This window comes from Microbacterium sp. T2.11-28 (assembly GCF_950097975.1).
In the GTDB taxonomy this organism is placed as follows: Bacteria; Actinomycetota; Actinomycetes; order Actinomycetales; family Microbacteriaceae; genus Microbacterium.
The window spans coordinates 1-55,468 of record NZ_CATNHF010000004.1 but is presented as its reverse complement, the minus strand read 5'-3'; the positions used below and the strand labels follow the sequence as shown (position 1 = coordinate 55,468).

The 55,468-nt window shown below is 70.7% G+C and carries 55 protein-coding genes and 1 pseudogene (1 of these 56 cut by a window edge); 25 read left to right on the top strand and 31 right to left on the bottom strand.

Features of this window, described 5'->3' with window-relative positions:
* The 3 genes from QQZ13_RS05950 to QQZ13_RS05940 form a co-directional block, all read right to left on the bottom strand.
* Positions 1-130: the 5' portion of a hypothetical protein gene (locus QQZ13_RS05950; protein ID WP_284528173.1), read on the bottom strand. The gene continues 146 nt to the left of window position 1, outside the view; 130 of the gene's 276 nt are visible here — the first part of the coding sequence; the start codon lies at positions 128-130; its stop codon lies beyond the left edge, outside the window.
* A 143-nt stretch (positions 131-273) separates the two neighbouring features.
* Positions 274-567, bottom strand: a complete 294-nt coding sequence (locus tag QQZ13_RS05945) for a GNAT family N-acetyltransferase (protein WP_284528172.1) — start codon at positions 565-567, stop codon at positions 274-276.
* Positions 564-1,142, bottom strand: a complete 579-nt coding sequence (locus QQZ13_RS05940) for a toxin (RefSeq protein WP_284528171.1) — start codon at positions 1,140-1,142, stop codon at positions 564-566. Before QQZ13_RS05940 ends, QQZ13_RS05945 begins: the two co-directional genes overlap by 4 nt.
* A gap of 426 nt (positions 1,143-1,568) precedes the next feature.
* On the opposite strand from QQZ13_RS05940, the gene QQZ13_RS05935 reads away from it, so the two are divergent.
* From QQZ13_RS05935 to QQZ13_RS05925, 3 genes are read left to right on the top strand one after another with little or no spacing between them, the layout of a single operon-like run.
* Complete coding sequence (locus QQZ13_RS05935) at positions 1,569-2,273, top strand: winged helix-turn-helix domain-containing protein (protein WP_284528170.1); 705 nt, start codon at positions 1,569-1,571, stop codon at positions 2,271-2,273.
* Positions 2,274-2,319: 46 nt separating this feature from the next.
* Positions 2,320-3,309, top strand: a complete 990-nt coding sequence (locus tag QQZ13_RS05930) for a DNA-3-methyladenine glycosylase (protein ID WP_284528169.1) — start codon at positions 2,320-2,322, stop codon at positions 3,307-3,309.
* A 46-nt stretch (positions 3,310-3,355) separates the two neighbouring features.
* Complete coding sequence (locus tag QQZ13_RS05925; RefSeq protein ID WP_284528168.1) at positions 3,356-3,574, top strand: hypothetical protein; 219 nt, start codon at positions 3,356-3,358, stop codon at positions 3,572-3,574.
* Positions 3,575-3,677: 103 nt separating this feature from the next.
* Here QQZ13_RS05925 and QQZ13_RS05920 read toward each other — a convergent pair whose 3' ends face one another.
* Positions 3,678-3,875 (bottom strand): hypothetical protein, encoded by a 198-nt coding sequence (locus tag QQZ13_RS05920; RefSeq protein WP_284528167.1) that lies wholly within the window; start codon positions 3,873-3,875, stop codon positions 3,678-3,680.
* A 117-nt stretch (positions 3,876-3,992) separates the two neighbouring features.
* Positions 3,993-4,823 (bottom strand): aldo/keto reductase, encoded by an 831-nt coding sequence (locus tag QQZ13_RS05915; RefSeq protein ID WP_284528166.1) that lies wholly within the window; start codon positions 4,821-4,823, stop codon positions 3,993-3,995.
* Positions 4,824-5,128: 305 nt separating this feature from the next.
* Between QQZ13_RS05915 and QQZ13_RS05910 the strand changes: the two genes are divergently transcribed.
* Complete coding sequence (locus QQZ13_RS05910) at positions 5,129-6,298, top strand: RtcB family protein (RefSeq protein WP_284528165.1); 1,170 nt, start codon at positions 5,129-5,131, stop codon at positions 6,296-6,298.
* A gap of 12 nt (positions 6,299-6,310) precedes the next feature.
* Here the strand turns inward: QQZ13_RS05910 and QQZ13_RS05905 are convergent, their stop codons facing one another.
* The 3 genes from QQZ13_RS05905 to QQZ13_RS05895 form a co-directional block, all read right to left on the bottom strand.
* Positions 6,311-7,117, bottom strand: coding sequence for a Cof-type HAD-IIB family hydrolase (locus QQZ13_RS05905; protein ID WP_284528164.1), 807 nt, complete (start codon positions 7,115-7,117; stop codon positions 6,311-6,313).
* 114 nt (positions 7,118-7,231) lie between these two features.
* Positions 7,232-8,413, bottom strand: coding sequence for a zinc metallochaperone AztD (gene aztD, locus QQZ13_RS05900; protein ID WP_284528163.1), 1,182 nt, complete (start codon positions 8,411-8,413; stop codon positions 7,232-7,234).
* A gap of 57 nt (positions 8,414-8,470) precedes the next feature.
* A complete protein-coding gene (locus QQZ13_RS05895; protein ID WP_284528162.1) occupies positions 8,471-9,652 on the bottom strand; it encodes a hypothetical protein in 1,182 nt (393 codons plus the stop codon).
* A gap of 116 nt (positions 9,653-9,768) precedes the next feature.
* On the opposite strand from QQZ13_RS05895, the gene QQZ13_RS05890 reads away from it, so the two are divergent.
* From QQZ13_RS05890 to pgi, 4 genes are all read left to right on the top strand, one after another.
* A complete protein-coding gene (locus tag QQZ13_RS05890) occupies positions 9,769-11,034 on the top strand; it encodes a sensor histidine kinase (RefSeq protein WP_284528161.1) in 1,266 nt (421 codons plus the stop codon).
* Entirely contained in the window at positions 11,022-11,702 is a 681-nt protein-coding gene (locus QQZ13_RS05885; RefSeq protein ID WP_284528160.1) for a response regulator transcription factor, read from the top strand. Before QQZ13_RS05890 ends, QQZ13_RS05885 begins: the two co-directional genes overlap by 13 nt.
* Positions 11,699-12,613 (top strand): hypothetical protein, encoded by a 915-nt coding sequence (locus QQZ13_RS05880; protein WP_284528159.1) that lies wholly within the window; start codon positions 11,699-11,701, stop codon positions 12,611-12,613. The genes QQZ13_RS05885 and QQZ13_RS05880 overlap by 4 nt, the downstream gene beginning before the upstream one ends.
* A 176-nt stretch (positions 12,614-12,789) precedes the next feature.
* Entirely contained in the window at positions 12,790-14,472 is a 1,683-nt protein-coding gene (gene pgi, locus QQZ13_RS05875; protein ID WP_284528158.1) for a glucose-6-phosphate isomerase, read from the top strand.
* Between the two features lie 180 nt (positions 14,473-14,652).
* Here pgi and QQZ13_RS05870 read toward each other — a convergent pair whose 3' ends face one another.
* The gene (locus QQZ13_RS05870; RefSeq protein WP_284528157.1) at positions 14,653-15,210 is read right to left on the bottom strand and encodes a helix-turn-helix domain-containing protein; all 558 of its coding nucleotides are present in this window, start codon (positions 15,208-15,210) and stop codon (positions 14,653-14,655) included.
* Between the two features lie 66 nt (positions 15,211-15,276).
* On the opposite strand from QQZ13_RS05870, the gene QQZ13_RS05865 reads away from it, so the two are divergent.
* The gene (locus QQZ13_RS05865) at positions 15,277-16,845 is read left to right on the top strand and encodes a bifunctional NAD(P)/FAD-dependent oxidoreductase/class I SAM-dependent methyltransferase (protein WP_284528156.1); all 1,569 of its coding nucleotides are present in this window, start codon (positions 15,277-15,279) and stop codon (positions 16,843-16,845) included.
* Positions 16,846-16,924: 79 nt separating this feature from the next.
* On the opposite strand, the gene QQZ13_RS05860 is transcribed toward QQZ13_RS05865, so the two are convergent.
* Positions 16,925-17,575, bottom strand: a complete 651-nt coding sequence (locus QQZ13_RS05860) for a YdeI family protein (RefSeq protein WP_284528155.1) — start codon at positions 17,573-17,575, stop codon at positions 16,925-16,927.
* Positions 17,576-17,621: 46 nt separating this feature from the next.
* The gene (locus QQZ13_RS05855; protein WP_284528154.1) at positions 17,622-18,332 is read right to left on the bottom strand and encodes an NRDE family protein; all 711 of its coding nucleotides are present in this window, start codon (positions 18,330-18,332) and stop codon (positions 17,622-17,624) included.
* Positions 18,333-18,383: 51 nt separating this feature from the next.
* On the opposite strand from QQZ13_RS05855, the gene coaBC reads away from it, so the two are divergent.
* Complete coding sequence (coaBC, locus tag QQZ13_RS05850) at positions 18,384-19,595, top strand: bifunctional phosphopantothenoylcysteine decarboxylase/phosphopantothenate--cysteine ligase CoaBC (RefSeq protein ID WP_284528153.1); 1,212 nt, start codon at positions 18,384-18,386, stop codon at positions 19,593-19,595.
* Position 19,596: 1 nt separating this feature from the next.
* On the opposite strand, the gene QQZ13_RS05845 is transcribed toward coaBC, so the two are convergent.
* A complete protein-coding gene (locus QQZ13_RS05845) occupies positions 19,597-21,696 on the bottom strand; it encodes a glucose PTS transporter subunit IIA (protein ID WP_284528152.1) in 2,100 nt (699 codons plus the stop codon).
* 267 nt (positions 21,697-21,963) lie between these two features.
* On the opposite strand from QQZ13_RS05845, the gene QQZ13_RS05840 reads away from it, so the two are divergent.
* On the top strand, positions 21,964-22,965 hold the full coding sequence (locus QQZ13_RS05840; protein ID WP_284528151.1) for a lytic transglycosylase domain-containing protein: 1,002 nt from the start codon (positions 21,964-21,966) through the stop codon (positions 22,963-22,965).
* Between the two features lie 54 nt (positions 22,966-23,019).
* Here QQZ13_RS05840 and QQZ13_RS05835 read toward each other — a convergent pair whose 3' ends face one another.
* The 3 genes from QQZ13_RS05835 to QQZ13_RS05825 all read right to left on the bottom strand — a co-directional run bounded on the left by QQZ13_RS05835 (position 23,020) and on the right by QQZ13_RS05825 (position 27,733).
* On the bottom strand, positions 23,020-24,813 hold the full coding sequence (locus QQZ13_RS05835; RefSeq protein WP_284528150.1) for a long-chain-fatty-acid--CoA ligase: 1,794 nt from the start codon (positions 24,811-24,813) through the stop codon (positions 23,020-23,022).
* Positions 24,814-24,907: 94 nt separating this feature from the next.
* Complete coding sequence (locus QQZ13_RS05830; RefSeq protein WP_284528149.1) at positions 24,908-25,564, bottom strand: NADPH-dependent F420 reductase; 657 nt, start codon at positions 25,562-25,564, stop codon at positions 24,908-24,910.
* 387 nt (positions 25,565-25,951) lie between these two features.
* Positions 25,952-27,733 (bottom strand): DUF2207 domain-containing protein, encoded by a 1,782-nt coding sequence (locus QQZ13_RS05825; RefSeq protein ID WP_284528148.1) that lies wholly within the window; start codon positions 27,731-27,733, stop codon positions 25,952-25,954.
* A gap of 35 nt (positions 27,734-27,768) precedes the next feature.
* On the opposite strand from QQZ13_RS05825, the gene QQZ13_RS05820 reads away from it, so the two are divergent.
* Positions 27,769-28,200 (top strand): MarR family winged helix-turn-helix transcriptional regulator, encoded by a 432-nt coding sequence (locus QQZ13_RS05820; RefSeq protein WP_284528147.1) that lies wholly within the window; start codon positions 27,769-27,771, stop codon positions 28,198-28,200.
* A 36-nt stretch (positions 28,201-28,236) separates the two neighbouring features.
* On the opposite strand, the gene QQZ13_RS05815 is transcribed toward QQZ13_RS05820, so the two are convergent.
* The 6 genes from QQZ13_RS05815 to QQZ13_RS05790 all read right to left on the bottom strand — a co-directional run bounded on the left by QQZ13_RS05815 (position 28,237) and on the right by QQZ13_RS05790 (position 32,285).
* On the bottom strand, positions 28,237-28,971 hold the full coding sequence (locus tag QQZ13_RS05815) for an ABC transporter permease (protein ID WP_284528146.1): 735 nt from the start codon (positions 28,969-28,971) through the stop codon (positions 28,237-28,239).
* Entirely contained in the window at positions 28,968-29,693 is a 726-nt protein-coding gene (locus QQZ13_RS05810) for an ABC transporter ATP-binding protein (protein WP_284528145.1), read from the bottom strand. Before QQZ13_RS05810 ends, QQZ13_RS05815 begins: the two co-directional genes overlap by 4 nt.
* 57 nt (positions 29,694-29,750) lie before the next feature.
* Positions 29,751-30,038: a DUF4287 domain-containing protein gene (locus tag QQZ13_RS05805; protein WP_284528144.1), complete on the bottom strand. Its 288-nt coding sequence runs from the start codon at positions 30,036-30,038 to the stop codon at positions 29,751-29,753.
* Positions 30,039-30,048: 10 nt separating this feature from the next.
* On the bottom strand, positions 30,049-30,651 hold the full coding sequence (locus QQZ13_RS05800) for a TetR family transcriptional regulator (protein WP_284528143.1): 603 nt from the start codon (positions 30,649-30,651) through the stop codon (positions 30,049-30,051).
* 36 nt (positions 30,652-30,687) lie between these two features.
* Positions 30,688-31,668 carry a DUF2804 domain-containing protein gene (locus QQZ13_RS05795; protein WP_284528142.1) on the bottom strand — a complete coding sequence of 327 codons (981 nt, stop codon included), beginning with the start codon at positions 31,666-31,668 and terminating at the stop codon, positions 30,688-30,690.
* Positions 31,669-31,829: 161 nt separating this feature from the next.
* Positions 31,830-32,285, bottom strand: a complete 456-nt coding sequence (locus QQZ13_RS05790) for an Hsp20/alpha crystallin family protein (RefSeq protein ID WP_284528141.1) — start codon at positions 32,283-32,285, stop codon at positions 31,830-31,832.
* A gap of 318 nt (positions 32,286-32,603) precedes the next feature.
* On the opposite strand from QQZ13_RS05790, the gene QQZ13_RS05785 reads away from it, so the two are divergent.
* A complete protein-coding gene (locus tag QQZ13_RS05785; RefSeq protein ID WP_284528140.1) occupies positions 32,604-33,566 on the top strand; it encodes a DUF559 domain-containing protein in 963 nt (320 codons plus the stop codon).
* Positions 33,567-33,653: 87 nt separating this feature from the next.
* Here QQZ13_RS05785 and QQZ13_RS05780 read toward each other — a convergent pair whose 3' ends face one another.
* Entirely contained in the window at positions 33,654-35,144 is a 1,491-nt protein-coding gene (locus QQZ13_RS05780; protein ID WP_284528139.1) for an L-serine ammonia-lyase, iron-sulfur-dependent, subunit alpha, read from the bottom strand.
* 43 nt (positions 35,145-35,187) lie between these two features.
* Complete coding sequence (locus tag QQZ13_RS05775; protein WP_284528138.1) at positions 35,188-35,553, bottom strand: VOC family protein; 366 nt, start codon at positions 35,551-35,553, stop codon at positions 35,188-35,190.
* Positions 35,554-35,666: 113 nt separating this feature from the next.
* Between QQZ13_RS05775 and QQZ13_RS05770 the strand changes: the two genes are divergently transcribed.
* The 11 genes and pseudogenes from QQZ13_RS05770 (at position 35,667) to QQZ13_RS05720 (ending at position 44,604) form a co-directional block, all read left to right on the top strand.
* Positions 35,667-37,595, top strand: a complete 1,929-nt coding sequence (locus tag QQZ13_RS05770; RefSeq protein WP_284528137.1) for an alpha-amylase family protein — start codon at positions 35,667-35,669, stop codon at positions 37,593-37,595.
* 11 nt (positions 37,596-37,606) lie between these two features.
* A complete protein-coding gene (locus QQZ13_RS05765) occupies positions 37,607-38,032 on the top strand; it encodes a hypothetical protein (protein ID WP_284528135.1) in 426 nt (141 codons plus the stop codon).
* A gap of 123 nt (positions 38,033-38,155) precedes the next feature.
* The gene (locus QQZ13_RS05760; RefSeq protein WP_284528133.1) at positions 38,156-38,539 is read left to right on the top strand and encodes a YciI family protein; all 384 of its coding nucleotides are present in this window, start codon (positions 38,156-38,158) and stop codon (positions 38,537-38,539) included.
* Positions 38,539-39,573, top strand: a complete 1,035-nt coding sequence (locus QQZ13_RS05755) for an RNA polymerase sigma factor (protein ID WP_284528132.1) — start codon at positions 38,539-38,541, stop codon at positions 39,571-39,573. Before QQZ13_RS05760 ends, QQZ13_RS05755 begins: the two co-directional genes overlap by 1 nt.
* Positions 39,574-39,939: 366 nt before the next feature.
* Positions 39,940-40,776 carry a hypothetical protein gene (locus QQZ13_RS05750; protein ID WP_284528131.1) on the top strand — a complete coding sequence of 279 codons (837 nt, stop codon included), beginning with the start codon at positions 39,940-39,942 and terminating at the stop codon, positions 40,774-40,776.
* Between the two features lie 16 nt (positions 40,777-40,792).
* A complete protein-coding gene (locus QQZ13_RS05745) occupies positions 40,793-41,302 on the top strand; it encodes an alpha/beta fold hydrolase (RefSeq protein WP_284528130.1) in 510 nt (169 codons plus the stop codon).
* Between the two features lie 84 nt (positions 41,303-41,386).
* On the top strand, positions 41,387-41,983 hold the full coding sequence (locus QQZ13_RS05740; RefSeq protein WP_284528129.1) for a hypothetical protein: 597 nt from the start codon (positions 41,387-41,389) through the stop codon (positions 41,981-41,983).
* 5 nt (positions 41,984-41,988) lie between these two features.
* Positions 41,989-42,522 (top strand): hypothetical protein, encoded by a 534-nt coding sequence (locus QQZ13_RS05735; protein ID WP_284528128.1) that lies wholly within the window; start codon positions 41,989-41,991, stop codon positions 42,520-42,522.
* Positions 42,523-42,671: 149 nt separating this feature from the next.
* Positions 42,672-42,890 (top strand): annotated as a pseudogene (locus QQZ13_RS05730) (PIG-L deacetylase family protein); the annotation flags it as partial.
* Between the two features lie 107 nt (positions 42,891-42,997).
* Positions 42,998-43,873 carry a class I SAM-dependent methyltransferase gene (locus QQZ13_RS05725; RefSeq protein ID WP_284528127.1) on the top strand — a complete coding sequence of 292 codons (876 nt, stop codon included), beginning with the start codon at positions 42,998-43,000 and terminating at the stop codon, positions 43,871-43,873.
* Complete coding sequence (locus QQZ13_RS05720; protein ID WP_284528126.1) at positions 43,870-44,604, top strand: glycosyltransferase family 2 protein; 735 nt, start codon at positions 43,870-43,872, stop codon at positions 44,602-44,604. Before QQZ13_RS05725 ends, QQZ13_RS05720 begins: the two co-directional genes overlap by 4 nt.
* 29 nt (positions 44,605-44,633) lie before the next feature.
* Here QQZ13_RS05720 and QQZ13_RS05715 read toward each other — a convergent pair whose 3' ends face one another.
* Positions 44,634-44,825 carry a hypothetical protein gene (locus tag QQZ13_RS05715; protein ID WP_284528125.1) on the bottom strand — a complete coding sequence of 64 codons (192 nt, stop codon included), beginning with the start codon at positions 44,823-44,825 and terminating at the stop codon, positions 44,634-44,636.
* A 288-nt stretch (positions 44,826-45,113) separates the two neighbouring features.
* On the opposite strand from QQZ13_RS05715, the gene QQZ13_RS05710 reads away from it, so the two are divergent.
* Positions 45,114-45,647 carry an ankyrin repeat domain-containing protein gene (locus tag QQZ13_RS05710; protein WP_284528123.1) on the top strand — a complete coding sequence of 178 codons (534 nt, stop codon included), beginning with the start codon at positions 45,114-45,116 and terminating at the stop codon, positions 45,645-45,647.
* Between the two features lie 171 nt (positions 45,648-45,818).
* Here the strand turns inward: QQZ13_RS05710 and QQZ13_RS05705 are convergent, their stop codons facing one another.
* The 7 genes from QQZ13_RS05705 to QQZ13_RS05675 all read right to left on the bottom strand — a co-directional run.
* Positions 45,819-48,518, bottom strand: coding sequence for a hypothetical protein (locus QQZ13_RS05705; protein ID WP_284528122.1), 2,700 nt, complete (start codon positions 48,516-48,518; stop codon positions 45,819-45,821).
* 144 nt (positions 48,519-48,662) lie between these two features.
* Positions 48,663-48,902, bottom strand: coding sequence for a toxin (locus QQZ13_RS05700; RefSeq protein WP_284528120.1), 240 nt, complete (start codon positions 48,900-48,902; stop codon positions 48,663-48,665).
* The gene (locus QQZ13_RS05695) at positions 48,899-49,162 is read right to left on the bottom strand and encodes a ribbon-helix-helix protein, CopG family (RefSeq protein ID WP_284528119.1); all 264 of its coding nucleotides are present in this window, start codon (positions 49,160-49,162) and stop codon (positions 48,899-48,901) included. The genes QQZ13_RS05700 and QQZ13_RS05695 overlap by 4 nt, the downstream gene beginning before the upstream one ends.
* Before the next feature lie 622 nt (positions 49,163-49,784).
* Positions 49,785-51,557 carry an SAVED domain-containing protein gene (locus QQZ13_RS05690; RefSeq protein ID WP_284528118.1) on the bottom strand — a complete coding sequence of 591 codons (1,773 nt, stop codon included), beginning with the start codon at positions 51,555-51,557 and terminating at the stop codon, positions 49,785-49,787.
* Positions 51,554-53,017 carry a ThiF family adenylyltransferase gene (locus QQZ13_RS05685; RefSeq protein ID WP_284528117.1) on the bottom strand — a complete coding sequence of 488 codons (1,464 nt, stop codon included), beginning with the start codon at positions 53,015-53,017 and terminating at the stop codon, positions 51,554-51,556. The genes QQZ13_RS05690 and QQZ13_RS05685 overlap by 4 nt, the downstream gene beginning before the upstream one ends.
* Positions 53,014-54,021 (bottom strand): nucleotidyltransferase, encoded by a 1,008-nt coding sequence (locus QQZ13_RS05680; RefSeq protein ID WP_284528116.1) that lies wholly within the window; start codon positions 54,019-54,021, stop codon positions 53,014-53,016. Before QQZ13_RS05680 ends, QQZ13_RS05685 begins: the two co-directional genes overlap by 4 nt.
* A gap of 1,247 nt (positions 54,022-55,268) precedes the next feature.
* A partial coding sequence (locus QQZ13_RS05675; protein ID WP_284528115.1) for a transposase occupies positions 55,269-55,468 on the bottom strand: 200 nt, incomplete at its 5' end.

Below are 55,468 nucleotides of genomic sequence, written 5' to 3'. Positions count from 1 at the left end.
CCTCGTCGGGAGCCTCCTCCTGCACGGCCGCCAGGGCGTCGGCGCCGGACTCGGCGTCGACGGGTCCGGTGCTGCTCCAGCCGCCGGCCGGCTCGGCGTCGACGATGTCGTCGGGTACGTCTCGGGTCATGACTCCTCCTGGTGTCTGCCGCGTGGGCTTCCCGAGCGAGGATCCGCTCCGGGTCATCCCATGCTGCGACGCGCGGCGGACCACCGGCGAGGGGATTGACGGCTCCCCGGGTCGGCGGTAGGCGCGGTAGCGGCGGAGGGCGGTCAGCCTCGTCGGGCCAGCACGGCGGCGCGGTCGGGGTGCGCCGCGAACCAGTCGGCCGCGTACCAGCACACCGGCTGGACGACGCGGTCGCCCCTGGTCTCGAGCTCGGCGACGGCCCGGTCGACGACCTCGGCGGCGAAGCCCTTCCCTCGATAGGTCGGCACCGTGTAGACCCGCGTCATGGCGAGGGTCGTGCCGTCGTCCCGGTAATCGATGACGCTCACGAGGTCGTCGCCGCGGTGCAGGGTGTAGCGCGACGCATCCGTCTCGTTCGCGAAGCGGAGTTCGGTCATGACTCCACGCTACGCCCGTCCGCCGACAGGGCGGCGAGCCACGCGTCGACCTCCCGCTGCCCGCGCAGGCGCACGATCGGCATGCCCGCCGCGAGCCGCTCCTCCATGCGCTCACGCATCACCGGATGGTTGGTCCACGCCCAGCGCACGATGTTCTCCTCGGGCGCCCACCGCAGCCACGACGAGACCCGTTCGCGATTGCCGTGCCAGAGCTCCTCTCGCCGCAGGCCCCGGCGCAGCGTGCGGCCGACGACCCGGCGCATGACGAGCCCACGCGGATGGTCCAGCCACACGACGGCGTCGGCGCCGCCCGGGGTCCCCGGGTCGAGCAGGCCGTCCAGGCGGGAGGTCCAGTTGCCCTCGACGACCCAGCCCTCCGGGTGGGCGGCGACGAACGCCCGCACGATCGCGCGGGCCTCCTCGAGGTCGCGGTAGGTCCACCCCTCGGCCCAGAACACGGCGTCGAGCTCCAGCAGCGGAAGAGCCCTCGCGCGGGCCACGGCCCGTGCCAGCCGGGACTTGCCCGACCCCGAGGTGCCCACGATGCGCAGCCGGGTCGGGGTGTCGTCGGTCATCACTGAGCAATCTGTCACATTGCGTCATCTTGCGGCGACGACATCCGGGCGGTTTGACACATCCGGACACGCTTCGTCATAATCAAGCCCATGACTGACAACGCACGCATTCTGTCCGCCCGGGAGGCGAACGGATCTGCCGGCATCATGATGCCGCGCGTTGCCATGTGTTGCCGAATGTGTTGATCACCGCGACGTCGTCACCGACACGGTGACTCCCGCCGGGTGCTTCCGCCTCCGCCCTGTTCTCCGGTCTGATCCAGGCCATCGCAGGTCTCATCCAGGACGCGGCTCCACCCCACGAGCGTCGGCCCACCGCCCACGATGCGGTGCCGATCCGCTCGCACACCGGCCGCCGAGGCCGATCGCAGCACGCCGAACCCGTTCCAGGCACATCGCCCGGGTTCCTCTCGAAGGACATCTCCCATGTCGAACACCGCTCTTCTGACCCAGCCCGCCGCCCGTCACCTCCGCGCCGTCGAGGACATCGCGCCCGCCGCCCCGCCGGCCGCCCGCCCCGTTCCGGCCGGCACCGCACCGCGCGGCTTCGCGCTCTACGTCGGCATCGACGAGGTCAAGGCCGCCGCCGACGGCGTCTCGCTCTCGACGCTGGTCGAGGCGCTGCGGCGCACGCTGTCCGAGCTCGCTCCCCACGCCGAGACCTACGCCACGGTGGCCCTTGCGCCGGCCGGAGCCGGCGGCCGCGACGTCGACGTCGTGCGCCTCGCGCTCCACGAGCCGAGCGCGATCGCCCGCACCAAGCAGGACCAGCCCGAGGACGACCACGTCCCGGGCGGCGTGACGATCGACATCTCGCGCCGTCGCGTCCACATCGACGGCGAGGCCGCCGCGCTCACCTTCAAGGAGTTCGAGCTGCTGCAGTACCTCGTGCTGCGCGAGGGCCGCACGATCGAGCGCACCGAGCTCGTGGCGTCGCTGTGGAACCACGCCGACGGCGAGGAGGCTCCCGGCGAGCGCACGATCGACGTGCACGTGCGACGGCTCCGCTCCAAGCTCGGCCGCTACGAGGACATCGTGCGCACGGTGCGGGGCATCGGCTACCGCTTCGACCGCCACGCCGACGTCGTGATCCGGTACGGCCACGGCACCCCGTCGCCCGACCGCTTCTGAGTCCGTCCCCGCCGCGATGTCGGTGGCCGTCACGTACAGTGACGGCATGACGACGGTCGCGCACGGGCCCAGCGCGCAGGGTTCCAGGGCGCACGGGCCCAGCGCGGACCAGGCGCGCGCTTCGCACGAGCGCCCGCTCGAGACCGAGTTCCGGCCGGCGACGCCGATCGACGCCGGTCGCGCGGTCGCCTTCCAGCAGCGCGGCGCCCACGACCCGTCCCAGACCACCGCCGGCGGCGTCATCTGGCGCGCCAGCCGCACGCCCGAGGGCGTCGCGACGCTCGCGATCCGCGCCACCCGGCACGGCGTGCGCGCCGCCGCGTGGGGCCCCGGCCGTGCGTGGGCGCTCGATCAGCTGCCCCGGCTCTGCGGCGCCGACGACGACCCCGCCGGCTTCGACGGCTCCCCCCACCCGCTCATCGCCGAGACGCATCGCCGGCATCCGACGCTCCGCCTGGGCCGCACCGACCTCGTCTTCGACGCCCTCGCCAGCGCGATCTTCGAGCAGAAGGTCACCGGCCTCCAGGCCTTCGGCGCCTGGCGGGCCATCCTCACCCGTCACGGCGAGCGCGCACCCGGGCCGACGCCGAAGCCGATGTTCGCGCCGCCGGCGGACTGGCAGCGCATCCCGAGCTGGTCCTGGCACCGCGCCGGTCTCGAGCCTCCGCAGGCGCGGACGGTCACCGCGGTCGCCGCGCGACGGGCCTCCATCGAGCGCGCGGCCGATGCCGCCCTCGACGGCGACACCCGCGACCGCGTCTTCACGAGCCTGCGCGGCGTGGGGCTGTGGACGAGTGCCGAGACGCGCATCCGTGCATACGGCGATCCGGATGCCGTGAGCGTCGGCGACTATCACGTCGCCCACGAGGTCGGCTACGCGCTCACCGGCCACCGCGTCGACGACGACGGCATGCTCGAACTCCTCGAGCCGTGGCGCGGGCAGCGCCAGCGCGTGATCCGTCTCATCGGGCTGAGCGGGGTCCACGAGCCGCGTCGCGGGCCGCGGCTGAGCCCCGAGGACCACCGGGGCCGCTGACGGCCATCCGGTGCCGACCCGTCCGGCCTGCGCCTAGGCTGGCGGCATGAGTGCGCGCGGATGGCCGAAGGGCCGGCTCGGCTGGATCGCCGGCACGGTGGCGCTGCTCGTGCTCGGCGTGGTCGTCGGTCTCGTCCTGGGCAGCGTCTGGCTCGGTCTTGCCCTCGCCGCGATCATCTCGATCGGGTGGCTGATGGCCTACGAGTCCTGGCGCGGCCGCACTCCCGACCTCGACGACCCGTGGGACGACGGCGCGAAGCTCTGACCGCCGCTCGCACGACGAGCAGGTGGCACTCGTTGTCGCCACGTCCGTTCCGAAGTGGCAGCTTGCGTCACCTTCTCGTCGTGTGGAGCGGGTCGCCGGCGGGTCAGGCCGGGGCGCCCTCGTCCTCTTCGGGCTCGAACGTCGAGACCTCGCCGGTGTGGCCGGCGGCGACGCCGTCGGGGTCGGGCGGGATCGTGCCGTCCTCGCCCAGCCCGCCGGGCTTCTCGGTCACCTCGGTGTCGTCGCTGTCGGTGGCATCGGCGGCATCAGCGGCATCGTGCGCGTGCGCGTCACTGGTCATGATCGCTCCTCTCCGCAGCCGACGTGGCCGCGTGTGGTCACGCTAACCCGACGCACCTCGGGCGCCATGCCCCTTGACCGCCGGAGGGCCAGCGGGTACCGCGCGGAGGGGCGGCGCTCACATCTCCTCGTGGGTGTCGGGGTCGCCGTCCCACAGCCGCCCGCGCTCGAGCCCGCTGATCGCGGAGACCTCGGCGTCGGTCAGCGTGAAGCCGAACACGTCCGCGTTCTCGATCTGGCGCGCCGGGTCGGCCGACTTGGGGATGGGCGTCGCGCCCAGCTGGGTGTGCCACCGGAGCACCGCCTGGGTGGGCGTGACCCCGTGGGCGGCGGCGACCTCGGCGACGACCTGCTCCGAGAGGAGCTCGCTGCGGCGGGCGAGCGGGCTCCAGCTCTCGGTGCGGATGCCGTGCTCGGCATGGAACGCGCGCAGGGCCTCCTGCGGGAAGTACGGGTGGAGCTCGACCTGGTTGACGGCCGGCACGACACCGGTCTCGTCGATGAGCCGCGTCAGCATCTCCTCGGTGAAGTTCGAGACGCCCACCGATCCCACGCGACCCTCGTCGCGCAGCGCGATCATCGCGCGGAACGTGTCGACCCACTTGCCGACGCTCGGGTTCGGCCAGTGGATGAGATACAGGTCGATGCGGTCGAGGCCCAGCCGCTCCAGGGAGCCCTGCGCACTGCGCACCGTCTCGTCGAAGCCGTGGTCGCGCCCGGGCACCTTCGTGGTGACCAGGAGCTCGTCGCGGATGCCGGAGCGGCGCACGGCCTCCCCCACCTCCGACTCGTTCTCGTAGTTGACCGCGGAGTCGAGGAGGCGGTAGCCGCTCTCGATGGCCGCCACCATCGCCTCGACCCCCTCCGTGCCGCGCAGGTTGTACGTGCCGAGGCCGAGCTCGGGGAAGGCGGTGCCGTCGTTCAGGGTGACCGTGGGAATCGTGACCATGCCCCCACGCTACGCCCGGCGCGGGACGCAGGCCCGCGCTTGACCCCGGCCGGCGCCTCCGCTAGCGTGGCGAGGCTGTGCCGACCGGCACGGCATCCCATCGGAGGACGACGTGAACGCTCATCTGCGTGAACTCCCGCAGCGGAACCTGGCCCAGCCCAGCTTCCGCTACGAGTCGTACCCTCCGGCGCGCGCCGTCTGACACCGTTACCGTCACACGCCCCGCACCGCACAGGTCCGGGGCGTTTTCCGTGTGTCCTCTCCGCACGGGGCATCCCCGGACCTCTCCACGAAGGAAAGGAACCATGGAGAAGCTCACGAACAGGCTGCTGTCGTGGGCGAGCCTCATCGACGAGAAGACCGTCAAGCAGGCCCGCACCTCGTCGCGCATGCCGTTCATCCATCCGCATCTGGCGCTCATGCCCGACGCGCACCTCGGCAAGGGGGCGACCGTGGGGTCGGTGATCCCGACCCTCGGCGCCATCATGCCGGCGGCCGTCGGCGTGGACATCGGCTGCGGCATGATCGCCGTCCGCACGCAGTTCACGAAGGCGCAGCTGCTCGCTCGCGACCTCACGGCGCTGCGGGAGCAGATCGAGCGCGCCATCCCGCTGTCGGCAGGGCGCGACAATCGCAAGATCGTCGCAACGGCCGAGCCGCGGATCGCCGAGCTGGAGGGGCTCGCCGAGAAGAACGAGTTCGATCCCGCCCGCTACGCCGGGCACTGGCGCAACCAGCTCGGTTCGCTCGGATCGGGCAACCACTTCATCGAGGTGTCCGTCGACGAGACGGACGCCGTGTGGATGTTCCTCCATTCCGGTTCGCGGGGTGTCGGCAACAAGATCGCCACGCACCACATCGCCGTCGCGCAGCGGCTCGCGAAGCAGTGGTGGATCGAGCTGCCCGACCCCGACCTCGCGTACCTCGTCGAGGGCACTGAGGAGTTCCGCCGGTACATCCGGGAGCTGCGGTGGGCCCAGCACTTCGCCCTCCTCAACCGGGAGGAGATGATGGACCGGGTCGCCCGCCAGCTGTCGGAGACGATGGGCGAGGACGTGCAGGAGCTCGAGCGGATCAACTGCCACCACAACTTCACCGAGAGCGAGAAGCACTTCGGCAAGCAGGTGTGGGTGTCCCGGAAGGGTGCGATCCAGGCCGACCTCGGCCGGCCCGGACTCATCCCGGGGTCGATGGGCACGGCGTCGTACGTCGTGTCGGGGCTCGGCAACCCGCTGTCGCTGAACTCGTCGCCGCACGGCGCCGGGCGGGAGTACTCGCGGTCGGCGGCGCGGCGGACGTTCACGCACGACCAGCTGCGGCAGGCGATGGCCGGCATCGAGTTCCGCGACACCGACGCGTTCATCGACGAGATCCCGGCGGCGTACAAGCCGATCGACCGGGTGATGGCCGATGCGGCCGACCTCGTGGAGGTGCGGCACACGCTCCGTCAGCTGGTGAACGTGAAGGGCGACTGAGGCTCCGGCCGGTCAGCCCAGCAGCCGCTCGATGACGGTGAGGACGCCCGCCTCGGCGTGGGACGGGGCCCGGTGACGGGCCACCGCCACCACGTCGGGGTGGGCGCCCTCCATCGCGTACGAGTGCTCGGCGGCCTGCAGCATCTGGACGTCGTTGAGGTAGTCGCCGAACGCCGCCGTCTGCGCCGGGGTCACCCCGAGCGCGGCCTGGAGCGCGCGCAGGGCCACGCCCTTGTCGACGCCCTGGTTCATGACGTCGACCCAGTGCATGCCCGACACGACCACCTGATGGGTGTCCCGGAGGTCTGCCAGGCGCGGGGCGCTGTGGGTCTCCCCGCCGCCGAAGTCGTACACGGCGATCTTGACGATGCGGTCGTCGACGGCGAGGAGGTCGCCGACCACCTCGAGCGCGCGATAGTACTTCGCGGCCTCCGCGACGAAGACGGGGTCGGTGTCCTCGATGTAGGCCGACCGCGTGCCGCAGAGCACGACGCCCAGCCGCATCCCTTCCGCGTCCAGCGCCCGCAGGCGCGCGACGACGGACGCCGTGAACTCCGGGTCGAGCCGGTCGGAGCTCACCTCGCCCTCGCCGCGGACGACGTGCGCGCCGTTCTCGGCGATGTAGTCGAGCTCCACCTCGGCGTCGGCGAACATCTCCCGCAGCGTCGCGTACTGCCGTCCGCTCGCAGGCGCGAACACGATGCCGCGGGCGTGCAGGCGGCGCAGGAGCGGCCACAGCCCCGCGGGGATCGTCCCGTCGGGGAGCAGGAGCGTCCCGTCCATGTCGACGGCGATGAGACGGATGTCCGGTGAGGTCACACCCCATCCTCCCCCCACCCGCGCCCACCCCGCCGCGCGAAGGTGGCGCATCCGGTCGGAATGCGCGCCGCAGACCGACCGGATGCGCCACATTCGTGCGCGCGCCGGGGGGGGTTAGTCCACGGCGACGATCTCGTTCGGGGTGACGGGGAGGTCGGCGGCGGCGGTCACGGCGCCCGTGGCGGCGTCGAGGGCGACGATCCGCCGCTGCGCCGCGTCGGTGACGTACACCGTGCCGCCCGCGACGGCGATCGCGGGGTGCGCGTCCTGCCACTCGGCGGGGCTCTCCCACGCCTCGATCGCCTCGTGCGAGGCGGTGACCTCGCCGGAGGCGGGATCGACGACGTGCACCCGGCCGTCCGATCCGAGCAGCAGCGCGTCGCCGTCCTCGCCGCGCACGACGCCCCGCCACGTGTACGAGACGCCGGCGGGGAGGTCGACGACGTCGAGGGTCAGCGCCTCGGTGTCCACCAGCGCGAGCCGGTGCAGCAGGTACCCCTCGGCGTCCGGGTCGTCCTTGTAGTCCATCACCACGAGCGGGCTGTCCTCGGAGACGTAGGCGTTGCCGATGCGGCCGAACGCGTCGGGCGACGTCAGCTTGGTGATGGTGCCGTCGCGGTAGACGAGGGCGCCGTCCTCGCAGCCGACGACGACGGCCTCTCCGGCCGCGGTGCCCTCGCCGTGGACGCCGGGGCAGTCCGCGCTGGCGGCGATCTCCGCGCCGTCGGCGCCGGTGACGCGGATGCCGCTGCGGGAGTCCGCATCGCCCACCGTGGTCAGCAGCGCGCCGTCCGACAGCACGACCGACACGCCGTGGTGCGCCTCGACGCCCTCGATGACCTCGGCCTCGGGGAGCTCGTCGCCGGCATCGGCGAGGGCAGCGGTCTCGAAGACGGTGGTGTCGCTCGTCGCGTCGTCGTACAGCACCGTCTTGCCGGCGTGACGGACGACGTGGCCGGCAGCGCCCGCCGGGACCACGAGGTCGGTGAGCTTCGCCTCCCGCAGGTCGAGGAGCTCGAAGCCGCGCGACGTCGTCACGAACGCGTGACGGTCGTCGCCCGCCAGGTTGAGGCGGACGAAGTCCTCGGACGGCTCATCGGCGATCACGCCGAGGGTCTCGCCGTCGAGCACGAGCACACCGCCCTCGTACGCGACGGCGACGCGGGGGCCGTCGACGGCGGCGGCGGGATCGGGCGCCGGGTCGGACGGGGGTCCCGATGGGGAGGGAGTGGCGCAGCCCGCGAGGGCGAGCGCGGCGATCGCGGCTCCTGCGGTCAGCAGCAGGGGTCGTTTCATGGTTTTCCTTTCTGGATGGCGGCCCGGGAGGGACGCCGGTGGTCGGTCGGCGGCCGGTCAGCGGCCGGTCAGCACGGTGAGGCCGTCGGGAAGCGCGAAGCGGGCGAGGACTGCGCCGCTGCCGTGATCGACGACGAGGGCTGCGCCCGCGGGGTCGACGACGTAGGTCTGCCGCTGCTCCGGGAACAGCGCCGGGACGTGCGCCGGCGCACCGGAGGCGGCGACGGTGGAGAGCAGACGCCCCGTCGTGCCGTGGTGGACGCGCACCTCGCCGCTGCGGGAGACCGCGACCACATGGTCCGCGTCGTCGCCGACTGCGGCCACGGCCGTCACCGCTGACGCGGCGCGCCACGCGTGCCACGCGCGCGCCCGGGTGTCGAGCACCCACACCGCTCCCCCGTCCGTGAGGGCGGCGACCGACGGTCTCCCCTCGCGGCCCGAGAACGCCCGGACGCGATCGTCCGCCGCCGGGTAGTCCAGGCGCTCGGTCTGCGCCGGGCGCCCGTCGGCGGCGAGGACCACCCCGTCGGCGCAGGCGACCACGACCCCGACCGCCGTGGCGATCGATCCGGCGGCGTCGGCGCACCGGACCGCCTCACCGGCGACGCCGTCCTCGTCGACGTGGCGCAGCCGGGCGACGCGCCCGTCGGCGACCTCGGTCACCCACGCGCCGTAGGCGAGCGGGACGACCATGCCCGCGGCGGCCGCTGCGGCGTCGCGCCGGAAGAGCTCCTCGATCTCGCCGTCGGCGAGCGGGGCGACCTTGACGAGGACCGCCTCCCCGGGCCCGCCGCCGCCGTCGAAGCTGATGCCGACGCTGCGCTCGCCCGCGACGACCGTCGGGGTCCCCGGTCCCTCGACGTCGCCGACGACACGCGCCGGTCCGGAGTAGTAGTGGACGTGGTCGCCGTGGTTCCACGTCCACGCCCCGCTGTCGACGATCGTGACCGAGCCCTCGCGCAGGGCGAACAGATAGCGGCCGTCGCCCGCGACGGCGTCGGCGGGCGCGATGCGCGCGATCGTGGACGACCGGCCCGAGGCGAGGTCGAGGTGGCTGACCGCGCCGTCGGGGGCGAGCGTCGTCAGATGCAGCGCCGGCGCGGCCAGCTCGGTCACTCCGTCCGCCGGCACGGCATCCGATCCCGGGGCGGGCGCCGGCTCGGCTCCGCTCGGTGCGGGGGCGCATCCGGACAGGATCAGCACGGCGGCGAGGGCGACGGGGGTCAGACGGCGGGGCACGGGAGACGACGCTATCAGAACTGAGAATCATTCTCATTAACACGTAGGGATAACCCGAGGTGATTCGTCCGGACACCACTGCGGCGCGCCCGCGACGCCGGTCCTACCGTGGAGACATGACCACCGCAGCACTCCCGCACCGGCGGCCGGGCGCCCTCACCCATCTGGGGGCGATCGCGCAGCTCGCGGCCCTCGGCATCGCCGGCGCCGTCGCATTCACGATCCTCCTGACATTCCTGAGCGTGGGCGTCGGGCTCCTCCCCGTGCTCGGCATCGGGCTCCTCTTCCTCGTCGCCTTCGTCTACGTGCTGTGGGCCACCGCATGGGTCGAGTACGAGCGCGTCGACGGCCTGTACGGCTACGGCCTGCCCGCCCTGCGCCTCCGCCCGAGCGCCGGCCCGGGCTTCGGCGGCTGGCTGCGCACCCTGTGGCGCCAGTTCACCGACGGAGCGATGTGGCGCGGAACCTCCAGCGCCGCCATCGGGACGGTCCTCGGCCTGTTCGTGCTGCCCCTCGTGGCCTGGCTCGTCTCCGGGGTCGGGCTGCTGTTCGCCCCGCTGGGCGCCCGCGCGCGACTGCCCTGGACCGACCTGTCCGTCCACCCCGGCTGGGCCGTGCTCATCGGCGTGCTCAGCATCCTCGCAAGCCTCGCGCTGCTGTTCGGCATCGCCGTGCTGCATGCCACCCTCACCCGCGCCATCCTCGTCCCCTCCCGCGAGGCGGCGCTCGCCGAGCAGGCCCGCACGGCGGGGGCGCAGCGGGCGGGGGCGGTGCGCGCCAGCGAGGTCGAGCGCACCCGGCTGGAGCGCGATCTGCACGACGGCGTCCAGCCGCGGCTGGTCTCGGTCGGGATGACGCTCGGACTCGCGCAGCAGAAGATCGACACCGATCCGGCCGCCGCCAAGGCCCTGATCGACGAGGCGCACACCTCGACGAAGGCCGCGATCACCGAGCTGCGCCAGCTCGCGCGCGGCATCCACGCCTCGGTCCTCGACGACCGCGGCCTCGACGCCGCCCTCTCCGCCCTCGCCGGCCGCTCGCCCGTGCCAGTCGTGCTCGACGTGCGCCTGGACGGCCGCTGCAGCCGCACGGCCGAGGCGGCGCTCTACTTCTCGATCGCCGAGTCGATCACCAACGCCGCCAAGCACTCCCGCGCGAGCGAATGCCGCGTGATCGTGCGCCGTCGCACCGACGAGGCCACGGGCGCCGTGACCCTCTGGGCGCGCGTGGAGGACAACGGCGTCGGAGGCGCCCGCGTCATCCCCGGCGGGGGCCTCGACGGCATCGTCAACCGCATCGTCGCCGCCGGAGGCACATCGCGCCTCGACAGCCCGCAGGGCGGCCCGACCAGCCTGGAGGTGAGCGTCCCGTGCGCATCCTGATCTGCGAGGACTCGGCGCTGCTGCGCGAGGGTCTGGTCCGCGTCCTCGAGGACGCCGGTCACGAGATCGTGGCCGCGCTGCCCGACGCCGGCGACCTCGCCGCCGTGGTCGCCGACACCGCGCCCGAGCTCTGCATCCTCGACGTCCGGCTTCCGCCGACCTTCACCGACGAGGGCATCCGCGCCGCGCTCGCCCTGCGCGCGGCGAACCCCGACCTCCCCGTGCTCGTGCTCAGCCAGTACGTCGAGGAGCGCTACGCGAGCGACCTCATTACCTCGCACGGGGCGGCGCTCGGCTACCTCTTGAAGGACCGCGTCGCCGACGTCCGCGACTTCCTCGAGTCGATCGAGCGGATCGGCGCCGGTGCGACGGTGCTCGACCCCGAGGTCGTCGCGCAGCTGCTGACCCGGCGCGCCCGCGATGACCGGATGGCGCGGCTGACCGATCGCGAGCGGACCGTGCTCGCCCTGATCGCCGAGGGCAAGAGCAACCAGGCGATCGCGCAGACCCTCTTCGTCAGCGAGGCGAGTGTCGAGAAGCACATCACCTCGCTCTTCCAGAAGCTCGACCTCGAACCCGACGAGCACGGCAACCGCCGCGTCCTCGCCGCCCTCGTCCACCTCGGTCACGGCGGCGACACCCCTCCCCGGAACGGAGCAGTCCGATGACCCTCGTCCCCGATGCCCCCCTGGCATCCGATGCCCCTGCCGCGTCCGGCAGCGCCGCGCCGGGCACCCCGCTGACCCCGCCGCCGACCTCGGGCGCCGCCGATCAGGGCGCTCCCCGCCCGCCCCGGCGCACCTCGTCGAAGGTCGTCGCGACCATCGCGATCTGCGCCGGCGCGGTGCTCATCGCGGGCACCGTGTTCACGGGAGTCCTCTCGGCGATGCGCTCCGCGACGATCCGCGACGGCGAGGCGACGGTGTCGGCGTCCGGGCTGCGCAGCCTCGACCTCGACACCAGCGCCGCCGACGTGACCGTCTCGTACGGCGCGGTCTCGGAGGCCACACTTCGCGTCACCGGCGCGTCGGGCATCGACGACTGGACCTTCGAGCGCGAGGGCGACCGCCTCGTCGTCTCGTCCGATCGGAACGTCTGGGGACGCTGGGGGTGGTTCCGCGAGCCCGACACCGTCGAGCTGACCCTGCCGGCCTCCGCCGCGGGCGTCGACGCCGACATCGACGTCGACAGCGGATCGCTGCGCGCCGACGGCGACTTCGGCGCGCTCGACCTGCACCTCGACGCCGGGTCGCTCCGCGTCTCGGGAACGGCGGACGCGCTCACCTCCGAGGTGAGCGCAGGATCGGCCCGCTACGACCTGTCCGGCGTCTCGGACGCCCGGCTCTCGGTGAGCGCCGGATCCGTGGAGGGCGAGCTCGACGGCCGTGCCCCCGCCGCGCTCACGCTCGACGTCAGCGCCGGACGCCTGGACCTCACCGTCCCGGACGGCGAGTACGCCCTGACCAGCGACGTGTCGGCGGGGAGGTTCACCCACGACCTCCGCACCGATCCCGCGTCGCCGAACCGCGTCGACGTCACCGTCTCGGCCGGCGCCGTCACCCTCCGCACGGCCGACTGACGGCCCGGCCGCACGAACCGGTGGCACTCGTTGCCGCTTCCCGCCCCGGGAGGCGGCAACGACTGTCACCACCGGGCGCGGAGACCGCGGTCCGGGCTGACGAGGCGGGTCGGCGCGGCCGTTTTGTCCGCCGTACGGCCCTGTGGCGGAGCGGGTTCAGCGCTAGCGTTGTCCCCGTGACCACTCCGATCGACGCCACCGCCACTGCCGCCTGGGGAGAGCTCTCCGCAGCCCGCGACTCGTTCACCCCGGATCTGCGCGGTGCGTTCACCGCCGACCCCGGCCGCGTCGAGCGGCTGACCTTCGACCTCGCCGACCTGCGCGTCGACCTGTCGAAGAACCTCGTCGACGACGACATCCTCGCCGCGCTGGTGCGTCTGGCCGAGCAGACCGGCGTCGCCGAGCGGTTCGCGGCGATGCTCGCCGGCGAGCACATCAACACGACCGAGGACCGCGCTGTGCTCCACACGGCACTGCGCCGGCCGGCCGGGACGACGCCCGCGCTCATCGTCGACGGTCAGGACATCGACCACGACGTGCAGGAGGTCCTGGCCGCGATGTCGGCATTCGCCGACCGCGTGCGCTCGGGCGAGTGGGTGGGCATGACGGGCAAGACCGTCACGCACGTCGTCAACATCGGCATCGGCGGATCGGACCTGGGTCCGGTGATGATCTCCGAGGCGCTCGAGCCGTATGCCGACGCCGGCATCCAGGCGCGCTTCGTCTCGAACATCGACCCCTTCGACCTGGCGCACAAGACCGCCGACCTCGACCCCGAGACGACGCTGTTCATCGTCGCGTCGAAGACGTTCACGACCCTCGAGACCCTCACCAACGCGCGCCTCGCGCGGGACTGGCTCTGGGCGGGGCTCGAGGCGGCGGGCGCCGTCGACGGCTCGGAGGAGCAGCGGACGGATGCGGTCGCGCATCACTTCGTCGCGGTCTCCACCGCGCTCGACAAGGTGGCCGCCTTCGGGATCGACACCGCGAACGCCTTCGGGTTCTGGGACTGGGTCGGCGGGCGCTACTCCGTGGACTCCGCCATCGGACTGTCGCTCGTGATCACCCTCGGCCCGCCTGCCTTCCGCGAGCTGCTCGCCGGCTTCCACGCCGTCGACGAGCACATGGCGTCCACGCCGCTGGAGCGGAACGTCCCCGTGCTGATGGGGCTGCTGAACGTCTGGTACACGAACTTCCTCGGGGCCCAGTCGCATGCCGTGCTCCCCTACGCCCAGCAGCTCAGCCGCTTCGCCGCGTACCTGCAGCAGCTCACCATGGAGTCCAACGGCAAGTCCGTGCGGTGGGACGGGTCGCCGGTCACCAGCGACACCGGGGAGATCTTCTGGGGCGAGCCGGGGACCAACGGCCAGCACGCGTTCTACCAGCTGATCCACCAGGGCACCCGGCTCATCCCCGCCGACTTCATCGCGTTCGTGAACCCCGCCTATCCGCTCAAGGACGGCGGCCGCGACGTGCACGGCCTCTTCCTCGCGAACTTCCTCGCGCAGACCAAGGCCCTCGCCTTCGGCAAGACCGCGGCCGAGGTCGAGGCCGAGGGCACGACCGGACCGCTCGTGGCGGCCCGCACCTTCGCGGGGAACCGCCCGACGACCTCGATCTTCGCGCCCGCCCTCACCCCGCGCGTGCTCGGCGAGCTCGTCGCCCTGTACGAGCACATCACGTTCACGCAGGGCGTCGTCTGGGGCATCAACTCCTTCGACCAGTGGGGAGTCGAGCTCGGCAAGCAGCTCGCGCTGCAGATCGCACCCGCGATCGAGGGCGACGAGGACGCGCTCGACGCGCAGGACGCGTCGACCCGGGCGCTGCTGGCCTACTACCGGGAGCACCGCACGTCCTGACCCGGCGGCGGTGCCGGGCTTCCCGACGCGGGGTGCCAGCCGCGGCGCGTTCGCAACTCCGGAAATCCGGGCCCGCCGGAGCGAGAACGGGCGTCCGGCCCGGCCGAGCCGCGGCTTCTTCCGGAGTCGTGAACGCGCAGCCGTCCTGACCCGAAGGCGCGGATGGCCCGGGAGGGCGGCCTAGGAGTTGGTGACGCGGGTGTGGATGCGCTCGCCGGCCGCGCTGAAGATGCTGATCACCTCGGCCGGGCCGTCGGCGGAGGCGCGGATGCTGTGCGGCAGCCGCGTGTCGAACTCGGCCGCCTCGCCGCGGGCGATCTCGTGCTCGGTGCCGTCGAGCACCAGGAGCACGCGCCCGCTCAGCACGTACAGCCACTCGTAGCCCTCGTGCACGCGCGGCGCGGGCACGACGGTCGTGGGCGCGTAGGTGATCTTGTAGGTCTTCACCGGGGCGTGCTCGAGCGTCAGCGGAGCGATCACCATGCCGTCGCGGCGCTCCACGGCCCGCCGCACCCGAGGATCGGCGGTCTCGGCGGGCAGCAGGTCGTCGATGCGGATGCCGAGGATCCGGGTGAGCGGGACGAGGAGCTCCAGCGAGGCCTGCCGCTTGCCGGACTCCAGTCGCGAGAGCGTGCTGGCGGACAGCCCGGCGCGCGCGGCGACGTCGTCGAGGGTCCAGCCGCGGGACTGCCGCGCGGCGCGGAGCCGCGGCCCCACCTGGTCGAGTTCGGTGCGCATGGTCCCATCTTGCCATTCCCGCAAGCGAGCTTGCACTCTCGCGAACGGCCTCGTCACGCTGGGTCCATGGACATCAGGGAATGGGATGCCGTCGTCATCGGCGGCGCAGTGGCAGGGCTGAGCGCCGCGCAGATGCTGGGGCGGGCACGCCGGCGCACGCTCGTGATCGACGGCGGCGCGCCGCGCAACCGGTTCGCCGCGCACATGCACGGCGTACTCGGACACGACGGCGCGGAGCCGGCGGAGCTGCTCGCGCGCGGCCGCCGGGAGGCCGAGGCGTACGGCGTGGTCGTCGAGTCGGCGACGGTGACCGAGGTCTCCGGCACCGCCGACGGTCTGCGGATCGTCCGGGCCGACGGCGGCGTCGAGCACGCGCGCGCCGTCGTCGTGGCGACCGGGATCCGCGACGCCCTTCCCGACATCGACGGCCTGGCGGCGCACTGGGGCACATCGGTGCTCCACTGCCCGTACTGCCACGGCTGGGAGGTCGGCGGCCGGCGGCTGGGCGTGATCGCGACGTCGCCGGCGAGCGTGCATCAGATCGACCTCGTGCGGCAGTGGAGCGAGGACGTGACCGCGTTCACCGCCCTCGCGGGGCCGCTCGCGCCCGAGGTGCGCGAGCGGTGGGACGCCCGCGGCATCCGGATCGTCGAGCGGCCGGTGCGGTCGGTGGGGTCCGGCGACGGCCGGCTCACCGGACTCGTCGACGACGCCGGGACGACGCACCCGGTGGACGCCGTCTTCGTCGCTCCCGCGCCGGAGGTCGCACTGGAGTTCCTCTCCGGCCTGCGCCTCGCCCGCGCCGACCAGCCGGGCGCTCCCCTGGCCGTCGATGCGACCGGCGCGACCAGTCACCCGCGCATCTGGGCCGCCGGCAACGTCGCCGCCCCGTTCGGCAACGTGCCGCTGTCGATGGGAGCGGGATCGATGGCCGGCGCCGCCGTGAACGCCGCGCTCGTCGCCGAGGACGCCGCCCACGCCGTCGCCGCGCGGCGCGACGCGCGCGCGGCCGCGCGCAACGCCCACTGGGAGGAGCGGTACGCCGAGGGCACGCGCTTCTGGTCGGGTCGGGTGAACGAGACCACGGCTGCGGTGGCGCGCACGCTCCCCCGCGGAACCGCCCTGGAGATCGGCTGCGGAGAAGGCGCCGACGCGATCTGGCTGGCGGAGCAGGGCTGGACGGTGACCGCGGTGGACGTCTCCCCGACGGCGATCTCCCGTGCGCGGGTCGCGGCGGCCGAGCGGGGCCTGACCGACACGCAGGTGCGATTCGAGACGGCGGACGCCGCCGGCGACCTGCCCCCGGGCCCCTTCGACCTCGTGGTGTCGAGCTTCCTGCACTCGTGGGAGCACGACTTCCCGCGCATCGACATCCTGCGCCGCGCCGCCGCCCGCGTCGCCCCGGGCGGGCGGCTGCTCGCCGTCTCGCACGCGGCGGTGCCGCCGTGGTCGGCCCACGACGATGCGGAGGACCATCCCGTCCTCCTCACCCCCGCTCAGGAGCTGGCACTGCTGGGGCTCGATCCGGCGGTCTGGACCGTCGAGCTCGCGGAAGTGCGCGCACGCGAGACCGCCGCGCCCGACGGCCGGCCGGCGCATCTCGACGACGGGGTGCTGCTCCTGCGCCGCGCATGACTCCTCGGCATCGGAGCGGGCGGCGTCACGACCCCGCGCAGGGACGGCGCGCACGCGCGAGGAGGCCGAGGCGCAGGATTCACACCTCGGTCGCGGCGGCCGCCGCAGCCGCCGCGCGGGTGAGCCACGCCGGCGGTTCGCCGTACCGCTGCGGCGGCACCAGGCGTCCGGCGGCGCAGTCGGCGACCAGTGTCGCGAGGCGGTCGGTGCGGGTCGCCTCGCGCTTGGCGGACTGCACCCAGGTCGTGGCGACGCGGCGGTACGACGGCGTCGCGGCGTCCCAGAACGCCTGCGCCGCGGGGTCGGCGGCCAGTGCCGACAGCTGCTCGGCCGACGGCTCGGGGGCGGTCTCGTACGAGTAGCCGCTGCCGGCGGGCCTGCGCTCGTAGGCGGCCAGCCCCGCCGGACGCATGAGCCCCTCGGCGATCAGGCGCTCGACGTGCGCGATGTTGACCGCGCTCCACACCGACCGGGGCTTGCGCGGCGTCCACCGCTGACGGCGGCGGCGATCGTCGACGCGCTGCGAGACCGAGTCGATCCAGCCGTAGCAGAGGGCGACCGGCACCGCGTCGTCCCAGGTGATGCCGACGTCGGGATCGCCCTTGCGGTACAACCCCATCCACAGCTCGGTGGCGGTCTCGTGGTGCTCGTCGAGCCAGGCGCGGAACTCCTCGGCATCCGCGAAATAGACCGCCGGCCGCTCGGGGGCCGCGTCGTCCGATCCGCTCATGCGCCGACAGTACCGCCGCGCACCGACACGCGGGGACCGCCGGCGCTCAGCGCAGCTCCACCCGGTTCCAGGCGCCGGGCTCGTCGAACTCGCCGTAGACCACGTCGACGCCGTCGGCGGAGACCGACGCGGCGGTCACGAGGAGCGAGAGCGTCGGATAGCCGTACGGGCGGTTGTCGCGCACGATGGCGCGCTCGTCGGTCGGATCGAGCTCGGCCGTGCGCTCGAGCGCGTCGAGCCACGGCGTCCACCACTGCGGCCCGTCGGCCGGCGGCGAGAAGACGTCGCGCCACGCGACGATGCGCGCCGTCGCCGGGTCGTCGACGTCGTCGTGCGCGATCATGTGGATGCCCGGTGCCAGCGGCTGCACCCGCAGCGCCTGGCCGTCCCACATGGTCACGCGCGCACCCTCGGCATCCACCTCGACGAGGTTGAAGCCGTGGACCCGCGGACGCTGCGCCGGCGAGGTGCCCGCGACCGCGTCGAGGACGACGTGACCACGCGATCCCAGCTCGGCGGGATCGATGTCGCTCACCTCGGCGCGGTTCAGCACGACGGCGAGCCGCCCCGCATCCGGGTCTGCGGCGAGCCAGGCACCGCCGGCGCGGCTGTCGCGCACCCCCACGACCCCCGGGTGCGCCTCGGGCCACCACGCACCGAGCGGGTCCCAGGCGCGCGCGGGGTCCTCGTCCCGCACCGCGAGCAGCCGCGTGGCGGCGGCGGGGTCGTCGGGGACGTGGACGATCACGGTGCACATGGGTCTGTCTTTCCTGGATCTGGCGTCAGCGGCGCGTGGGAGGATCGGTGCATGTTCGTTGTCGTGGGTGTCAGCGGCGGCATCGCCGCGTACAAGACGGTCCAGCTCGTGCGCGCTCTCGTCACCAACGGTCACGAGGTGCACGTTGTTCCCACCGACGACGCGCTGCGGTTCGTGGGGACCGCGACGTGGGAGGCGGTCAGCCGCCATCCTGTCACGACCTCCGTGCACGACGACGTCGCGGAGGTCCGGCACGTGTCGCTCGGCACGCGCGCCGACCTCGTCGTTGTCGCGCCGGCGACCGCCAACACCCTCGCGCGGATGGCGACCGGCATCGCCGACAACCTCCTGGGGGTCACGCTGCTGGCCACCACGGCGCCGGTGCTCGTGGCGCCCGCGATGCACACCGCCATGTGGGAGCACGCGGCCACGCGTCAGAACATCGACACCCTCCGCGCGCGGGGCGTCCACGTCGTGGGACCGGCCGACGGCCCCCTGACCGGCGGGGACAGCGGCCCCGGCCGCATGTCGGAGCCCGACGAGATCCTGGCGGCGGCGCTCGCGCTGCTCCCGGCACCGGCGGGCGATCTGACCGGCCGCACCGTCGCCGTCTCCACCGGCGGCACGCGCGAGCCGATCGATCCGGTGCGCTTCCTCGGCAACCGCTCCTCGGGACGTCAGGGCGTCGAGGTGGCGCTCGCCGCCGCGGCCCGCGGAGCCCGCGTGCGCCTGGTCGCGGCTCACGTCGACGAGGGCGTGCTGTCCGAGGTCGCGCGGCACCCGCGCATCGAGATCGCCCGCGCCGGCACCGCCGACGAGCTCGGCACGGCCATGCAGGCCGCTGCCGCCGACGCCGACGTCGTGGTGATGGTCGCCGCTGTGGCCGACTACCGCGTGGCCGAGGTGTCGCACGAGAAGCTGCGCAAGGAGGACGGCGACGGCACCGCCACCCTCTCCCTCGTGCAGAACGCCGACATCCTGGCCGGGCTGGTGGCGGCCCGCCGCCCCGGACAGCGGATCGTCGGGTTCGCCGCCGAGACCGCGTCGAGCGAGGACGAGCTCGTCGAGCGCGGGATCCGCAAGCGCGAGCGGAAGGGCGTCGACCTGCTCGCCGTCAACCGCGTCGACTGGGACCGCGGCTTCGAGACGACCGACAACGCGCTGCTGATCGTCGCTGCCGACGGCGTGGCCGCGCACGCCGCCGGCAGCAAGCGCGCGGTCGCCGACGCCCTGTGGGACGCCGTGGTCGCGCTCGACTCCTGAGTCAGCCCTTCTTCTTCTGCAGGTCGAGCAGGGGCGCGCCGGCCGTCACCGGTCCGAGCGCGACCGGGTCGACCGTGTCGAACGCGTCGGCGTTGAGGACGATGACGGGCGTGATGAGCGGGTAGCCCGCCTTCTCGATGACGTCCCGGTCGAACACGACCAGGACGTCGCCGACGTCGACCCGGTCGCCGTTCTTCACCCTCACGTCGAAGCCGTCGCCCTTGAGGTTGACGGTGTCGATGCCGACGTGGATGAGGATCTCGGCGCCGTTGTCCAGCTGGAGGCCGAAGGCGTGGCCGGTGGGCTGGGCGGCGACGACCACGCCCGCGCCGGGCGCGGAGACGGTGTCGCCGCTCGGCTCGATCGCGACGCCCGGTCCCATCACACCGCCCGCGAAGACGGGATCGGGGACCTCGGAGATCGCGACGGCCGTGCCGTCGAGGGGCGACATCACCTGGGTGAGCGCGAGGTCCTCGGCGTCCGGGAGGGTGGCCGTCGCGGTGGCGCTGCCGGCGAGGGCCGCTCCCCCGGCGACGTCGGCGACCGAAGCCGCCGTCGGCGCGCCCGATCCCACGACCGACGAGCCCGCGGTCGCCGCGGTGTCGGCGACGTCCGCCGAGGCGGCCGGACCGTCCACGGCGGGCTCCTTGTCCTTGTAGCCGCCGACGACGATGAGGAACATCGACACCGCGAAGGCCGACAGCACGGCGATCGCGTACAGGCCGATCGGCTCGAAGGCTGGGATGGTCAGCAGCGACGTGAAGACGAACGCCTTCGTGGTGATGCCGTTCTCGAGGCCCAGCAGCATGCTGCCGATGCCGATGATGAGACCGCCGGTGAGGCAGCCGACCAGCATGCGCGGGTAGATGCGCTTGTAGCGCAGGTGGATGCCGTAGAGCGACGGCTCGGAGATGCCGCCGAGAAGACCCGCCGCCAGGGCGCCGGTGGCCGTCTGCTTCATCTGCTTGTCCTTCTCGCGCCATGCCAGCAGCAGCACGCCCGCGGTGGCGCCGAAGCACGCGAAGTTCCATGCGCCCATCGGGCCCTGGATGAAGTCGTAGCCGAGCGTCTGGATGTTCAGCAGCATGATGGCGTTGATCGGCCAGTGGAGGCCGAGCGGCACCATGAACGGGTACGCGAGCGGGATGATGATCGCGAAGATGAACGGCGAGAACGAGTTGATCGAGCTCAGCAGCTGCGCGAGCGCGGCACCGGCGTAGACGCCGATCGGTCCGAGCAGGAACGCGGTCAGCGGGATCATCACGAGCATCGCCAGGAACGGCACGAAGATGAGCTGCAGATTGTCCGGGATGAGGCGCTTCAGGCCCTTGTAGAGGGGCCCGAGCACCGCGGCCATGATCAGCGGCGGGAACACCTGCGAGCTGTAGTTGAAGATCGTCAGGGGGATGCCGAAGATCGGGATCGTGGTGATCTCGGAACCGAGGAACACGATCTGCTGAGCGCCCTCCTGGGTCGCCAGCGACGCGAAGCCGGGAAGCATGACAGAGGCCATGATCGAGAAGCCGACCCAGGGATCGGCGCCCACCTTGTTCGACGCGTTGTAGGCGACCATGAGCGGCAGGAAGACGAAGACGCACTGCCACATCAGGTTGACGAACTGCCAGGACGGCGGCAGCTCCGTGCGCGGGTCGGCCCAGTTGCCGATCACCTGCAGCGTCGACATCAGCGCCATGAACGTGATGATGAGCGATGCGCCGAGCAGGGCGCCGAGGGTCGGGCGGAACGAGTCGGAGAGGAACTCGAAGAGCGAGTCGAGCCACGCGACCTTGCCGCGCGGGCCGCGCGCGCGCTGGGCGGCCTTGACGTCCGCGTCGGAGGGCGCGTCGACGTCGGCCATCTCGGGCAGCGCCATGATGTCGTTGTAGACGGTCTGGACGGCGCCCCCGATCACGACCTGGAACCGGTCGCCCGCCTGCGGGACGGCGCCCATGACGCCGGAGATCGCCTCCATCCGGTCCTTGTCGACCTTGTCGCCGTCGCGCAGCTGAAACCTCAGCCGGGTGGCGCAGTGGGTGAGCCCGGCGACGTTCCCGGGGCCTCCGATGGCGTCGATGATGTCTGCTGCAGGACTGGATGCCATGTCGGCAACTCCTCTCGCGGGTTCGCGCCGGATCGTGTCCGCGCTCGTGCACATGGGACTCTATACCGGGCTTCCGGAGGGTCGATAGGACCCCCGCCGGAGCAAATCCGGGTGGTAGGCTCCCACGGTTCACCCAGGTTCAGCGGAGGTTTCGTCCAGGAACCGTGGGCAGACTCGGGGACTTGTGCCCGTCCCGAGGGCACGTCGCGACGCTCTGCTCCGCTGAGCGCGGCGCCGCGAGAAGCCACCTGAAAGACATCGTTACGCATGCGCCTGCTCTCCTCCCGCCGTTCCACTCTGTCCACCGCCGTCGCTCTCACGCTCGGCCTCGGCATCGCGGGAGGGATGTCCACCGCCGCCCACGCCGCGCAGGATGAGCCGGCCGCCCGCGTCGCGGTCGCCGCCTACGCCGACACCGACACGGCCGCCATCGCGCCGTTCGTCTCCGAGGAGGCCGCGACGCTCGCCACCGAGCCGCTCGACGCCATCGTCGACGACGCGGAGGCTGCACTCGACGACGCGGAGGACGCGATCGCCGCGGCCGAGGCCGCCGAGGACAAGGTCGCCGCGAAGGTCGAGAAGAAGAAGCTCGACGTCGCCGGCGCGACCACGATCGACACCTCGGTGCTCGAGGAGCACGTGGAGCAGCTGCAGACGATCGCCGTGACCCCGGTGCTGCTGCTGCCGGCCAGCACCGCCGACGCCGCGGGCGACACCGCGCAGGTGGAGAAGGCGACCGCGTCGCTGCTCCAGCGCCTCGAGAAGGCCGAGAAGAAGAAGGCGGCAGAGATCGCCGCCAAGAAGGCCGCCGCCAAGAAGGCCGCTGCCGAGGCGGCTGCGAAGAAGGCCGCCGAGGAGGCGGCCGCCGCCGAGGCCTCCGCGTCGAGCTCGGGCTCGGGCTCGGGCTCGGGTTCGGGTTCGGGTTCGGTCAGCGGCGGCTCGGCCGCCTCGTCCGGCGACAACTCCGTCGCGGGCGCCAAGGCGACCGCGCGCGCGCTCGTGGCCGACCGCGGCTGGAGCTCGGACCAGTTCAGCTGCCTCGAGAAGCTGTGGCAGAAGGAGTCGGGCTGGAACTACCGCGCGTACAACGCGTCCAGCGGTGCGTACGGCATCCCGCAGGCGCTCCCCGGCAGCAAGATGGCCAGCGCCGGGAGCGACTGGGAGAACAGCGCCGCGACGCAGATCCGCTGGGGCCTCGGCTACATCGACGGCCGCTACGGCACGCCCTGCGGCGCCTGGGACCACTCGCAGTCCGTCGGCTGGTACTGATCCCGCCGCGACGACCCGCTCACCCGGAGCCCGCTCCGCCAGACCTCCTCGACGTCAGGCGGAGCGGGCTCCGCTGTCGTCGAGGGAGTCCCGCACCACCCGGCGCAGCACCTTGCCGACCTGGTTGCGCGGGAGCGCGTCGACCGCGACGATCCGCTTGGGCACCTTGTAGGGCGTGAGGTGGGTGCGGGCGAAGTCGCGCAGCGCCCCCGCATCGAACACGGCGCCGTCGCGGACGACGACGGCCGCCGTGACGTCCTCGCCGCCGCCGGCGCGGCGCAGCCCCACCACCGCGGCCTCCGCCACGTCGGGGTGGAGCATCAGCGCCTGCTCGACCTCGCTCGGGCTCACGTTGAAGCCGCCGGTGATGATCAGCTCCTTCAGCCGGTCGACGATCGTGACGAAGCCGTCCTCCGACATCGTCACGATGTCGCCGGTGCGCAGCCATCCGTCCGGCAGGAGCACTGCGGCCGTCTCGTCGGGGCTGTTCCAGTAGCCCTGGAACACCTGGGGTCCGCGAAGGAGCAGCTCGCCCTCCTCGCCCGGTCCGCGCAGCGAGGACGGATCGTCCGGATCGACCACGCGCGCCTCGGTGCTCGGGAAGGGCACGCCCACCGTGCCCGGGCGGCGGGAGGGACCGGCGGGGTTGCCCAGCGCGACCGGCGACGTCTCGGTCATGCCGTATCCCTCGACGAGCAGGCCCCCGGTGGCCTCCTCCCAGCGGGTCACGGTGGAGACGGGGAGGCTCATGGCGCCGGAGATGGCGAAGCGGACCCCGCTGAGGTCGACCCGACCCTGCACGCTCGCGCGGGCCAGGGCGTCGTAGATGGGCGGGACGGCGGGAAGGAAGGTCGGAGGCGACACCCGCGCGGCCGCGATCACGAGGTCGAGGTCGAACTTCGGGAACAGGACGAGCGTGGCCCCGATCGACATGGCGAAGGTGAGGCACAGCGTCAGCCCGTAGGCGTGGAACAGCGGGAGCACGGCGTAGACGACCTCGGCGCCGTCGTGCAGGCCCGGGAGCCACGCGCGCCCCTGCGCGGCGTTCGCCCGCAGATTGCGGTGCGACAGCATCGCCGCCTTGGGGACCCCGGTCGTCCCGCTCGTGAGCTGCAGGAGCGCGATGTCGTCGATGCCGGGCCGCGGCACGCGCCGGGACAGCCGTCGCGACGCCGCCACGCGCGTCCAGGGCACGATGCCCCGCGCGGTGGGACGCGACGTCAGCGCCGAGCGCGCCGTCCGCGCCCGGGCGATCGGCACGCGGAGGGCGAGCCGGGTGCGCAGCGGCATGCCCCGGGTGAGGTCGACGGAGACCACGTGGTCCGGCCGGATGTCGTCGGGAAGCCCCGCGACGGTGTCGGCCGCCTTGTCCCACACGACGGCGACCTTGGCGCCGTGCACCTCGAACTGGTGCCGCAGCTCCCGGGCGGTGTAGAGCGGGTTGTGCTCGACGACGATCGCGCCCAGGCGCAGGATCGCGTAGAAGGCCACGACGTGGTCGGGGCAGTTCGGGAGCACGAGCGCCACGCGGTCGCCCCGGGACACACCGAGGGCGCGCAGGCCCGCCGCCGCGCGCTCGACCCGCTCGCCGAGCTCCGCGTAGGTGGTCGTCGCGCCGAAGAACTCGAGCGCGGTCTTCTTGCCGTAGTGGGCGACGGAGGCGGTGAGCAGGTCGACGAGCGTCTCGGTCACCGGACCGATGTCGTGGGGCACGCCGTCGGCGTAGGCGGCCAGCCACGGACGATCCCCCTCGCCGCGGGGTGACGGGCCCGGTGCGCCGCCGGCTGACGGACTGGGTGCGGAGTCGCGCTCGGGGCGCGGGGCGGGCTCGGGCGCGGGTCGCTGCATGGGGGCCACGCTACTGCGCCCGTCCCCGACGAACCTGCGAGAGCGCCCGCCGCGCCCGTGGGCTGCGCGCGCGGCGGGCGGTGGTGCGAAGCGGTCAGGCCGCGTCTTCGGGGCGCACGCGGAACGCGGCGGCGAGGTTGTCGCGCAGCTGTGCCGCATCCTGACGCGTCACGTAGGCGGGACGGTCGCGCTCGAGCCGCCACGACTCCGACAGCGGTCCCACCGAGACGGTGTCGAAGCCGAGCCGGTCGTACAGATCGGTGACGTAGGAGATGGCCTCGGGGAAGTCCGATGCCGTGCCGAGCGCGCGGCGGCCGGGCGTCCCCGCGGGAGTGCCGGCCGTCGTGATCTCCGCGGCCATGATGTGGTTGAACGCCTTCACGACCTTCGCGCCGGCGAGGTGCTCCTGCAGGAGACCCGACGTCGTGGCCTCGCCGCTGTCCAGCGCGGGGATGTGGCCGTCGCGCTCCCAGTAGTAGTTGTTGGTGTCGAGCACGATCTTGCCCTCGAGCGGCTCGACCGGGACCTCCCGGTAGGCCGAGAGCGGAACGGTCACCACGACGACCTCGCCGGCGGCCGCCGCCTCGTCCGCCGTGGCGGCGCGGGCTGTGGGGCCGAGCTCCTCGATGAGACCGGCGAGGGTCTCGGGGCCGCGCGAGTTCGCGATCACCACCTCGTCGCCGAGCCGGGTGAAGGCCCGGGCGAGCTGCGAGCCGATGTGTCCTGCGCCGATGATTCCGATGGTGGTCATGCCCTCCCCAACCCGGCGGAGGCGGTGAGGATTCCCGCGCGGAGCCTCGCCCCGGCTGGGTGTACGCCATGGATGAGAAAAGAATCACAAAAAGATAACGGCAAACGCTTGTGGCCGTTATCTCGTCGTTATAGAGTGCTCGCACGGTAGTTGTTTTGCTGTGGCAGCTACCGACATGTGATTGCAGGACACTCTTGGTGCAAGGGACAAGGGCCGGTCGGAAGCCTCTCCGACCGGCCCTTACTCTTGCCCGGTCCCGCCGCCCCGCAGCCGTCGTCGGGGTCCCGCGACGGGATCGATGACAGTCGTCGTCGGTTCCCGGCCGTCGAGGCGACGACGAGTGTCATCCATTCAGCTCGAGCGGCGCGCAACGACGCCGGGGACGGATCAGACGCCGCCGCCTCCTCCGCCGCCACCGCCGCCGCCGGAGCTGCCGCCGCCGCTCGAGCCGCCCGAGGTCGACGACGACGAGCTCGCGGCCGCCGAGAGCGAGCCGATCCCCGATGCGAAGGCCGACGCGTCGAAGGCACCGCTGCCCGCGTACCAGTAGGGGCCCGCAGCGCCCGTCGCCGCGTAGAGCACAGCCAGGTGCGCGGACCACTCCTTCTCCTGACCGAAGACGACGGCGTAGGGCAGCAGCCGCTCGTACAGCTGCAGCTTCTGCCGCGGATCGTCCACGTCGATCGCCACGCGCTCGGCGCCCTCCGGCGACTGGAGCATGCGGATGCGATCCGCCTCCGCCCAGGCGATGAACTCCTTGAGGCCCTTCAGATGATCCCGGACCTCGGCGCCGGCGGCCGTCAGCGGCGAGCGCGCGACCACGATGATCACGCCCGTGAACACGATGCCCGCGAGCACCATCAGCGTCACCGGGATCGCCGGATGAACGCCCGCCGACAGCGCCGCGAGCCCCAGGAAGAACACCGCCCCGCCCGCGACGACCGCGGCCACGACCGGCCACGCCCGCGCGCCGGCCGGCACCTCGCGGCGGAGCCGGCGGCGCTTCAGCTCGCGCTCGGCATCCTTCAGGATCTTCTGCGCGACCTTCGACAGCCGCGTGTCCTGCCGTCCGAACTCGTACTGCTCGCCCGGGACGCCCCGTGGGAAGAGCCCGCCGAGGAGCATGCGCCCGTCGGCGTCGGCGAGCGACGGGTCGACCAGCTCGGCGATCAGCCGGGGTCCGCCGAACCAGCGCTTCTCCCCCTCGACGATCCGGATCGATCCGACGACGGCCTGTTCGAGCACCTCCGCGGGGATCGCCTTCGTCTGCTGCCCCAGGAGCACCGCGCTCTCGAGGGCATCGATCCCCGGGGGCGGGTTGTACTCGGCGATGATCGTCGGCCGCCCCGGCTCGTCGGCCAGGGCGCGTCGTCGCGACCGCACGGCGAGCGCCGCGGCGCCCAGCAGGCCCACCCCCGCGATCCCCTGCAGCCACCCGAACGGCGAGGCCAGATAGGACGTGTCGAAGAGGGCGAAGGTGCCGTCGGCGAACCCCACCGCCAGGGTGAGGTTCTCTCCCGGGCCGAGGTCGTCGGCGCGGGCGGTGATCACCGAGCCCGCGCCCTCGGCATCCTGGACGATCGACGCGCACGGGTCGCCGCTGTCCTGCACGCCCTGGTAGCACGCGGCGTCGCCGGTGAGCGCGGCGGTGAGCTCGGCGTCGAGGTGCAGGCGCGCCTCGACCTCCCCGAACGGCTGCGCCCAATCGACGCCGTTGACGTCCCAGTAGAACTCCAGGCCCGTGTCGGGGAAGTCCCACACGACGTTCTCGAGCTCGTAGGTGAGGACGAAGGTCTGCACGCCGCGGAGGTACTCGTCGGCGCGCGAGACGATGTGGAAGGCGCCGTCGTCGGACTCCGTCTCCATCGGGCGGGCAGCCCCGTTCTCGTCGGTCACCGAGATCGCGTGCGGACGCAGCGGCTGCCCGTTGTACGACTCGGGGATCGAGCGCCGGATGCCGCGGTTCTGATCGGCATCGGGGAAGCGCGCCACGAGCTGCTCGACCACGCGCAGCCTGCTCGTGCCGTCGTCGGCGCGCGTCAGGGTGTAGTCGGCCGTCATCCGGTCGAAGACGAAGTCGTCGACGTCGGCGGAGGCGGGCGCCGCAGCGGCGGCGGAGGCCGCCATGACGAGCATGCACACCGCGAGAATCCGCCAGATCCGTCCCATGCCGTCCAGCCTATGGGCGGGCTAAAGTGGACGCCATGACGGACCGACGCCTCGCCATCGCGGCATGGGAGAGTCTGTTCCGCGCGCAGCACGAGGTGCTCAGCGAGATCAGCGACGACTTCAGCGGCGACGACCTCACGCAGGCCGAGTACGACGTCATGCTCACCGTCGCGCGCGGGGAGCAGAACGCGGCCAGACTGCGCGACGTCACCGCCAACATGCTCATCAGCCAGCCGAGCGTGTCGCGGCTGGTGGACCGCATGGTCGCCCGCGGGCTCATCACGAAGTGCCCCGACCCGGACGACGGCCGCGGCGCGCTGGTGCGGGCGACCGAGGCCGGCCTGGCCGCCTTCCGCCGCATCGCGACCCGTCACGGCCAGTCGATCGCCGAGCGCATGTCGGTGCTCGACGACCACGAGCTCGCCCAGCTGCACAGCATCACCACGAAGCTGCGCGAACGGCGCTGACCGGGCTCGCCGGCCGGCCCGCATCCGTCGGGGTGCTCAGGGCGTCCGGCGTCGCAGCGTGAGGGCGGCCAGCACCAGGGCGCCGACGGTGAAGGCGCCGACGATCAGCAGGGGGCGCGCCACCTCGCCACCGTCGTCACCCGCGGCGACGGCGGCCACCGCGTCGATCGCATGACTGAGGGGCAGCCAGTCGCTGATCGCGTAGAGCACGTCGGGCATCTGGTCGCGGGGCATGAAGAGCCCGCCGAGGATGATCTGCGGGAACACGAGCACCGGCATGAACTGGACCGCCTGGAACTCGGTGCGGGCGAATGCGCTCGCGAGGAGCCCGAGAGCGGTTCCGAGCAGGGCGTCGACGACGGCGACGAGGCCGAGCAGCCAGATCGCACCCTCGACCTCCAGCCCGCACACCGCGACGGCGAAGGTCACCGTCACGACCGCCTGCAGCGTCGCCATGAGCCCGAAGGCGAGGGCGTAGCCGAGGATGAAGTCCGCCTTGCCGAGGGGCGTCGTCATCAGACGCTCGAGCGTTCCGCTGCGCCGCTCCCGCAGGGTCGTGATCGAGGTGATGAGGAACATCACGACGAACGGGAACAGCGCGAGGATGGGCCCGCCGACGCGGTCGAAGACCCCGTCGCTGTCGCTGAAGAGCCACGCGAAGAGGCCGACGAGCAGGCTCGGGGCGACCAGCATGAGGGCGATCGAGCGGGGGTCGTGACTGAGCTGGCGGAGCACCCTTCCGGCCGTCGCCCCCAGCCGCACGGCGTTCATGCCGCCTCCCCGCGCCGGATCAGAGCGAGGAAGGCCGCATCGGGATCCGCCTCGCCGGTGTCGGCGAGCAGGCCCGCCGGGGTGGTGTCGGCGATGATGCGGCCGGCGCGCATGAGCAGGAGGCGGTCGCACCGGAGCGCCTCGTCCATGACGTGGCTCGAGACGAGCAGCGTGGTCCCCGCGTCGGCGAGACCTCGAAGCAGCTGCCACAGGTCGGCCCGGAGCACCGGATCGAGCCCCACCGTGGGCTCGTCGAGCACGATCAGCTCGGGCGCCCCGAGCATCGCGACCGCCAGCGACACCCGGCTGGCCTGGCCGCCGCTGAGCGAGGAGACGAGCTGGTCGGCGCGGTCCCGCAGCCCGACCGCGTCGAGCACCCGGTCGACGTCCGACGCCGGGGCTCCGACGATCCGCCGGAACGACCGGAGGTTCTGACGGATGGTGAGGTCGGCGTAGACGGAGGCGGCCTGGGTGTCGTAGGCCACCCGCCGACGGAGTGCGGCGGTGCCGGCGGGAAGGTCGAGCACCGTGACGGTGCCGCCGGCCACCCGCTGCACGCCGACGATCGAGCGCATCAGGGTCGTCTTGCCGCACCCGGACGGGCCGAGCAGCCCGGTGATCGCACCGCGCGCGATGTCGACGTCGAGCCCCGAGAACACGTCGGTGCTGCCGCGTCGCACGCGCAGCCCGCGGATGCGCACGGCATCCGAGTTATTCATCATGCGATGAATTATGCGCGCCGGCGATCACCCGGTCAAGAGTCTCGTGGCCGGGACTGCTCAGGCGGGTTTGGTCGCCTTGCCGTCGAGCCACAGGGTGTCGGAGGCGTCGCTGTGCGCGCCGCCGGAGCCGACGTGCTTCGCGTCGATCTTCGGCCCCTTGGTGATGACGTGGACGAGAGCCATCGCGTGCCCGCGGCCGAGGCCGTAGTCCTCCGCGAGCCAGGCGACGATCTCCCCCGCCTTGGTGCCGGGGCCGAACCCCTTCTCACCTGCCAGCTCGATGAACCGTCGGGGCGTCACGCCCGTCTTGTCCTCGATGTTGTCGAGGTAGGCCTGGAACGACATGCGGATCCCTTCATTCGGTGAGGTAGCGCTGGATCGTGGGTCCGACCCAGCCGACGAGCTCGTCGGTGGACGCGGCCGCGATCCCCGGGAGCTTGAGGATGTAGCGCGCCACCAGCATGCCCGCCACCTGCGACGCCGCCAGGCTCGCGCGCAGCTCGGCGTCCGCGCCGCCGAGCTCGGCGGTGATGCGCCCGAGCAGCTCGCGCGACAGGAACGCCGCCAGCAGCGGCGTCGCCAGGCGGTTGCCGATCGCGTTGCGCAGCAGCAGGACCCCGCGCCGGCGCACCTCGGGCTGCTCGAAGCGGACCAGGATGTAGCGCACGATCGCCTCGCCCAGCCGCGCCCGGTCGCCGGCGAGGAGGGTGGGGATGTCGAGGTCCGGCCGGATCGGCGCGCCGACGATCTCGGTGAACAGGTCCGCCTTGGTGCCGAAGTAGTGGTGCACGAGCGCCGAGTCGACACCCGCCCGGGTGGCAATGGCCCGCATGGTGGCCCCGTCGTAGCCGTTCTCGGAGAACTCCTCCGTCGCGGCGGCGAGGATGCGGTTCCGAGCATCGGAGCCCCCACGGGGGCGACCGCGACGTCGCGGCGGCGGGACGGCGTGCTCGGCCATGGCGTCAGCCTAGGTCACCGGCGGCGGCGCCGCGGTTCACCATCGGTTGTGGACGTCCTCGGCGAAGCCCTCGATCCCCTCGAACGCCATCCCCTCGAACGATCCGTCCCACACCCCGAAGCACTGGTGGGTGCGCGCCGACAGGATGCCGAGATTCCGGGCGGAGTGCTTGTCGTGGAACGGCGTCAGCGTGGCGTCGAGGCCGCCGCCGCGCACGCGCCACGGCCGGAGCGGATGCGCGAGGTCGTAGTCCCAGCGCAGCTCCTCCGAGATCTTGTGGAGGATGCCGTCGACGAGCACGCCGTTCTCGGTCGATCCGGTCCCCGCGGTCCACCTCCCGCCCACCTGCAGGCCGACCACGCGGTCGCCGCTGACCCCGGCGCCGGCGCCCCAGTTCCACCGCACGTCGTACGGCCACCGTCCCCGGCCGTGGTCGAGCACCGCCCACGAGCCGGCGGGCACCGGGTGCTCGACGCCGTCGACGACGACGGTGCCCGAGGCCGGCAGCGCGACGTCCTTGACCGTGTACTGGAACCGCCGCCGGGACCACGGCACGACCACCGCGAGGCACTCGTGGCCGGGCGGGCGGACGACGGTGATGTCGAAGGAGGCGTCGGGGATCTCGGCGAACAGCCGCCACGACTCGGTCCCGGGCGTCACCGAGATCGCGAGGTCCCGGGCCCGGGCGATCGCGGCCCCGTCTCCGAGGGATGGCGGCAGGTCGACGTCGTGCGCCGGGATGACCGTGGCGGTCCTCCCCCGGCTGCGCCGGGTCGCCCGGTCGAACACCCACACCTCGTGGACGGCCGCGTAGTCCAGCGACGACACCGTGAGAGCGACGATGTGGGTGGGCGTGATGACGTTCCAGTACTCCCACCGCTTGGTGCGCCCCCAGCCCCGCCGTCCGTCGACCCCGGCGGTGTCGACGAGCGGACGCCGCGCGAAGCCGATGGCGTCGGCGTTGAGCCGGCCGTCCGCCGCGGTGAGGGAGACGGGCGCGACCAGCTCGCGCTCCATCAGGCACGCCCCAGACAGGGATGCCTGCGCAGCGCGGTGGTCTCGGTCATCGGGCGTCCTCGCTGACGTTCCGTTCGGGTGAGCCGATCATAGCCCCGGACGCAGCAGACCGCCCCGGTCGGCGGGCGACGGGGCGGTCTGTCGGGGTGTGCAGCGCGGCGCTACTGCTCGATGGGCTGCGGCTCCTCCGCACCCTCGTGGGCGCGGATGGTGGGCGCGGCGCCGTCGGCGACGACCTCCACCTTGCGGGGCTTGGCCTTCTCGCTCACGGGGATGGTGACGGTGAGCACGCCGTTGCTGTAGGTCGCGGCGATGCCCTCGTTGTCGATGCCCTGACCGAGGTTCAGCTGACGCAGGAAGCTGGCGGCCTCACGCTCGCGCGTGATCCACTTGACCCCCTCGCCGGCGGCGAGCGTGCGCTCGGCCCGGATCGTCAGCAGCTGACCGTCGACGTCGATGTCGACCGATCCCGGGTCGATGCCCGGCAGGTCGGCGGACAGGACGTAGTGGTCGCCGTCGCGGTACAGGTCCATCGGCATGCGGCGGGGCCCGCGGCGTGAGTCGAAGAGGCTCGACGCGAGGCGGTCGAGGTCACGGAACGGGTCATACGTGGCCATGGTTCTCTCCTTTTGTGTGCGTGTGATGTTGTGGTCTCAAACTTGAGTCACATCGGCTCAAGTGCCTCCAGATTAGCACTCGCCCCCCGAGAGTGCCAACGGTTCTCGCCCAGCGAACACCGCCTCCACCGCTCGCCGTCGAGGGGCGCGGAAGGTGGCGCGAATGGGGGGTTTCGCGGCGCGGAGGGGCGCGTTTGCGCCACATCCGCGAGGTTGTCGGACGTGTGGAGGCTCCTCCCCAGGGCGAGTGTGGGGCGCGAGGGGAAGTGGGGGTGGGGAGGGGGCGGGACGGGGGCGGAACTGGCGGGAGGGTGAGGGATGCCGCGACGACCTGCCCCGCTTCCCGACTCGCTGGGCGAGGCGTTCCGCACCCGCGCAGGCCTCGAACGGGGCGTCTCCCGCGCCCGCCTCGGGGCGAGCGATCTCCGTGCGCCTTTCCACGGCGTGCGGGTTCGATCGGGCCCGGCGCCTGCGGACGACCCCGACGACCCCTTCGCTCGGGGGCGACGCGCACGAGAACGCGAATGGCGACGGGCCCGCGCCTACGCGCCGCTCCTCACGGCGTCCGCCTTCTTCACCGGTCGCACGGCGGCGATCCTCTACGGACTCCCCCTCGACCCCGGCGACGACCTGGACGTCGGTGTCATCGCGCCGGCGCGCGCACCGCGCGGCCGGGGCGTGCGCGGGGTGAAAGTCGAGGGGCACCTCGTGAGGGTCCGCGAGTGCGAGGGCCTGCCGTTCAGCAGCCCCGCGTCGACCTGGGCGATGCTCGGGCGCGAGCTCTCGGTGCGGGAGCTCATCGTCCTCGGCGACGCGATCGTGCGCATCCCCCGCGGACGCTCCGGGATCCCGCACCCCGACGCCCGTCTCGCGACGCGTGCTCAGCTCGGCTCCGCCGTGGACGCCGGGCCGCGCCGCGGCATCGCGCGGCTGCGCACCGCGCTCCCCCTCATCCGGGAAGGGAGCATGTCGCCGCTCGAGACGCTCTTCCGGCTCGACGCCGCCGACGCGGGGCTGCCGCCGGCCGAGCTCGACGTCGAGATGCGCGACGCGTCGGGACGCCTGCTGGGCATCTCGGAGTTCGTCTATCGCGAGCACCGCGTGGTGGTCGAGATCGAGGGCGACCATCACCGCACGAGCCGGGCCCAGTGGAACCGCGACCTCGAGAAGTACGCCGCCTATGCCGCCGCCGGCTGGGAGGTGGTGCGCGTCACGTCGTCGCACCTCCGCCAGGGCCGGGCGGTCGAGCTGGTGCGTGCCGCGCTGGAGCGGCATCGGTGATGAAGGTGGCGCGAACGAGCAGTTCCGCGGCGCGGAGGGGCGCTTTTGCGTCACCTTCGCGAGCGGAGCACGGGCGAGCGCGCAGCGTCAGCACTCGATGACGTTGACGGCGAGACCGCCTTCGCTCGTCTCCTTGTACTTGTGCGACATGTCGATGCCGGTCTGGCGCATGGTCTCGACCACCGCGTCGAGGGACACGTAGTGGCTGCCGTCGCCGCGGAGGGCCAGGCGCGCGGCGGTCACGGCCGTCGAGGCGGCGATCGCGTTCCGCTCGATGCACGGGATCTGCACGAGGCCGCCGACGGGATCGCAGGTGAGCCCGAGGTGGTGCTCCATCGCGATCTCGGCGGCGTTCTCGATCTGACGGTTCGTGCCGCCCATCACCGCGGTCAGCCCTCCGGCCGCCATCGCGCAGGCCGAGCCGACCTCGGCCTGGCAGCCGCCTTCCGCACCCGAGATCGAGGCGTTCGCCTTGAAGAGGGAGCCGAGCGCGGTCGCCGTGAGGAGGAAGCGGCGGATCCCGCGCCGGCGGTTCGCCTCCACGGTGAGGTCCTCGGGCACGTCGTGGTCGTCGATCGGCGCGCGAGCCGGGGCGTGCATGCCGAGGAGGGCGGACCCGACGAGCTCGCCATACGGGGTCACCGCGTTGCCCGAGCCGAGCCCCGAGTCGGCCAGGAAGCGCCACCAGTACATGGCGACGGCCGGAAGGATCCCCGCGGCGCCGTTGGTCGGCGCCGTCACGACCCGGCCGCCCGACGCGTTCTCCTCGTTCACCGCGAGGGCGAAGGCGCCCAGCCACTCGCCGGGAAGCTCACGGCGGCCGTCGCTCTCGGCCTCTTCGAGCTGGGCGCGGATCAGACCGGCGCGCCGCTTGACCTTCAGCAGCCCCGGGAGCACGCCGTCGGCGTGGAGCCCCGCGTCGACGCACGCGGACATGGCATCCCAGATGCCGTCGAGGCCTGCGGCGACGTCTGCCTCGGACCGCAGCGCCTCCTCGTTCGCGCGCGCGACCTCGGCGATCGTCCACCCCCGCTCGTCGCACAGCGCCAGGAGCTGCTCGGCCGAGTCGTAGGAGAACGGGAAGGGCGCGGACGCCACCGGCGCATCCTCGCCGTCGCGGCGGATGAAGCCCCCGCCGATGGAGTAGTAGGTCTCCTCCGCCACCGGCGCCCCGGCGGCGTCGAGGGCGCGCAGAGTGAGCGCGTTCGGATGACCGGGCAGCCGCGTGCGCGGAGCGAACTCTACATCGGCGCGCGAGAACGGCACGGGATGCGCGCCGTCGAGGAGCAGCGGCGCGCCGTCCTGCCACTGCGTCCACGCGCCGCGGACGTCCGCGGGATCGACCGTCTCCGGCTCCTGCCCTCGCAGCCCCGCCACGACGGCGTCGGGCGTGCCGTGGCCGAGCCCGGTCGCGCCGAGGGAGCCGAAGAGGACGCACTCGAGGCGCGCCACCTCCGCGAGCCGGGGCCGCAGCCGCGCGGCGAAGTCCCGGGCTGCGCGCAGCGGCCCGACCGTGTGGGAGCTCGAAGGTCCTACTCCGATGGAGAACAGTTCGAACGCCGAGACGTATGCGCTCACACCCCGAGCCTACGCGCGCTCATCGACGACCCCGACGCAGGCGCTACGCGCGGACGAAGGAGACGAGGCCGACCGTGTTCCCCTCGCTGTCGCGGATGAAGGCCTGCCATTCCTCGTGTCCGGCGGGACCGAGCGCGTCGTCCTCGTGCGTGAAGATCACGTGCGGCGCGGTGACGACGTCGGCGAGCCCGCCGAGACGGTCCAGCGCATCGTGGACATTGTCGACGCGCAGGTAGAGGAGAGCCGACGGCGCGTTGCGATCGAGCAGCAGCCGCACACCCTCGAGATCGAAGAAGAGGAGGCCGGGCGGATCGAACCGCGCGGACGGCGTGGCATCGAGGAGGACGGTGTAGAAGTCCGCGGCACGATCGAGATCGTCGGCGTGCTGGGCGATCTGGACGAGGCGCATCCGGGATCCTTCGTTCGATGTGACGCCAGCGTAGCGCTCCACCCGCGGCCGGTGCAGCGCTCCACGGAGAAGCCGGCGCGGCGCTCTAGGCTGGAGTCACGGAGAGGAGCTCCATGACCGTTCCGGAGACCGAACCGCTCGGCGCGCTCGAGGACGACCGCGACGCCGCGTGGGCCGCGGCATCGGCCGCCGGTCGCGTCGACGACGCGTTCCGCGAGCGGTTCGACGCGCAGTTCCCGCGCCTGCACGACCTGTTCTCGCGGCTGTACGCCGACCGGCCCGACGGTCGCGACGCCCTCGCCCAGACGATCGCCCTCGCCGCCGGGTCGTGGAACGCGCGCCCGCTCGACCTGAAGGTGCGCGACGCGCAGCGCGGCGCCGACGGGGAGTGGTTCCAGTCGGAGCGGATGCTCGGCGGTGTCTGCTACGTCGATCGCTACGGCGGGAATCTGGCCGGCATCCGCGATCAGATCCCGTACTTCCGCGAGCTCGGCCTCACCTACCTGCACCTCATGCCGCTGTTCCTCGGGCCCGAGGGCGACAACGACGGCGGGTACGCGGTCTCGAGCTACCGGAAGGTCGACCCGAGCCTGGGCTCCATCTCCCAGCTGACCGAGCTGGCGGCCGAGCTGCGGCTGGCCGGCATCTCGCTCGTGCTGGACTTCATCTTCAACCACACGAGCAACGAGCACGAATGGGCGCGCAAGGCGGTCGCGGGCGAGCCCGGGTACGAGGACTTCTACCTGATCTTCCCCGATCGCACGATGCCCGACGCCTACGAGCAGACGACGCGGGAGATCTTCCCCGACGACCATCCGGGCTCCTTCGTGCAGCTCGACGACGGGCGCTGGATCTGGTCGACCTTCTACCACTTCCAGTGGGACCTCAACTACGCGAATCCGTGGGTGTTCCGCGCCATGGCGGGCGAGATGCTCTTCCTCGCGAACCTCGGCGTCGACGTGCTCCGGATGGATGCGGTCGCGTTCATCTGGAAGCGCCTGGGCACCGCGTGCGAGTCGCTCCCCGAGGCGCACCTGCTGCTGCAGGCCTTCAACGCGGTGCTGGCGATGGCCGCGCCCGGGCTCGTCTTCAAGTCGGAGGCGATCGTCCACCCCGACGAGGTCGTCAGCTACATCTCGCCCGAGGAGTGCCGCCTCTCGTACAACCCGCTGCAGATGGCGCTCACGTGGGAGGCGCTCGCCACCCGCGACGCGCGGCTCCTGCAGCAGGCCCTCGACCGGCGTCACGAGCTGCCGGCGGGCACCGCGTGGGTGAACTACGTGCGCTCGCACGACGACATCGGGTGGACCTTCGCCGACGAGGACGCCGCCGAGCTCGGCATCGACGGCTACGCCCACCGCCGGTTCCTGAACGACTTCTACGTCGGCCGCCACGAGGGCACGTTCGCGCGCGGCGTGCCGTTCCAGGAGAACCCGAAGACGGGTGACGCCCGCGTGGCCGGCACCACCGCGTCACTCGCGGGGATCGAGGCGGGCGATCCCGGCGGCGAGGATCGCGTCGTGCTCGCGCACGCGCTCGCGCTGTCGACCGGCGGCATCCCGCTGCTGTACCTCGGCGACGAGGTCGCCCAACTGAACGACCCGACCTATCTCGACGACCCCGTGCGCCGCGGCGACAGCCGGTGGGTGCACCGCGGCCAGCGCCCGCGGGACAGGTACGCCGAGCGCGACGACCCCGACACCGCCGCCGGGCGCGTCTTCCGGCGCCTCACGAAACTCGTGTCGGTGCGGCAGTCGACGCCCGAGTTCGCCGGCAACGCGCTCATCACGTTCCACACGCCCCACCCCTCCGTGGTCGGCTACCAGCGACCCCTCGGCGAGGCGGTCGACGGCGACCCGGAGGCCTCCCGCGTGCTGGTGCTCGGCAACGTCGGCGACGCCGAGGTCGCGATCGACCCGCTGACGCTCTCGGGCTTCGCGCGGACGGCGCGCGACCTCGTGCACGACGTCGACCTCGACCTCGACGAGGGCCTGGCCCTCCCCCCGCACGGCTTCGTGTGGCTGCGGGTCACCCCTCTCTGATCGGAGCACGCATGCGCACGACCCCTCGGATCCTCGTGGTGGCGACGATGTCGATCGCCGCCCTCGCCGCGCTCACCGCGTGCTCCGACTCGGGACAGAGCCGCACCGACGCGTGCATCGTCGTCGCGCAGGGGCTGGAGGACGTGCAGGGCGAGATCGCCGAGGCCAACGCCGCACTGCAGACCGGCGATCTCGACGCGATGGGCGAGAGCCTGGACACCGCCGCCACCGCCCTCGGGGACCTCGCACCCGAGGTCACCAACGCCGACGTCGCTCCGATCCTGTCGGCGCTGCGGACCTCGATCGAGGGTGTCCGCGACGCCGTCGCCGACGCCGGCGCGAACGGCGACGCCGCCGCCGTCACCGAGGCGCTCGACGCGTCGGCGGGCGACCTGCAGAACGCGGCGCTGCGGTTCAACGACACCTGCGGGGGCTGAGGCGGGGCCGAGGTCCGGCAGCGCCGCGGACCGACTCGACGCAGATTCGGTCCGCGTGTCGATCGGGGGACGCCTCGATCGTCATCCTGGTGTCAGTTCGACACGAACCGGAAGGATACGTCCATGCGCTACTCGCTCCTGCTCCACTACCCCGAGATGACCGCCGAGCAGCTCGGTCCCGAGGCGCTCGCCGAGGGGATGCGGGCGTTCGACGCCTACATCACGGCGCTCGACGAAGCGGGCGTCCTCGTCGGGGCCGAGGTGCTGCGGCCCGTCTCCGCCACGACCACCCTCACCCTCGCGGGCGGCGAGCTCGTCGTCCAGGACGGGCCGTTCGCCGACACGCACGAGAAGCTGGGGGGCGTCGTCGACATCGACGTGGCCGACCTGGATGCCGCGATTCACTGGGCGCAGCAGGCTCCACCCGCCGCCTACGGTCACGTCGAGATCCGCCCCGTGGCCACCTGGGTCGCCGACGGCGGCTGGACCTCCTACGACCATCACTGATGCCCCACACGGATCGCGCGATCGAGCGGGTCGTACGCAGGTCGTACGGCCGGCTCGTCGCACTCCTGTCGGCGGGCACCCGCGACATCGCCCTCGCCGAGGACGCCCTCGCCGACGCGCTCGAGCGAGGACTCATGCGGTGGCCGGTCGACGGCGTCCCCGACAACCCCGAGGGTTGGCTCCTCGCGGTGGCGCGCAATCGCCTGCGCGACCTGCTCGGCGCCGCCGCTCGCCGAACCTCGGTCGCCTGGGAGGAAGGGGCGGATGCCGTGGACGAGCGCGACCTCGACGCGTGGATCCACCGCGCCGACAGCATCCCGGATCGCCGTCTCGAGCTGCTCTTCGTGTGCGCGCACCCCGCGATCGACGCCGGCATCCGGACACCCCTCATGCTGCAGGCCGTGTTCGGCTTCGACGCCGCCCGGATCGGCGCCGCCTTCGACGTCGGGGCCGACGCCATGGCGCAGCGCCTCGTGCGCGCGAAGCGTCGCATCCGCGACGCCGGCATCGCGTTCCGCATCCCCACGCGCGGCGAGATGCCCGGCCGGCTCCCCGCCGTGCTCGAGGCGATCTACGGCGCCTACACGCTCGACTGGCTCGACCAGGGCGACGCGTACCGCGACTCGATCGCCGACGAGGCCCGGTGGCTCGCGGTGCTGCTGGCGACGCTGCTGGACAGCGAAGGACGATCCGACGCGGAGGCGTGGGGGCTGGCCGCCCTCCTCACCCTCGCGCAGTCGCGCGCCCCTGCCCGCGTCGGCGCCGCCTGGCCGGGGATCGACCTGCAGGACACCACGCTGTGGGACGCCGGCCTCATCGCCGAAGGGGAAGCGCTCCTCCGGCGCGCCTCGTCGCTCGGTGCGCCGCTCGGGCGCTTCCAGCTCGAGGCGGCGATCCAGTCCGTGCACTGCGATCGGGCGCGCACGGGAGCGGTCGATCGGGAGGCGCTCGTCGCGCTGTACCGCGGGCTCGCTGCGGTCGCGCCGACCCGCGGGGCGCTCGACGCGCTCGAGGTGGTGCTCCGGGAGGGGTGAGCCGGGGCGCGGAGGTCGCCTACCGATGCGGACACCGGCTGTCCGACATGCATCGATCCTCGCGCCCTGGCCGGGCGCCGGACGTGTCGTGAGTAGACAGCCGCGCCTGGACGCACCACGCGCCCGCGTGCGCCCGTCTCAAGCAGCGTGATTCGAGCGCGGAACGATGACTTGCGCCGATCCTCCGGGCGACCGTGTTGTGCCGGGATGGTGCGCTCAGACCGGCGCGCCGCGACACACTCGGCGCGCATCTCGGTCACGCGCTGGTCTTGGCGCGCGGGCACTTCTCTGGTGGTGGGCTCTCCCCCTGTTGCGCCGAGCCGGCTGATGTCAGAATGCAGCCGTCTGCTCGATGGGGAGGTGGATATGAACACCCGCACGGTGTCTGCGCTTGTGGTCTGTGTTCTCGCTTTCGCACTCGTGGGTTGTGCGGAAGCCGATGAAGATGATGCGCCAGGGGAGGCACCGGAACCCGAAGCGGGCTGTACCGAGGCATACCCAGACCGGCTGGACCTCACCACGGACATCCCCGATGAAGAGCAGTACCACGACGACACGATCGTCTGTGGCAACTCGGACCTCTCCGCGGCCACCCTGGAGAACAAGTCGGGTGTCGTCTTCGCGTTCTACTCAGACGACGCCCAAGCCACCGCGGACCTGAGCTCGTCAGACCTCACGGGCGGGATCTTCCGAGATGAGGTGACGGCTCAGCAGCTGGATGCTGGGCCCTTCGCCGTACCCGGGGACGTCATGGTCCTCGCCAGCCCCAGCGCTCGCGGCGTCGCGAGCATCGAGTGGCATGTCGATCCCCTCCTGACGTCGGCCTGGCTCGTGCAGGAGACGATTGTCTCGCGCCTTCAAAACCTGACTCAGGTCGCCGCCGTCGACCTGTTCGCGTCGGGAAGCAAGGCTCGCAAGGCCGTGGCCACCTGCGCTTTCGCCGGCGGCTACACCGCGAAAGCCGTTCAGGACCTGACGGACGGGTCGGACCAGTTCTTCGGCACGTTCGCGGTGGCAGCCGCAGCGTCGCCATGCATCACCGCGTGGGAGGCGGCGGAGCGAGAACTCGGCACGACGCGGTGGCCGACACTCTCGCGCGGCCTGCAGACGGCCGGCTTCGCCGCCGAGGAAATCACGTGGCTCTCAGGGAAGGTCTCGTGGGTGTCGAAGTGGATATCCGTCGTCCGAGGTGTCCTTCCTTGACCGGCGGGTCGAACTGATGGCGCTGCTCTTCCTGCACGGCGCCGGCGGGTATGCGGAGGACCGCGTGCTGGCCGACGCGATCGCGGCCGAACTCGGCCAAGCGCTCACGTATCCGCGGTTCCCCGAGGACGACATGTCCTTCGACCATCAGGCATCCCTCGTGCGAACCGCGTTGGACGCCGTCAGCGCCGACGACGTCGTCGCCGCCCACTCGTTCGGAGCCTCGATCCTGCTGCGCGTCCTTGCCGAGAGAGAGCGGGAGACGCCCCGCCGCGTCGTTCTGCTCGCCATGCCGGACTGGAGCCCGCAGGGCTGGGACGTCGCAGACTACGCCTTCACCGGGCCCGTACCCCGTCAGGACGTCTCGCTCCACCACTGTCGCGATGACGAGGTCGTGGAGTTCGCCCATCTCGCGCTCCACGCCGCACGACTCCCCCGCGCCGCCGTGCACGCTTACGACTCCGGTGGACACCAGTTCGATGGCCTTGCGCACGCGATCGCCCGCGACCTGTCACGCACCTCGTGAGGGCGTGCTCGACTCCCGTTATCGAAACAACACCCCGGTGGCAAGGCTCTGCCCAACCGCTCGAGACATGGTGAGACTCGGCATGTGGATCCCATTCAGAGAAGCTCGTCGGCAACACAGCTCCTGGGTGACGGACCGCTCGACCAAGGGCTCAGGACGGCGCTCGACGACGCCGATGCCGTCGCCGGATTCGGCACCGATGTCGGCGCCACGCTCTCGTGGGCGGTCGCCGTCGGCGCTGCCCGGAGTGCAGAGCAGTCATTCAGCTCAGAGCAGCCATTCAGCGCAGAGCAGTCATTCGCGGACGAATGGTCTCTTCTGGCGGCGGTCGCCGCGAGGGATGTCGCTGCCGCCCGCATCCTCGAGCCGCATCTCGACGCCCTCACCATCTTGGGACAAGCCGGACGCGCCGGTTCGCTCGCCGACCTGCCGTCGATCGCTGCCGGTCCTGATTCGTCGTGGGGCGTGTTCGCCGCCGAGGGCGCAGGGATGCGTCTCGAAGCGCAGGCCAGTGGCAGCGGGTGGCGCCTGAACGGGACCAAGCCGTGGTGTTCGCTGGCGCAGCATCTGAGCCACGCGCTCGTGACGGCGTGGGTGGGTGAGGAGCGTCGTCTCTTCGCCGTCGCACTGCAAGACCCTGGTGCCGGCCTCGAACGGGGCCGTGGTTCGCCCGAGGGCTGAGCCAGGTGGTCAGCGCGCCGGTCGACTTCACGTCGGTTCCGGCGGTTCCCGTCGGCGAACCAGGATGGTATCTCCGCAGACCTGGTTTCGCGGCGGGCGGCATCGGGGTGGCCGCGTGCTGGTGGGGCGCGGCCCTGCCGCTTCGCGACGCCCTGCGGGAGCGAGCGAAGCGCGACGGCGCCGATCAGCTGTCGCGGCTGCACCTCGGACGGGTCGACACGGCTCTCTGGGCCGCGCGTCTGGCGCTGCGATCCGCCGCTCGCGAGTTCGACGGGCTCGACGCCGCATCCCCAGGCGCGGCATCCCAGGGCCCGGCCTTCCCGGGCACGCTCGCGGGTCGCGTCCGGGCCGTCGTCGCCGACGCCGTCGAACTTACGCTCGCCGAGGCTGGGCGCGCGCTCGGCCCGCTTCCTCTGGTCGCCGACGAGGCGCATGCGCGGCGGGTCGCGGACCTCGGACTCTATCTGCGTCAACATCACGGCGAGCGGGACGTGGCGCGGATCGGCGCCGACATCAGCGAGGGGCGGGGCGCGTGGTGAGCTTCAGTCACCGTGACCCGGGAACGGCCGAGAGCGTGTGGGAGGAGGCGTTCGCAGCGCGGGCACTGCCGACCCTCCGCGAAAACGCCGATCACCTGGTCGTGATCGCGGCGCACCCCGACGACGAGACCCTCGGCGCGGCGGGGCTGATGGCGACCACCGCTCGTCGTGGAGCGCGCGTGACAGTGCTCATCACGACCGACGGAGAGGGGTCGCATCCCGACTCGCCGTCGCACTCGCCCGCCGAGTTGGCCGCGCTGCGGCGCCGGGAGGCGACCGCGGCCATCGCACACCTGCATCCGTCGATCGAGGTTCGTTTCCTCGGCATCCCGGACGGCGGCACCGATGATCACCGGGACGACATCGCGGCCGCGGTTCGCGCGCTGCTGGCGGACACCGGCTCCCGCCTCGTCGTGTCGCCGTGGCAGGGGACGGCCACCGGGACCACCGCGTTGTCGGCGAGGTGGCTGCCGAGGTGTGCGGGGAGATCGGGATCCCCTGGCGCGGGTACCCGATCTGGCTGTGGCATTGGGGCTCGCCCGAAGACGTGCCGTGGGACGATCTCGAGATCGTTCGGCTCGACGCTGCGACCGCCGGCGCCAAGCGCGCCGCCATGGGGCATCACCGCAGCCAGATCGAGGCGCTCTCACCGGCTCCGGGTGACGAGGTGATGCTCCATGACGGGATGCAGGCGCACTTCGATCGGGATTTCGAGATCTTCGTGCGACCCGCCGAGGAGCCCGAGACCCTTGGCGAGGGCTTCTTCGACGATTTCTACGGGCGGAACGGAGACGACCCCTGGGGGTTCGAGTCGCGGTGGTACGAACAGAGGAAGCGCGCTGTCACCCTGGCGAGCCTGCCCCGCGCCCGATACGCCTCTGCGCTCGAGCTCGGCTGCTCCACGGGAGTGCTGACCGAGCTGCTGGCAGAACGCTGCGATGCCGTCCACGCCGTCGACATCGCAGCCGCGCCGCTCGCGATCGCGCAGGATCGTGTCGGCGGCAGGACGGGCGTGAGTTTCGAGCGCCTCGCGCTGCCCGGCCAGTGGCCCGCCGGCACGTTCGATCTCATCGTGCTCTCCGAGGTCGGCTACTACTGGAGTGCCGCCGACCTGGCCGACGCGATAGAGCGGATACACGGTGCGATGTCGCCTGACGGGCATCTGGTCGCCTGCCACTGGCGGCATCCGGTCGCCGAGTATCCGCAGACCGGCGACGACGTCCACGCGGCACTCCGCTCCTCGGATCGCCTCGTCCGTATCGCCCTGCACGAAGAGGAGGACTTCGTGCTCGAGGTCTTCGGGCTCGACCACGCGCGGTCGGTCGCAGCCGAGACGGGCCTGATCGCGTGAGCGCCAGGTCGTCCGACGAGATCGCCGCGGTCGCCGTCGTGATCCCGGTGCACAACGAGGCCGAACTCTTGCGCGACTGCCTCAACGCTCTGAGCGCCGCGCTCGCGCACACCGGGCGGACGCACCCGCACGTCCGCATCTCCGCCGTCGTCGTCCTCGATGCGTGCACCGACGCATCGGAACAGATCGCGCGATCGTTCGCGGTGCAGACGCTTCGCATTGACGCTCGCAACGTGGGGACCGCCCGGCGCGTCGGTGTGAACGACGCCCTCGCCGCGCTCGGCGACGTGCCGTCGAGCGGAATCTGGATCTGCACGACCGATGGAGACTCGACGGTCCCGGATCATTGGCTCAGCCATCAGCTCGAGCTCCACGCGGCGGGAGCGGACGTCGTGCTCGGTACCGTGCGTCCGGACTTCGCCGACCTCACCGCGGAGCACGCCGCGCACTGGGTGGAGACCCACCCTCGCGGACGCCCGGCCGGCAACGTCCACGGCGCGAACCTCGGTCTCCGCGCCGATACCTACCTCGCGGCCGGGGGGTTCGCCGATCTCGATCAGCACGAGGACGTCGAGCTCGTTCGTGCCGCTCGCGCTCTGGGCGCGCGGGTGGTCGCGACGGACGACAACGAGGTGATCACGTCCGGTAGGTTCTGGGGCAGGACCCCCGGCGGCTACGCCGCGTTCGTTCGCGCGACGCACGAGAGGATCGCGGGGCTGGCGCGATCGTGATGGCCGCCGGTCCTGCGGCGGCGCCTGGGTCAGAACCCGCCCAGGTAGCCCGAGTTGGTGTGCGACGTCTGGCTGGCGCGTGCGGCCGGGTCGACGCGCTGCGCGGCGACCTCGGACGACGTCATCGCACGCATCTGCTCGTGGGTGATCGGCGTGCCGAAGATCGCGTGACGGAGACGCGTCCAGAACGGCAGTCGCTTCTTCGCGGATGCGGAGGTCATGGCGTGATCATTCCACACCGGTCTCGCCGACTGTCCCGCACGACCGCGGAAACCACGAAACCCGCGGGATCCGCGGGGTCACGATCACTGTCTCAACACGGTGTGCGCCCGAAGGGACTCGAACCCCTAAGCCTTCTGATCCGTAGTCTGGGGCAGGACCCCGGCGGCTATGCCGCGTTCGTTCGCGCGACGCACGAGAGGATCGCCGCGTTGGCGCGGTCGTGATCCCTTCCGGCGTGCGTACCGGATGCCGCCCAGGATCAGCGCAGTTTGATGGATGCTGAGAGCATGCCATCGCAGCCGAGCTCACCGCGCACACTGGGGTTCGCCGTATGGGGCAACGACATCGCTCTCGTCCGCGAGCTGCTGGACGCCGGCGCCGCGGTTGACAGTTACGGATCCGACACCGCTGACGACGTCACCCCGTTGATGGAGTCAGTGGATGAGATGGAACCCTTCTACGACGCTTCCAGGGCCGGTCTGACACAACTTCTCCTTTCGGCCGGCGCCGACGTGATGAGGTGCGACAGCGCCGGACGTACTGCCCTGCATTACGCGGCCGGGGCCGGTTGTACGGCGATCGAGCTTCTTCTCGCCGCCGGTGCCGATGCGGACGCTGCAGACGGCGAAGGCGTCACACCGCTTCACGAAGCGATCGACCGCGGGAACATCTCAGCAATCGAAGCCCTCTGTCGGGGTGGCGCGAATCGGAGCGCCCAGGACCGATCGGGGCGCACGCCGGCCGACGTATTGCTCGAGAATCAAGATGGTTTCACGTCAGCGGAGCTTGCTGTCATCCGTGCCTTGGTCGCGCGGAGCTAGGAGCACCGGCGGGCCGACCCTCTCCCGGGCGTGCCTGCGCAACCGTGAATACGCAGCCGTGTGAATCCCCTTTGGTGCAGTGCACGCTGAGGAGACCTCGGCGTGCGAGTCGCCATCGGTCGCGCGCGGCGAGGCTCATTGGGGGCGGAGTCATCGAGAACCGATCGTCGACTACGCAGCCCCGAGAGCCCTAAGCACCACGCCCGCCGCGACAGCCATCGAACCATCGGCCAGCTTGTCCCCAACCCACCTGGCGGCTGCCTGGAACCGATTCCCAGCGCCCACGCGGTCCGATGCTTCCTCGAGCTCCAGTGTTGCGTCGAGCGTCGTGGCGACATGGTTGTCTCCTACTGCTCGAGCGTGCGCAGCAAGGGCACGTAGGGCGTCTGACACGGATAGAGCGTTGACCAGCGTTTGGGTAACATCTCCTTCCACCTTGGCCTTCTGTCCCATGGCCGCGACCTGACCGTTGTTGATGTATTGATCAGAGCTCATCTCGAACTTTCCTTCCTGAACGTAGATGATCGGAGACCCCTCTGGCGACTCGCGAACTGCGGGTGCATGGGGGATCGGCGGGATGGTTGGCAGCTTGCTCGGCAGCGATGGGTTCAGGTCCTCAATCGCTTGTGCTACAGATCCCTTCGCGTGGGTGCGAACGAGATCTCGCTCCGTACCGAGCAGTTGCGCCGGCAGCCTCGGAAAGTAGTAGGCAGGATATGGGCGAAGATCCTCGGGTATATTGTCCCAGATCCAGAGCCAATACTTCTCCGCGAGCACCTCATCCCAAGACCTCGCCTCGCCGCCGACACCGTCGGCACGCGACCGCTCCATAGCGTCCATGTAGGAGTCGGCGTCACCGGCGCAGAGTGCAATCAGCCCGTTGAGCCAGAATGTCGCCGAGTTGCGCGCACCGAAACCTGAAACCAGCGACACGGCACCGTCGATGTCGCCGAGTGTGAGCCTGCAGAACGCGACCTGTGATGCGACCGCCGGATCGGAGATATCGGGGGTGCCGATTGCCTCGGCCCGAGCGAAGTCACCGCGAAGCATCTCAGTCAACATGAGGGCGAGTGTGCTCGACCGACGGGACAGCGGGGGCTCCGCTGCCGCTGCGTACGCCGCGATCTCAGCGAGCCTCTTCGCTGAACCTTGTTGATAGGCAAGGAACGTTGTCTCTTCGACCAGGCGATCACCGACACGGCTCCGGACCCCGTTGCGATGGCTACCCAGACTGACCTCGAACGCCTCATCGAAGCGTCCCGAACGATCGAACAGGAAAGATTTCATACGGACTAAGTAGAACTGTGCGTCGCCACCGAGTCGGCCCAGCGCGTCGTCGATAACACGGTGAGCCTCAACTGTGTTCCCACGTCGAAACAAGACGTGGGCGATAGCCACCACGACTGACTCGGGCCTGTCGAGGCAGTTATCCAGAGCCCGCCGCGAGAGCGCCACCAGGAATGGATCGGTCTCCTGCCGCGACGCGATACGCACGTAGGCCCGCCAGAATGCAGTAGGCGTCCGCTCACGCGAGGCGAGCAGCGCATGACGCAGAGCAATGATGTCGTCGCCTTCAGACGCCCGAACCTCAAGCAGTCGAACTAGCGCGGCGCGTAGGTTTCCATATCCCGCATCATCGTGGTCCAGTGCGGCCAAGAGCACGGGGATACGCTCCCGTGCCTTCTTCGGATCCGCGAGGTTGACATCAAGTCCGCGGTACGCGCGGAGCAGTAGCCCGCGATGCTGCTTTGCGATCTCGTCCACCCGCTCCGGGTGCCCGCCCTCTAGGTAGTGAAATCTCGCCTCGACAAACGCTGCGCCAGATCTCGCCTCGTCGCGGTATGCCCTGGCGTCGAGCCTACGTGCGAAGTAATCAGCGGCCCTCGCATGTGCCACCGTAAGTCGCCTCGTGTTGATCGAGAGTGATGCGCCGCAGAGTTGCCGGACGATGGGGTTGAGTTCATACCATGCCCCCGAGCGGTCAAGTAGGAATCCTCTGCTAAGCCGGTTGCGCGCGCTTTCCCACGCCGAGTTCGTGTGCCCGGCTGCCTCAATCGCATCAGCACGGAACGGGCGGCGAAACACGGAGAGGTTTTCGGCCAACGCAATCGCTTCGGCATCAAGCCGACCTATGGTCTTGTACCAGAACTCCTTCTCGAGTTCGGCGATGAGGTGGCGCGAGCGCGGCGTGTTCCTTAGGTCCCATGATTCCCGGTCACGCTCAATAATCTCCTCGAGCGGCTCCCCCATGAGGCAGGCAACAAACGCGCGCATGGCTCGTGGGTTGTTGCCGAGCCACGTGGACACCTCGGTGACCAATCCGTCCGTCACCTCACCGATAAGGTCGCGCTCGTCGAGCAACGTGCGGAGAATTCGCGACCCTTCATCCGGGCTGAGTTGCCGAACCGTGCGGAATGCCGCCCTATCGGTCCAGGAATCGGGCGCCGGCGATCGCGAGCTGAGGACACACGTCCGTCCCTGGGGGAGCGCCGCGATCTTCGTAAGCAGTGACCTCAGTTCGACTGATGTCACAACCCCATCGGCATCGAGACTTTTCTCGAAGTCGTCCAGCACGAGCAGCAGTTCACCTGATCCGATGAGTGAGAGTAGCGCATGCTCCCAATCAGCCGCATCTGCAACCTCGCGTATGCCAGCGTTCTCGAGCTCAGAAACTATGGTGAACAGGAAGTCCTCATAGAGCATGTCCTCGGGGAGGGACAGAAGGATCTTCTTGGCGCCCCAGCCTCGCAAGTACTGAATCGCTGCTCGCGTCTTGCCTGTGCCGGAGAACCCCTCAACGATGGCGATCGGAGAGTCTTCACTCCAGCCCTCGAATAGCCAACCTGACAGATCGTTACTCGCCTCGCTCAAGCATCCTCCCCAGCGTCCCTCCCGAGTATGCCGCTAATATCGGAAAACGCATTAGCGCCGCGGGCCGAGTTGACGCTTGCGCACATGAGCCTCTTGCGGGAAGTGCGCGGCAGCGGGGCCGTTGCGTATCTGTGCTGCGCGGCGTCAGGGCAGGAGGTCGAGCATCTGTGGTCGCGCCTTCATGGCGTGGATGACGAGTTCGTTGCCACTGTCGAAAACGAGGACGACGGTCTCGAGCAGGCGTCCTTGAGTGTCGAATCCGAGTCGCAGCTGGCGGGCGGGCGAGTCGTCATCGAGGTCTTCGACCCAGAGCGACCAGGAGGCTGCTTGCCGGATGTCATCGGGCGCGATGCCGTGTTTGAGGGCAGCGTCGTGGATGTTCACGCCGCGTACGCGGCGATCGCCTCGCGGATCAGATCGGAGCGCGACTTGTGTTCCCGCGCCGCGCGGGCGTCGAGCGCGGCGAGCTCCTCGGCCGTCAACCGGAGCGCAACGACCTGCGCGGGCTCTGCTCCGCGTCCGGGTCGTCCGCGCCCGCGGCGCTTGAGCGCGTCGATGTCGAAGCCGGACTCCGCCTCTGCCGCCCAGGCAGCGATCTGCTCTTCGGTGACCGGCACGCCGTTGATCGTCTCGCCGCTACTCATGGGCACATCGTAATACGAAATTAAGCCGGACGTCCAGGGGCTCTGAAGCTGCGCCGCGGTGAGGCATCAACGCTGGACCAGATCGAGCCCGCGATCGAAGCAGGCTTCTACGAGGCGCGCTCATTCAACGCTGGAACGGTCGCAACCAAAGCATCCATACTCCAGCTTGCCGCGCGGAATCCGCGCTCCTTTCTGAGCGGCGGTCGATACACCTTGACGCCGTCCTCGCCGAGCCGAACCGGCGCGAGTATCACCATTGTTTTCCGAGGGCATACCTTGTGAATAACAACGTGCCGCTGTCGGGCCACAAGTTGGATTGCCTCGCAACCTTCGCTTTCCTCAGCGCAGAGAATCGGGAGATCTCCGACAAGGCACCTCTGAGTATCGAGCATTGATGCCGGAAGAAGTCGAGGACGTCTTCGAGTCCCAGATCCTCACGAATGCGCTGTTCACAGACGACTGGAACGAGTTGATTCTTTCGCGGTCGGTCGAGTTGATCTACGACGCGCTTGAGCTGATGCACACCGGTCAGCCAACACCGGCTCACCTAGCAGTGGCCGACACGCCGGCAAGGCTGCGCGCGAGTAACAGGGGCCGCTCGGGCAAACTCCAGGTTCCGTACCTACAGGAGCACCTCGGTGATCGGACCGCCAGCGACTCCGGGCTCGAGCGTGATCGCCGGCCGGTAGCGAGGGCCGTTGATTGTGTCGCCGTCCCATTCGTAGGCGATGGTGCGGAGCGTGTTTAGGTACCGCCCGACGAGCACGGCCATGGGGAAGGGGCCGTGGAAGGCGAGATGAACCTCGGCCCGCCCGTGACCCGCGGACACTCGTTTGATGCGCTGGGCGACAGCTTGGCCGAGGCGGCCTGCTTCCTCTGGATAGATCCGACTGGAGCTAGTAACGGAGACCATCTCTACGCTGGCGAACCCGTCGACGGACTCACGCACGAGGCGCTCGAACGCGGTGAGGTCTGGGTCTGCGGTGAGGGTTACGAACACCGCGACTCTGTTCGCCGCGCTGCTTTGCTGAGCGACCTCGACAGCGAGCGTCTCGACTTTGAGATCGGTGAACCTCGGATCGTTGTTCGCTGGTGTCGACTCCCAGACGTTGTTCTGCACATCGTGGACCGCGACGTTGCCGATCTTGGTTTCGGGCAATGCCGCTCCGAGCGCGAGACCAACTGAGAGGTGCGCGCCGCCAGATATCTGCACGCGCTTCGCGCCGGCTGCGAATACGGCGTCACTGGTGAGCGGGAGCGTCCTCGAAAGCAGTTCGAGACCGTCGTGCGCTGGGAGCCGACCTTTGGTGGCCCCCTTGATCCGGATGTGAAGGTCATCATCGTCGGCATCCGCGGCGAACGGGGCGGGGCGGCTTTGAACGCGAATGGTCAAGTCCCTGTCCGCTGCGCGGATCTCAGCCCGGCGTTGCTCGATCCGGTGCATGACGAGGTCGCGAATGATTTCGAGTTCGCCTTGGGGGTCGACCACGTTTACTTGCTTCTTGTCGGCGAGCGTTCGTGCCGGGGTGAGCCGCAGCAGCCGGTCGGGCGCGTCGTAGTCGCACTTCGACTCGCTTCCCGGCCGTGCGATCTTGTTGGCGATGCACAGGCTGAAGGCGGGGTTCTCGTCGAGCTGAAGCAGTCGGGGGAGTTCGCGTTCTCGGACGACTTCGCTGTCGACGATATCGGGAGTCACAAGGAGCACTCCTGCCGAGAGCCCCTTCGTGAGTGCTTGCTCGAGCCGGTCTGTCGTCGTCCCTGGCCGGAGGTCGACGCGGTCTCTCCATACGACGAGACCCGCGGCTCTGAGCAAATTCTCGAATGACTCCGCTTGCTGTGTCCCGTCGGACTGGCGGTACGAGATGAACACGGGCCCATCGCCGCGAACTGCGCCTTCCGGAAGCGGGCCGAGCTGACCGAATCGTGACGGGGGGAAGGTCACGTGCGCATCCCGTGTGGCGACTCGGCCGAGTCTCTGACGCAGCGCGACTAGGCCGAAGTACGCGCCAGTGACGCCGGGCGTGAATATGAGGAGAGCGACGGGGCCGTGAGCGGCTTTGGCCGCGCCGCGCATTGCGTTGCGATCGATTCTGCTCGGGCCGGACGGTGCGGGATGGCTGTGCCACTCCCCGACATAGCCGATTGGGTCGTCCTCTGATCTATTCGAGAGAAACTCTGCGAGCCGCTCGTTCGCCCGAACGTCGTCGCGGACGTATCGGTCTTGTGTAGCGCCGCCGCCGTCGACTACGAGGGCGTGAGTAATCACGACGTTGTCTATCTCGCGGTATCCGAGGAGGATGCCGCCGGTTTCGAGGGGGAGCCGCTTCGCTGTCTCGGATGCGATCGTCTCGTGGGCGTCGGCACGTACGTCGATGCTCGGAGCGGATCGAGTCATTGGACAATCCTTGCCGGGTCGACGAAGGTTCGCACTTCCCCTGACGGATGGACGGGTCGTTCGATGAGTAGGCCGATGACGTGACGGACGGTCGCGGATGCCGCCTCGACCGCCACATGGGGTGGCGTTGGTGAGATCGGGCTGCCGCACCCGGCTTCGAACACTGCGGGCGACTGCTGATCGACGTCCGCGCCCGAGCTCGGCAGCGAGTCGGTGCCCTCAAGCGGCGGGAGTAGGTCGACGCGGTAGGTGGCGCCGCCGTTCTGGATCGAGGCAGAGATGATTCGCTTCCGCGCGGACCTGGCCGCGACGTGCAGGAGTGCGGTCGTGGCGAAGTCGGCGCTGGTATCCACGACGAGATCGTGGCTCGTCAGAAGCTCCATGGCGACGTCACCGTACGAGACGGCTTCGTCGAGCTCCTTGATGTCGTCTGCGGCGATCTCATGCCGGGCGACCAGATGTCGTTTGATCGCGGTGACTTTCGGCAGCCCCACCATTTTTGGTCCGACGAGGTGGCGGACTAGGTTGCCGGGTGCGACGATGTCGTCATCGATGAGCGTCAGGTGTCGGATGCCGGCGCGCACGAGCAGATCCGCGGTGAAGGAGCCGAGCGCGCCGACGCCGACGATCGCGACTCGAGCTTCGTGCAGCAGTGGCGCCACGACACCTGCGCGGGCCGTCTTCGCCGCGGTGGTGTCGGCTGCGGCGCGGAGGCGTCGAACGGCTGTGCCCCCGTCCTTCGTCGGCCATACTTCGAGCACGATCGCGCCGTCATGGGTGCCGCGACGGTAGATGAGCACCACGATGTCAACGAGGTGATTCCGGATTCGGCGGTCCAAGTCCACGTCGGGGGTGATGCGGGCCGCGACGTCCTCCCAGGATCTCGGTGGGACGTCGATGTCGCCGAGATCGGCGACATAGCCGAAGCGATCTTTGCTGTGCTTCGATGCCTTCGGCGGACGCGTACCGCTTCCGATCCGCATGGTGTTGTTGCTACTCGGACGAAACCGCACGAAACCGTTGGGGTGGCCAGCGAGGTCGTCGAAGAGATAGAGGCGCTCGTCCTCCGAGGCGTGGAAGTACCGCTCGAGATCCAGATCGGGCCGATCGTTGGGCCACCCGGCATCCGCCTGCTCAAACCACGCGGTTATGTGCTCCAGGAAGGCCGACGGTTCTGTCCACCACAGATCTTGGTGGTCATCCTCCGCGACCAAACAGAGTGCGCCGTCCAGTTCTCGATGCCAGGACCACGTGATGCTGTCCGGGTCGACGGGAACGACGCGTGGCGGCTGGAACGGAAAGCGCGCCCGAAACGAGATCACGACCTCCGTCGACCCGCCCGGATGTGCGATCGTGCCCCGCCACCCGGTGTCGCGTTCGATGAAGCCCGCGCGAATCAGGCCTTCTTCGAAGTGCTGACGCGAGTGTGCGACGTACTCGTCGTACTCGGCGATCGTCAACCGAAGGTCCTGGTCCCCGCCGGCACGACCCGTTCACCAGCGGAGATTGCAAACTCGCGCTTCGACCCGTCATCGTTGAAGCCCGGCGGCATAGGGAACACGGTGTCGTCGTCGCCGTTCTTGCCGAGCAGCTTCTGGAACGCCAGCGCGGATTGACCCTCGTCCTCCTCCTCGAGCGCGTCGCGCGCGTCCGCGGCGGCGTCGACGAACCTCCTCTGAGCCGCGTCCAGCTCATCTTCGGTCGCGCGGATGCTGATGGTGCGCCCGGGGAGGGTGGGGTCGCTGATCGCGATGCCGTAAGTGACGAAGTTCTCGACGATCTTGCTCACCTCGTCGAGTGCCGAGACGTAGTACTCCGCCTGATCACTCCCCGTGACGAGACCTGAGGCGAAGGCTTGGTACGTCGCGACTTCGAAGAAGAAGCCCCCCGGCTTCTTCTTGCCAAGGAGTGCCCGCCGGGTCTGGCGGAGCAGCTTCACCGTCGGGACGTATAAGCCGTCGTGCGCGGTGTTCATCGCGGTCGACAGCGACGTGAGCGATTCGGGGTTGGTGTGCACCCACTGGTTGTCGTCGCTCTTCTGCGGGATCTCCCAAGTCTCGCCATCCGAATGAAGGCGCGCGGGAACGGCATCGACGTACAGGTCGTACTCGGGGAACGAGACCTGCAGACTTCGATCCTGTCGCTTGGTCCGCTGATGCCCGTCGTCATCGCGTCCGAACTCGGCATGGAGCACGCTAAAGAACCGGTCGAGGACCTCCTTCGAGGTGACGTCGCTCGGCAGATCGGGGAGACGGACGAACACGTCAACGTCCTTCACTCGCTTGATCGACACGCTTCGCTTGTACGAACCGATCAGCACCGGGTTCGCCCCGTAATCAGAGAGCCTGGCGTCGGAGACGAGCGCTTCGCGGACTAGTCGATGTGCCTCAGGTGCATTGGCTTTGTCGTCGCCGGGCTCGATGGAACTCAACGCATCCTTGAACTGCTGTCGTAGGTGAGCCATCGGGCCGTACTCCGTTTCTCGGGTGGGGCTGGTATACCGAGTGTATGAAGCGGGTCCGACACTCCGCACCGGCGCCATTCATTCTTCGCGAACCCCTCTTGCATCAAGCCCTCCGGGCGGTGGGGATAGATCGCGGCCCGCCGCTCGAGCCGCAGCAGCAGACGCGACTCGTTACTAGATCGGCGCGCAAACGCGGTGATGGCTGCTGCAACAGCTGGCACTGACATGACGGCAAATCGTCAACTGGAGGAATTCGGTTCCACTCGGCATGCCAGCAAACTAGACGGAAGCCCCGACGGCCCAGCATGCAACCGCCGAAGCACCGTGGCCACCGTGCGTACGTGGTCGGTGAAAGTTTGCAGTCATGCAACCGAATCTGGTCCTGCCAGAACGAACTGTTGACACATCCCTCGCGTTCGAGTTCCTGTCTGCTGCGCCTACGGCGATCATTTGGTCACCAAACAACAACCGCGGTGCGGCACCGTTGATCACGAGATACATGGCCGTCGCAGGTTTGATATCGAGTGCAAGACGAACTATGCCGATAGCGCTGGCCGTTGGGTGGTGAAAGCCCCGCTTCCGCTGCTGTCGAACTACCTCAACTCGGGCGCACACGCCTCATCTACCTGCTGCCCGCGGAGCCTGTTTCGGCATTCGCTCCGTGGGTGCGACTTTGCAACAAGGATCCGAACTTCCTCGGATAGTGCACTGCTTACGTCGACCCGTTACCTACGGAAGGTGCGGCTTACTACCGAAGGTGGGCAGAACGAGAGGCGCATTGGCAAGTCGCCGCGCCCGAGGTGCGCCCGCAGCCGTGGTTCAACCATTGAGCGTGGCTGCTGTCCGCAACTTACTTGCAGGCATTCATTGGAGCGCATCCGACCCTCGTTGCCGGTGACTCCGCGTACATCCCCGCCGCGGACCATGTCCTTCAGGCAATAGGCACTTCCGTTCGGTTGTGCCTTTGGCTCGATGCGGTGAGAAGAGACTGGTTGGCAAACAGTCCCGTTCCGGCCGCCGCTCGAGTACTACAGGACGCCGATTCGCGCGCGCCTCACCAGGAGTTGGCTCTTGATCTGGATGCATGGGACTTGGTTGCTCGGCCACGGATTGAGCGTGAGAGACGAATTCCGTTCGACGACGTTGAGGGCGCGCCGTTGACGTTCATCCACTGACAGGACGATCCCTCTCCCATCTGGCTATTGCTGCGGCCCGCTGTTCAGGGACTCCGACCGCATCCGCGCGTACTAGGGCGTGTCTCTTAAAGCCTTGAGCCAGATGGTGATGGCGCGTAGGACGACGCCGCCGCGATAGGTCAGGGCGAGTTTGTCGTAGCGGGTGGCCAAGGCGCGCCATTGCTTGAAGATGTTGAATCCGCGCTCGACGACGTTGCGGCGCTTGTAGGCCTCGGTGTCGTAGGTGACCGGGCGACCACCCTTGGCGCCGC

Coding starts and splice junctions, on each gene's coding strand:
- coaBC (WP_284528153.1), top strand. CDS start 18,384: ATGTTCGTTGTCGTGGGTGTCAGCGGCGGCATCGCCGCGTACAAGACG.
- QQZ13_RS05925 (WP_284528168.1), top strand. CDS start 3,356: ATGAGTGCGCGCGGATGGCCGAAGGGCCGGCTCGGCTGGATCGCCGGC.
- QQZ13_RS05910 (WP_284528165.1), top strand. CDS start 5,129: ATGGAGAAGCTCACGAACAGGCTGCTGTCGTGGGCGAGCCTCATCGAC.
- QQZ13_RS05890 (WP_284528161.1), top strand. CDS start 9,769: ATGACCACCGCAGCACTCCCGCACCGGCGGCCGGGCGCCCTCACCCAT.
- QQZ13_RS05810 (WP_284528145.1), bottom strand. CDS start 29,693: ATGATGAATAACTCGGATGCCGTGCGCATCCGCGGGCTGCGCGTGCGA.
- QQZ13_RS05835 (WP_284528150.1), bottom strand. CDS start 24,813: ATGCAGCGACCCGCGCCCGAGCCCGCCCCGCGCCCCGAGCGCGACTCC.
- QQZ13_RS05715 (WP_284528125.1), bottom strand. CDS start 44,825: ATGACCTCCGCATCCGCGAAGAAGCGACTGCCGTTCTGGACGCGTCTC.
- QQZ13_RS05785 (WP_284528140.1), top strand. CDS start 32,604: ATGCCGCGACGACCTGCCCCGCTTCCCGACTCGCTGGGCGAGGCGTTC.
- QQZ13_RS05920 (WP_284528167.1), bottom strand. CDS start 3,875: ATGACCAGTGACGCGCACGCGCACGATGCCGCTGATGCCGCCGATGCC.
- QQZ13_RS05840 (WP_284528151.1), top strand. CDS start 21,964: ATGCGCCTGCTCTCCTCCCGCCGTTCCACTCTGTCCACCGCCGTCGCT.
- QQZ13_RS05755 (WP_284528132.1), top strand. CDS start 38,539: ATGCCCCACACGGATCGCGCGATCGAGCGGGTCGTACGCAGGTCGTAC.
- QQZ13_RS05815 (WP_284528146.1), bottom strand. CDS start 28,971: ATGAACGCCGTGCGGCTGGGGGCGACGGCCGGAAGGGTGCTCCGCCAG.
- QQZ13_RS05800 (WP_284528143.1), bottom strand. CDS start 30,651: ATGGCCGAGCACGCCGTCCCGCCGCCGCGACGTCGCGGTCGCCCCCGT.
- QQZ13_RS05680 (WP_284528116.1), bottom strand. CDS start 54,021: ATGGCTCACCTACGACAGCAGTTCAAGGATGCGTTGAGTTCCATCGAG.
- QQZ13_RS05765 (WP_284528135.1), top strand. CDS start 37,607: ATGCGCACGACCCCTCGGATCCTCGTGGTGGCGACGATGTCGATCGCC.
- QQZ13_RS05745 (WP_284528130.1), top strand. CDS start 40,793: ATGGCGCTGCTCTTCCTGCACGGCGCCGGCGGGTATGCGGAGGACCGC.
- QQZ13_RS05825 (WP_284528148.1), bottom strand. CDS start 27,733: ATGGGACGGATCTGGCGGATTCTCGCGGTGTGCATGCTCGTCATGGCG.
- QQZ13_RS05690 (WP_284528118.1), bottom strand. CDS start 51,557: ATGACTCGATCCGCTCCGAGCATCGACGTACGTGCCGACGCCCACGAG.
- QQZ13_RS05930 (WP_284528169.1), top strand. CDS start 2,320: ATGACGACGGTCGCGCACGGGCCCAGCGCGCAGGGTTCCAGGGCGCAC.
- QQZ13_RS05830 (WP_284528149.1), bottom strand. CDS start 25,564: ATGACCACCATCGGAATCATCGGCGCAGGACACATCGGCTCGCAGCTC.
- QQZ13_RS05845 (WP_284528152.1), bottom strand. CDS start 21,696: ATGGCATCCAGTCCTGCAGCAGACATCATCGACGCCATCGGAGGCCCC.
- QQZ13_RS05915 (WP_284528166.1), bottom strand. CDS start 4,823: ATGGTCACGATTCCCACGGTCACCCTGAACGACGGCACCGCCTTCCCC.
- QQZ13_RS05940 (WP_284528171.1), bottom strand. CDS start 1,142: ATGACCGACGACACCCCGACCCGGCTGCGCATCGTGGGCACCTCGGGG.
- QQZ13_RS05790 (WP_284528141.1), bottom strand. CDS start 32,285: ATGGCCACGTATGACCCGTTCCGTGACCTCGACCGCCTCGCGTCGAGC.
- QQZ13_RS05795 (WP_284528142.1), bottom strand. CDS start 31,668: ATGGAGCGCGAGCTGGTCGCGCCCGTCTCCCTCACCGCGGCGGACGGC.
- QQZ13_RS05770 (WP_284528137.1), top strand. CDS start 35,667: ATGACCGTTCCGGAGACCGAACCGCTCGGCGCGCTCGAGGACGACCGC.
- QQZ13_RS05750 (WP_284528131.1), top strand. CDS start 39,940: ATGAACACCCGCACGGTGTCTGCGCTTGTGGTCTGTGTTCTCGCTTTC.
- QQZ13_RS05805 (WP_284528144.1), bottom strand. CDS start 30,038: ATGTCGTTCCAGGCCTACCTCGACAACATCGAGGACAAGACGGGCGTG.
- QQZ13_RS05710 (WP_284528123.1), top strand. CDS start 45,114: ATGCCATCGCAGCCGAGCTCACCGCGCACACTGGGGTTCGCCGTATGG.
- QQZ13_RS05865 (WP_284528156.1), top strand. CDS start 15,277: ATGGACATCAGGGAATGGGATGCCGTCGTCATCGGCGGCGCAGTGGCA.
- QQZ13_RS05820 (WP_284528147.1), top strand. CDS start 27,769: ATGACGGACCGACGCCTCGCCATCGCGGCATGGGAGAGTCTGTTCCGC.
- QQZ13_RS05880 (WP_284528159.1), top strand. CDS start 11,699: ATGACCCTCGTCCCCGATGCCCCCCTGGCATCCGATGCCCCTGCCGCG.
- QQZ13_RS05860 (WP_284528155.1), bottom strand. CDS start 17,575: ATGAGCGGATCGGACGACGCGGCCCCCGAGCGGCCGGCGGTCTATTTC.
- QQZ13_RS05855 (WP_284528154.1), bottom strand. CDS start 18,332: ATGTGCACCGTGATCGTCCACGTCCCCGACGACCCCGCCGCCGCCACG.
- QQZ13_RS05760 (WP_284528133.1), top strand. CDS start 38,156: ATGCGCTACTCGCTCCTGCTCCACTACCCCGAGATGACCGCCGAGCAG.
- QQZ13_RS05870 (WP_284528157.1), bottom strand. CDS start 15,210: ATGCGCACCGAACTCGACCAGGTGGGGCCGCGGCTCCGCGCCGCGCGG.
- QQZ13_RS05935 (WP_284528170.1), top strand. CDS start 1,569: ATGTCGAACACCGCTCTTCTGACCCAGCCCGCCGCCCGTCACCTCCGC.
- aztD (WP_284528163.1), bottom strand. CDS start 8,413: ATGAAACGACCCCTGCTGCTGACCGCAGGAGCCGCGATCGCCGCGCTC.
- QQZ13_RS05775 (WP_284528138.1), bottom strand. CDS start 35,553: ATGCGCCTCGTCCAGATCGCCCAGCACGCCGACGATCTCGATCGTGCC.
- QQZ13_RS05945 (WP_284528172.1), bottom strand. CDS start 567: ATGACCGAACTCCGCTTCGCGAACGAGACGGATGCGTCGCGCTACACC.
- QQZ13_RS05695 (WP_284528119.1), bottom strand. CDS start 49,162: ATGAGTAGCGGCGAGACGATCAACGGCGTGCCGGTCACCGAAGAGCAG.